58 protein-coding genes, 2 pseudogenes and 1 riboswitch (2 of these 61 running past the window's edge) are annotated in these 55,028 nt (G+C 66.9%); of the genes and pseudogenes, 25 read left to right on the plus strand and 35 right to left on the minus strand.

All coding sequences use genetic code 11. From position 1 onward, the window contains the following. A protein-coding gene (locus tag ASF00_RS16995) for a glycosyltransferase (RefSeq protein WP_055882082.1) crosses the window boundary here: on the plus strand, nt 1-484 show its 3' portion. 575 nt of this gene lie to the left of the window's left edge; only the last 484 of its 1,059 coding nucleotides appear in the window; its start codon lies beyond the left edge, outside the window; it ends in the stop codon at nt 482-484. A gap of 13 nt (nt 485-497) precedes the next feature. Here ASF00_RS16995 and ASF00_RS17000 read toward each other — a convergent pair whose 3' ends face one another. From ASF00_RS17000 to pyrE, 5 genes are all read right to left on the minus strand, one after another. After that, entirely contained in the window at nt 498-1,565 is a 1,068-nt protein-coding gene (locus tag ASF00_RS17000; protein WP_055882084.1) for an AI-2E family transporter, read from the minus strand. Between the two features lies 1 nt (nt 1,566). Further along, nucleotides 1,567-2,550: a signal peptidase I gene (gene lepB / locus ASF00_RS17005; protein ID WP_055882086.1), complete on the minus strand. Its 984-nt coding sequence runs from the start codon at nt 2,548-2,550 to the stop codon at nt 1,567-1,569. Further along, nucleotides 2,547-2,972: a holo-ACP synthase gene (gene acpS / locus ASF00_RS17010; RefSeq protein ID WP_055882090.1), complete on the minus strand. Its 426-nt coding sequence runs from the start codon at nt 2,970-2,972 to the stop codon at nt 2,547-2,549. Before acpS ends, lepB begins: the two co-directional genes overlap by 4 nt. A gap of 174 nt (nt 2,973-3,146) precedes the next feature. After that, a complete protein-coding gene (locus tag ASF00_RS17015; protein ID WP_055882093.1) occupies nt 3,147-3,887 on the minus strand; it encodes a pyridoxine 5'-phosphate synthase in 741 nt (246 codons plus the stop codon). Then, nucleotides 3,884-4,468 carry an orotate phosphoribosyltransferase gene (gene pyrE, locus ASF00_RS17020; RefSeq protein ID WP_055882096.1) on the minus strand — a complete coding sequence of 195 codons (585 nt, stop codon included), beginning with the start codon at nt 4,466-4,468 and terminating at the stop codon, nt 3,884-3,886. The genes ASF00_RS17015 and pyrE overlap by 4 nt, the downstream gene beginning before the upstream one ends. Before the next feature lie 349 nt (nt 4,469-4,817). On the opposite strand from pyrE, the gene coxB reads away from it, so the two are divergent. The 11 genes from coxB to ASF00_RS17070 all read left to right on the plus strand — a co-directional run bounded on the left by coxB (nt 4,818) and on the right by ASF00_RS17070 (nt 15,567). Beyond that, nucleotides 4,818-5,960 (plus strand): cytochrome c oxidase subunit II, encoded by a 1,143-nt coding sequence (gene coxB / locus ASF00_RS17025; protein ID WP_235525925.1) that lies wholly within the window; start codon nt 4,818-4,820, stop codon nt 5,958-5,960. A 1-nt stretch (nt 5,961) separates the two neighbouring features. After that, nucleotides 5,962-7,626 (plus strand): cytochrome c oxidase subunit I, encoded by a 1,665-nt coding sequence (gene ctaD, locus ASF00_RS17030; RefSeq protein WP_055882103.1) that lies wholly within the window; start codon nt 5,962-5,964, stop codon nt 7,624-7,626. Nucleotides 7,627-7,965: 339 nt separating this feature from the next. After that, complete coding sequence (locus ASF00_RS17035; RefSeq protein ID WP_055882107.1) at nt 7,966-9,417, plus strand: hypothetical protein; 1,452 nt, start codon at nt 7,966-7,968, stop codon at nt 9,415-9,417. Nucleotides 9,418-9,477: 60 nt separating this feature from the next. Further along, nucleotides 9,478-10,377: a heme o synthase gene (locus ASF00_RS17040; RefSeq protein ID WP_055882109.1), complete on the plus strand. Its 900-nt coding sequence runs from the start codon at nt 9,478-9,480 to the stop codon at nt 10,375-10,377. Further along, entirely contained in the window at nt 10,374-10,520 is a 147-nt protein-coding gene (locus tag ASF00_RS18885) for a hypothetical protein (protein ID WP_200910116.1), read from the plus strand. Before ASF00_RS17040 ends, ASF00_RS18885 begins: the two co-directional genes overlap by 4 nt. Further along, nucleotides 10,520-11,071, plus strand: coding sequence for a cytochrome c oxidase assembly protein (locus ASF00_RS17045; protein ID WP_055882112.1), 552 nt, complete (start codon nt 10,520-10,522; stop codon nt 11,069-11,071). Before ASF00_RS18885 ends, ASF00_RS17045 begins: the two co-directional genes overlap by 1 nt. Before the next feature lie 29 nt (nt 11,072-11,100). Then, nucleotides 11,101-12,027, plus strand: coding sequence for a cytochrome c oxidase subunit 3 (locus tag ASF00_RS17050; RefSeq protein WP_055882116.1), 927 nt, complete (start codon nt 11,101-11,103; stop codon nt 12,025-12,027). A gap of 247 nt (nt 12,028-12,274) precedes the next feature. Continuing rightward, entirely contained in the window at nt 12,275-12,658 is a 384-nt protein-coding gene (locus tag ASF00_RS17055; RefSeq protein ID WP_055882118.1) for a DUF983 domain-containing protein, read from the plus strand. Then, nucleotides 12,655-13,290, plus strand: a complete 636-nt coding sequence (locus ASF00_RS17060; RefSeq protein ID WP_327196368.1) for an SURF1 family cytochrome oxidase biogenesis protein — start codon at nt 12,655-12,657, stop codon at nt 13,288-13,290. The genes ASF00_RS17055 and ASF00_RS17060 overlap by 4 nt, the downstream gene beginning before the upstream one ends. A 10-nt stretch (nt 13,291-13,300) precedes the next feature. After that, complete coding sequence (thrC, locus tag ASF00_RS17065; protein ID WP_055882120.1) at nt 13,301-14,701, plus strand: threonine synthase; 1,401 nt, start codon at nt 13,301-13,303, stop codon at nt 14,699-14,701. Then, nucleotides 14,698-15,567: a class I SAM-dependent methyltransferase gene (locus tag ASF00_RS17070; RefSeq protein WP_055882124.1), complete on the plus strand. Its 870-nt coding sequence runs from the start codon at nt 14,698-14,700 to the stop codon at nt 15,565-15,567. Before thrC ends, ASF00_RS17070 begins: the two co-directional genes overlap by 4 nt. A 245-nt stretch (nt 15,568-15,812) precedes the next feature. Here ASF00_RS17070 and ASF00_RS17075 read toward each other — a convergent pair whose 3' ends face one another. From ASF00_RS17075 to rpsD, 3 genes are all read right to left on the minus strand, one after another. Beyond that, entirely contained in the window at nt 15,813-16,781 is a 969-nt protein-coding gene (locus ASF00_RS17075; protein ID WP_055882127.1) for an agmatine deiminase family protein, read from the minus strand. Then, nucleotides 16,782-18,413 carry a M28 family peptidase gene (locus ASF00_RS17080; protein WP_055882481.1) on the minus strand — a complete coding sequence of 544 codons (1,632 nt, stop codon included), beginning with the start codon at nt 18,411-18,413 and terminating at the stop codon, nt 16,782-16,784. A 199-nt stretch (nt 18,414-18,612) separates the two neighbouring features. Further along, the gene (gene rpsD, locus ASF00_RS17085) at nt 18,613-19,227 is read right to left on the minus strand and encodes a 30S ribosomal protein S4 (protein ID WP_055882130.1); all 615 of its coding nucleotides are present in this window, start codon (nt 19,225-19,227) and stop codon (nt 18,613-18,615) included. A gap of 179 nt (nt 19,228-19,406) precedes the next feature. On the opposite strand from rpsD, the gene ASF00_RS17090 reads away from it, so the two are divergent. Continuing rightward, entirely contained in the window at nt 19,407-19,706 is a 300-nt protein-coding gene (locus tag ASF00_RS17090; RefSeq protein ID WP_055882133.1) for a chorismate mutase, read from the plus strand. A gap of 119 nt (nt 19,707-19,825) precedes the next feature. Here ASF00_RS17090 and ASF00_RS17095 read toward each other — a convergent pair whose 3' ends face one another. The 5 genes from ASF00_RS17095 to rpiB form a co-directional block, all read right to left on the minus strand. Continuing rightward, the gene (locus ASF00_RS17095; protein WP_082463511.1) at nt 19,826-20,962 is read right to left on the minus strand and encodes a TrmH family RNA methyltransferase; all 1,137 of its coding nucleotides are present in this window, start codon (nt 20,960-20,962) and stop codon (nt 19,826-19,828) included. A gap of 215 nt (nt 20,963-21,177) precedes the next feature. Further along, nucleotides 21,178-21,657, minus strand: a complete 480-nt coding sequence (gene nrdR / locus ASF00_RS17100; RefSeq protein ID WP_055882137.1) for a transcriptional regulator NrdR — start codon at nt 21,655-21,657, stop codon at nt 21,178-21,180. Next, entirely contained in the window at nt 21,658-21,837 is a 180-nt protein-coding gene (locus tag ASF00_RS17105; protein WP_055882487.1) for a hypothetical protein, read from the minus strand. Between the two features lie 5 nt (nt 21,838-21,842). Further along, nucleotides 21,843-23,153, minus strand: a complete 1,311-nt coding sequence (locus tag ASF00_RS17110; protein ID WP_055882141.1) for a serine hydroxymethyltransferase — start codon at nt 23,151-23,153, stop codon at nt 21,843-21,845. Then, nucleotides 23,150-23,584 carry a ribose 5-phosphate isomerase B gene (gene rpiB / locus ASF00_RS17115; protein ID WP_055882144.1) on the minus strand — a complete coding sequence of 145 codons (435 nt, stop codon included), beginning with the start codon at nt 23,582-23,584 and terminating at the stop codon, nt 23,150-23,152. The genes ASF00_RS17110 and rpiB overlap by 4 nt, the downstream gene beginning before the upstream one ends. Nucleotides 23,585-23,830: 246 nt before the next feature. Between rpiB and ASF00_RS17120 the strand changes: the two genes are divergently transcribed. Genes ASF00_RS17120 through ASF00_RS17140 form a run of 5 tightly spaced genes read left to right on the plus strand, consistent with a single transcriptional unit; the run spans nt 23,831 to nt 26,588 of the window. Beyond that, nucleotides 23,831-24,256: a hypothetical protein gene (locus ASF00_RS17120; protein WP_055882149.1), complete on the plus strand. Its 426-nt coding sequence runs from the start codon at nt 23,831-23,833 to the stop codon at nt 24,254-24,256. 10 nt (nt 24,257-24,266) lie between these two features. Continuing rightward, entirely contained in the window at nt 24,267-24,836 is a 570-nt protein-coding gene (locus ASF00_RS17125) for a sigma-70 family RNA polymerase sigma factor (RefSeq protein WP_055882152.1), read from the plus strand. Next, on the plus strand, nt 24,829-25,527 hold the full coding sequence (locus ASF00_RS17130; RefSeq protein ID WP_055882155.1) for an anti-sigma factor: 699 nt from the start codon (nt 24,829-24,831) through the stop codon (nt 25,525-25,527). The genes ASF00_RS17125 and ASF00_RS17130 overlap by 8 nt, the downstream gene beginning before the upstream one ends. After that, the gene (locus ASF00_RS17135; RefSeq protein WP_055882159.1) at nt 25,527-25,991 is read left to right on the plus strand and encodes a DUF3429 domain-containing protein; all 465 of its coding nucleotides are present in this window, start codon (nt 25,527-25,529) and stop codon (nt 25,989-25,991) included. Before ASF00_RS17130 ends, ASF00_RS17135 begins: the two co-directional genes overlap by 1 nt. Before the next feature lie 39 nt (nt 25,992-26,030). After that, nucleotides 26,031-26,588: a Uma2 family endonuclease gene (locus ASF00_RS17140; RefSeq protein ID WP_055882162.1), complete on the plus strand. Its 558-nt coding sequence runs from the start codon at nt 26,031-26,033 to the stop codon at nt 26,586-26,588. 36 nt (nt 26,589-26,624) lie between these two features. On the opposite strand, the gene hemA is transcribed toward ASF00_RS17140, so the two are convergent. Both hemA and murI read right to left on the minus strand, forming a co-directional pair. Next, complete coding sequence (gene hemA, locus ASF00_RS17145; protein WP_055882165.1) at nt 26,625-27,887, minus strand: 5-aminolevulinate synthase; 1,263 nt, start codon at nt 27,885-27,887, stop codon at nt 26,625-26,627. 136 nt (nt 27,888-28,023) lie between these two features. Then, a complete protein-coding gene (gene murI / locus ASF00_RS17150; RefSeq protein WP_055882169.1) occupies nt 28,024-28,812 on the minus strand; it encodes a glutamate racemase in 789 nt (262 codons plus the stop codon). A gap of 199 nt (nt 28,813-29,011) precedes the next feature. On the opposite strand from murI, the gene plsY reads away from it, so the two are divergent. Next, nucleotides 29,012-29,626 carry a glycerol-3-phosphate 1-O-acyltransferase PlsY gene (plsY, locus tag ASF00_RS17155; RefSeq protein WP_055882171.1) on the plus strand — a complete coding sequence of 205 codons (615 nt, stop codon included), beginning with the start codon at nt 29,012-29,014 and terminating at the stop codon, nt 29,624-29,626. Continuing rightward, complete coding sequence (gene dprA / locus ASF00_RS17160; RefSeq protein ID WP_055882174.1) at nt 29,619-30,710, plus strand: DNA-processing protein DprA; 1,092 nt, start codon at nt 29,619-29,621, stop codon at nt 30,708-30,710. The genes plsY and dprA overlap by 8 nt, the downstream gene beginning before the upstream one ends. A gap of 40 nt (nt 30,711-30,750) precedes the next feature. Here dprA and thiC read toward each other — a convergent pair whose 3' ends face one another. The 8 genes and pseudogenes from thiC to ASF00_RS17195 all read right to left on the minus strand — a co-directional run bounded on the left by thiC (nt 30,751) and on the right by ASF00_RS17195 (nt 40,957). Beyond that, the gene (gene thiC, locus ASF00_RS17165; RefSeq protein ID WP_055882177.1) at nt 30,751-32,667 is read right to left on the minus strand and encodes a phosphomethylpyrimidine synthase ThiC; all 1,917 of its coding nucleotides are present in this window, start codon (nt 32,665-32,667) and stop codon (nt 30,751-30,753) included. A gap of 39 nt (nt 32,668-32,706) precedes the next feature. After that, nucleotides 32,707-32,816: riboswitch (TPP riboswitch) on the minus strand. 371 nt (nt 32,817-33,187) lie between these two features. After that, entirely contained in the window at nt 33,188-34,066 is an 879-nt protein-coding gene (locus ASF00_RS17170; RefSeq protein ID WP_082463531.1) for an outer membrane protein, read from the minus strand. A 79-nt stretch (nt 34,067-34,145) separates the two neighbouring features. Then, complete coding sequence (locus ASF00_RS17175; RefSeq protein WP_055882180.1) at nt 34,146-35,183, minus strand: ferritin-like domain-containing protein; 1,038 nt, start codon at nt 35,181-35,183, stop codon at nt 34,146-34,148. A 52-nt stretch (nt 35,184-35,235) separates the two neighbouring features. Then, entirely contained in the window at nt 35,236-36,255 is a 1,020-nt protein-coding gene (locus tag ASF00_RS17180) for a ferritin-like domain-containing protein (RefSeq protein WP_055882494.1), read from the minus strand. Between the two features lie 520 nt (nt 36,256-36,775). Then, nucleotides 36,776-37,639, minus strand: coding sequence for a MipA/OmpV family protein (locus ASF00_RS17185; protein WP_055882183.1), 864 nt, complete (start codon nt 37,637-37,639; stop codon nt 36,776-36,778). A gap of 69 nt (nt 37,640-37,708) precedes the next feature. Next, nucleotides 37,709-38,110, minus strand: coding sequence for a DUF2141 domain-containing protein (locus tag ASF00_RS17190; RefSeq protein ID WP_055882185.1), 402 nt, complete (start codon nt 38,108-38,110; stop codon nt 37,709-37,711). After that, nucleotides 38,064-38,452 (minus strand): annotated as a pseudogene (locus ASF00_RS18170) (sterol desaturase family protein); the annotation flags it as partial. The gene ASF00_RS17190 and the pseudogene ASF00_RS18170, both read right to left, overlap by 47 nt. A 231-nt stretch (nt 38,453-38,683) precedes the next feature. Then, nucleotides 38,684-40,957 carry a CDC48 family AAA ATPase gene (locus ASF00_RS17195; RefSeq protein ID WP_055882497.1) on the minus strand — a complete coding sequence of 758 codons (2,274 nt, stop codon included), beginning with the start codon at nt 40,955-40,957 and terminating at the stop codon, nt 38,684-38,686. 264 nt (nt 40,958-41,221) lie between these two features. On the opposite strand from ASF00_RS17195, the gene ASF00_RS17200 reads away from it, so the two are divergent. Next, a complete protein-coding gene (locus ASF00_RS17200; RefSeq protein ID WP_055882189.1) occupies nt 41,222-42,106 on the plus strand; it encodes a LysR substrate-binding domain-containing protein in 885 nt (294 codons plus the stop codon). A 178-nt stretch (nt 42,107-42,284) separates the two neighbouring features. Here the strand turns inward: ASF00_RS17200 and ASF00_RS17205 are convergent, their stop codons facing one another. Continuing rightward, nucleotides 42,285-42,743: a peptidylprolyl isomerase gene (locus ASF00_RS17205; protein ID WP_055882191.1), complete on the minus strand. Its 459-nt coding sequence runs from the start codon at nt 42,741-42,743 to the stop codon at nt 42,285-42,287. A 108-nt stretch (nt 42,744-42,851) separates the two neighbouring features. Here ASF00_RS17205 and mgtE point away from each other — a divergent pair, with 108 nt between their 5' ends. Both mgtE and ASF00_RS17215 read left to right on the plus strand, forming a co-directional pair. After that, nucleotides 42,852-44,261 (plus strand): magnesium transporter, encoded by a 1,410-nt coding sequence (gene mgtE / locus ASF00_RS17210; RefSeq protein ID WP_055882196.1) that lies wholly within the window; start codon nt 42,852-42,854, stop codon nt 44,259-44,261. A 31-nt stretch (nt 44,262-44,292) separates the two neighbouring features. After that, entirely contained in the window at nt 44,293-44,712 is a 420-nt protein-coding gene (locus ASF00_RS17215; RefSeq protein WP_055882198.1) for a DUF1489 family protein, read from the plus strand. Nucleotides 44,713-44,734: 22 nt separating this feature from the next. On the opposite strand, the gene ASF00_RS17220 is transcribed toward ASF00_RS17215, so the two are convergent. The 9 genes and pseudogenes from ASF00_RS17220 to ASF00_RS17260 form a co-directional block, all read right to left on the minus strand. Further along, nucleotides 44,735-45,457 carry a GIN domain-containing protein gene (locus ASF00_RS17220; RefSeq protein ID WP_055882199.1) on the minus strand — a complete coding sequence of 241 codons (723 nt, stop codon included), beginning with the start codon at nt 45,455-45,457 and terminating at the stop codon, nt 44,735-44,737. Between the two features lie 36 nt (nt 45,458-45,493). Then, on the minus strand, nt 45,494-46,225 hold the full coding sequence (locus tag ASF00_RS17225) for a head GIN domain-containing protein (protein ID WP_055882202.1): 732 nt from the start codon (nt 46,223-46,225) through the stop codon (nt 45,494-45,496). 134 nt (nt 46,226-46,359) lie between these two features. Then, entirely contained in the window at nt 46,360-46,722 is a 363-nt protein-coding gene (locus ASF00_RS17230; RefSeq protein ID WP_055882204.1) for a Rap1a/Tai family immunity protein, read from the minus strand. Between the two features lie 27 nt (nt 46,723-46,749). After that, the gene (locus ASF00_RS17235) at nt 46,750-47,520 is read right to left on the minus strand and encodes a hypothetical protein (protein ID WP_055882207.1); all 771 of its coding nucleotides are present in this window, start codon (nt 47,518-47,520) and stop codon (nt 46,750-46,752) included. 57 nt (nt 47,521-47,577) lie between these two features. Beyond that, nucleotides 47,578-47,889 (minus strand): hypothetical protein, encoded by a 312-nt coding sequence (locus tag ASF00_RS17240; RefSeq protein WP_055882210.1) that lies wholly within the window; start codon nt 47,887-47,889, stop codon nt 47,578-47,580. A gap of 340 nt (nt 47,890-48,229) precedes the next feature. Continuing rightward, nucleotides 48,230-48,763, minus strand: coding sequence for a CarD family transcriptional regulator (locus ASF00_RS17245; RefSeq protein ID WP_055882213.1), 534 nt, complete (start codon nt 48,761-48,763; stop codon nt 48,230-48,232). Between the two features lie 203 nt (nt 48,764-48,966). Continuing rightward, nucleotides 48,967-49,308, minus strand: a complete 342-nt coding sequence (gene fdxA / locus ASF00_RS17250; RefSeq protein WP_031393648.1) for a ferredoxin FdxA — start codon at nt 49,306-49,308, stop codon at nt 48,967-48,969. A 285-nt stretch (nt 49,309-49,593) separates the two neighbouring features. Beyond that, nucleotides 49,594-49,848 (minus strand): annotated as a pseudogene (locus ASF00_RS17255) (RNA-binding S4 domain-containing protein); the annotation flags it as partial. A 7-nt stretch (nt 49,849-49,855) separates the two neighbouring features. Beyond that, nucleotides 49,856-52,348, minus strand: a complete 2,493-nt coding sequence (locus ASF00_RS17260; protein ID WP_055882216.1) for a helicase-related protein — start codon at nt 52,346-52,348, stop codon at nt 49,856-49,858. A 155-nt stretch (nt 52,349-52,503) separates the two neighbouring features. Here ASF00_RS17260 and ASF00_RS17265 point away from each other — a divergent pair, with 155 nt between their 5' ends. Then, nucleotides 52,504-52,848, plus strand: coding sequence for a hypothetical protein (locus tag ASF00_RS17265; protein WP_055882219.1), 345 nt, complete (start codon nt 52,504-52,506; stop codon nt 52,846-52,848). Between the two features lie 90 nt (nt 52,849-52,938). Here ASF00_RS17265 and pyrC read toward each other — a convergent pair whose 3' ends face one another. Then, nucleotides 52,939-53,976, minus strand: coding sequence for a dihydroorotase (pyrC, locus tag ASF00_RS17270; protein ID WP_055882223.1), 1,038 nt, complete (start codon nt 53,974-53,976; stop codon nt 52,939-52,941). Between the two features lie 81 nt (nt 53,977-54,057). Between pyrC and ygfZ the strand changes: the two genes are divergently transcribed. After that, entirely contained in the window at nt 54,058-54,807 is a 750-nt protein-coding gene (ygfZ, locus tag ASF00_RS17275; protein WP_055882226.1) for a CAF17-like 4Fe-4S cluster assembly/insertion protein YgfZ, read from the plus strand. 149 nt (nt 54,808-54,956) lie between these two features. On the opposite strand, the gene ASF00_RS17280 is transcribed toward ygfZ, so the two are convergent. Next, nucleotides 54,957-55,028 carry the final stretch of a shikimate 5-dehydrogenase gene (locus ASF00_RS17280; RefSeq protein WP_055882501.1) on the minus strand. 747 nt of this gene lie beyond the right edge of the window, so only the last 72 of its 819 coding nucleotides appear in the window; its start codon lies off the right edge, out of view — the gene reads right to left on this strand; it ends in the stop codon at nt 54,957-54,959.

Genomic DNA, 55,028 nt, shown 5'->3' on the forward strand with positions numbered 1-55,028 from the left:
GCTGGAACCGCAGAAGCGCTGGGATCGCCTGATCGCGGCGCTGCCGTCTTTGGCGGACCAGAGCATTCCGGCGGTGATCCTCGGCGAAGGCGACGAGCGGGGGGCAATCGAATCGCAGATCCGCGCGCTGGGCTTGGGGGACCGCGTTCGCCTGCTCGGCCACAGCACCGACCCGCTGCCGATCATGGCGCGCGCGCAGGTCGTCGTGCTGACCTCGGACTATGAAGGCGTTCCCGGCGTGTTGCGCGAGGCGCTCTCGGTGGGGACGCCGGTGATTTCGACCGAATCGAGCAGCGCGGTGGCGGAGATCATCGACCGGCCTGATCGCGGTACGATCGTCGCGCGGGACGATCCGGCGGCGCTGATCGCGGCGCTGGATTCATGGCTGGCGCCGACCGCACCGCGACCCGAACCGGTGCCGCAACCCGGTGCGGACTCCGCCGCCCGCTATCTCGCGCTCTTCGACCAGTTGGTGCGGCGGTAGCGCCTATACCCGATCAGGCCGTACCTTCGGCCTCCACCTTCTCTTCTTCCCGCTCCGAGCGCCGCTCGAGCGCGGTCTTGATCATCGCAGTCATCGGGTCGGCCAGCGCCAGCCCCAAGATCCCGAACAGCGCGCTCGCCATGATCTGCGCGCCCAGCGTCAAGGCCGGCGGCAGGTCGACGGTGCGCTTGGCGACCATCGGCACGATCACGTAGCCGTCGATCGTCTGCACCACGAGATACGTGCCGATCGCCCAGTATCCCGTGTCGACGCCCGCGCTGAACCCGACCGCGACCATCAGCACGCCCGTCACGATCGCGCCGACGTTCGGAATGAACGCCAGGATGCCCGCGATGATGCCAAGCAGCATCGCCATCGGCACGCCGCCGATCGCCAGCGCGATACCGCTCGCGACACCCTCGACCGCCATGCCCAGCAGGCGCCCGGCGAGCAGCTTGCGCAACGTCTCGCCCATCTTGACCAGCGTCCTGGCGAATTCGGGCCGCAGATCGACCGGCACCATCCACTGGAGCCCGCGCGAATAGGTGCCCGGATCCATAGCGATGAACAGCCCGAGGATCAGGATCATGAACATGCTCGTGATCGCGCCGATCGCAGTGCCGACCCACGACGTCACGCGCCCGACCGAGCCAAGCGCCTCCTTGACGATGCCGTTGACGTCCGACGCGCCCGGCATCAGCCCCTGCGACGTCAGATAGCCGGTGAAACGGTTCGCCTGCATCTCGAGCGTCGAGCGGAGTTGATTGACCTGTTCGGTCACCTGCACCCCGGTCAGAACGAACGTCCCGACCAGAAACGCGGACGTCAGCAGCACGACGATCAGCAACCGCCAGCCGCGCCCGATCGGCAACACCCGCCCGAGCAGCCGCACGCCGCCATCTAGTAGAGCTGCGAACACGACGCCGGCAAAGATGATCAGCAACGGCTGGACCAGCACGATCAGCAACGCGATCACGCAGGCGAGACCGAGCCAGATTACCGCGCGCTTCAGTTCCTTGCGCAGGAACGGATCGCGCATCTCGACCGGGCTGAGCTCGTCGACGGGCCTTGTTGCGGCCATCTCAGTTCGCCTTGGCAGGGTGCAGCGACGTGCCGGCGCGGTCCGAGCGCAGCGATCCCCACCAGGTCAGCGGGTTGAAGGTCGCATCGCCATCGAGGCTGAAGGTGATGAACTCCGCGCGGCCGCCGAGATTCTCATACGGCACCGGACCGCCGAGCCCGAGCTGGCTCAGCGCGAACCGGCTGTCGGCGGAGCGATCGCGGTTGTCGCCCATCAGGAAGACGTGGTTCGCAGGGATCGTGATCTCCGCGAAATTGTCGCCCTGGCTGTCGGATTCGAGGTCCACCGTCTCGTAGCGGCGGCCGTTCGGCAGAGTCTCGGTATAGGTCGGCAGGCGGCACATCTCGCGCCCGTCGGGCAGCGTCTCGCGCGCGCCGGGATAGTCGATCTCGCTGCACGGGCTGTTGGTGTCGACCGGGATTAGCGTGTCGTGAAGGGGCCCGCGCTTCACCGCGACGCCGTTGAGGAACACGATCCCGCCGCGCACCGCTAGCTTGTCGCCAGGCAGCCCGATGACGCGCTTGATATAGTCGTTATGCGTCCCCGGCGGCGTCACGATCACCACGTCGCCGCGTGTCGGCAGCGATCCGAACAGCCGCCCGTGGATGAACGGCAGCGATACGCTCCAGCTGTCTTCCTGCTGGCGCAGCACGACGCCCTTGAAGATCGCGACCGGGTTTGGGATCGTCGGCGACACGAACGACCAGCCATAGGCGAACTTGGTCACCACCAGCCGGTCGCCGATCCGAAGCCCCGGCAGCATCGATTCACTGGGGATATAAAAGGGCTTGGCGATGAAGCTGTGGAAGCCGAGCACGACCAGGATCAGCCAGAAGATCCCCTTCACCTCGCCCCACCAGTCGGTGCCGCGGCGGCGGGGGGTGTCCGGTGCGGCGACCGTCGGAGCGGTGGCATCGGCCGCCGTCGCCTGCTGCGCGAGGGGCTTGTCTGGGAACTCGTTGCCGTCCAACGCCGCGTCCTTCATCGATTCATATCTACTTGAGATATCAGAGGTATAGCTTCGATGATCACGAAGGCCTGCGCCCAGGGGTGATCATCCGTCATCGTCAGATGCACGCGCGCGGCGTGGCCTTCGGGCGTCAACGCGTCAAGCCTCGCTTTGGCGCCTCCGGTCAGCACCAGCGTCGGTGCCCCGCTGGCGGCGTTGACCACGCCGATATCGCGCATGAACACGCCCGCGCGAAACCCCGTCCCGACCGCCTTCGAAAACGCTTCCTTCGCCGCGAACCGCTTGGCCAGCGTCCCGGCCTTGGTAAACGGTCGCCGCGCCGCCTTGGCGCGCTCGACATCGGTAAACACGCGCTGCTCGAACCGCGCGCCGAACCGCTCCAGCGACGCCGTGATCCGCTCGATATTACACAGGTCGGACCCGAGCCCGATAATCATCGCAACGCCTGTAGTCGGAAGACAAAAGATTTTGTTCGCGCGGAGGCACGGAGGCGCGGAGAGTTTGAGAGCCGCAAGTGCGGCGAAGGGGATTGGAGAGGGCCGATCGAACGAAGTGCGGAAGCTCCCTTCTCCTCCGCGTCTCCGCGCCTCCGCGCGACCAAACCTTCTTGCCTACCGCGCCGCATCCATAGCCTCGCGCATCAGCCGAACCGCCTCGCCAAGCCCGACGAACAGCGCCTCGCCCACCAGGAAATGCCCGATGTTCAGCTCGCGAACCTGCCGGATCGCCGCGATCGGCGCGACGTTGTCGTAGGTGAGCCCGTGCCCCGCATGCACCTCGATGCCGTTCTTCGCCGCGAGCGCCGCCGCGTCGGTCAGGCGCCGAAGCTCCGCCGTCCGCGCCTCGCCCGAGAGTTCGGCGTATAAGCCGGTGTGCAGTTCGACCACCGGCACCTTGAGCCGCACCGCCGCCTCGATCTGCCGCGCGTCCGGCTCGATGAACAAGGACACGCGTATCCCCGCCCCCGCCAAGGCGTCGACCAGCCGGGCCATCCGGTCGTAATGTCCGGCGACGTCGAGCCCGCCCTCGGTGGTCAGCTCCTCGCGCTTCTCAGGTACGATGCACGCCGCGTGCGGCTTGTGACGCAGCGCTATGCCCAGCATCTCGTCGGTCGCCGCCATTTCCAGGTTGAGCGGAATCGCCAACTCCCCCGACAACCGCGCAATGTCGTCGTCGGTGATATGCCGGCGGTCCTCGCGCAGGTGCGCGGTGATTCCGTCAGCCCCCGCCGCGGCCGCGACCAAAGCCGCGCGCACCGGATCGGGATACCCCGCCCCGCGCGCATTGCGCACCGTCGCGACGTGATCGATGTTCACGCCCAGGCGCAGATGCTCGCTACCGGGGAGGCTCATGCCGCCGCCCTGCTGCCGGGCTTGATCGCCGGAATCGCCGCCAGCTCGGCGGGCAAGGCATCCGCCGGATAGGTCGGGACGTCGAGCCGGATCAGCGGGAAGAACGGCACGCCCAGATCCGCCGTCCCGTTCGAGCGATCGACCAGCGCCGCCGCCGCGACCGTCACGCCGCCCGCCCGTCCGATCGCGGCGATCGCCTCACGCGACGACAGCCCGGTGGTGACCACGTCCTCCATCATCAGCACCGTCTGCCCCGGCGTCAGGCGGAACCCGCGGCGCAGCTCGAACACGCCGTCGGGCCGTTCGAGGAACATAGCCTCGACGCCGAGCGCACGTGCCATTTCGTGCCCCGCGATCACGCCGCCCATCGCCGGCGACACCACCGCGCCGATCTGCGCGCGCAGATTGGCTGGGATCGACGCGACCAGCGCCTCCGACAACCGTGCGCCCCGCGCCGGGTCCATCAACACCCGCGCGCATTGCAGGTAGCGCGAACTGCGCAGCCCCGAGGACAGGATGAAATGCCCTTCGAGCAACGCTTCGGCAGCGCGGAATTCGGCGAGCACGTCGTCTTCGGTCATCGCGGGTCATCGCTCCAAAAGGATCTGCCGCGCTGATACGAGCGCGCGAATGGCCGCGCAACGACTACCGACGCTTCGGGCATCACACGTCACCCCACCCGTCATCCTGACGAAAGTCAGGATCCAGCGTCCCGAGCGCACCATTCTTGGCTCTGGATCCTGACTTTCGTCAGGATGACGGTAACTAGGCTCATTCCCGCCTTTGCCAGACAATGCTTGAGGCATCCCCCCCCGCCGCGTATAGCCCTGACAAAATTATAAACAGACATCCGCGCGTCCGTGATATCGGGTTCGCTATAAACCGGGGTCAAGAACAACGATGCGCAAGATGGGGATGAGAGGATTTGCGATGGCAGCGGGGCTCGCACTGGCGAGTCTCGGTGGTGTCGCCGGACATGCGGCCCAGCCAGTGGGCCAGCCAGCGACACCGCAGGCAGCGGCGGCGCCCGGCGGCGTATCCAACACCGCGCCGACCACGTCGGCCGCGACGCCGACCGCCAACCCGTCCAGCCCCGAACTCGCGATGGACGGCGCCCCCGCGATGACGGCCAAGCCGATGATCGGCCAGCCGACCGACGGCCTGTTCGGGCTCCAGCCGCAGGTGACGAAGAACGGCCAGTTCGCGCACTGGATGCACAATTCGATCCTCGTGCCGACGATCACGATCATCTCGCTGCTCGTGCTCGGCCTGCTGTTCTGGGTGTCGTTCCGCTATCGCCGGGCGCGCAACCCGGTGGCGTCGAAGACGAGCCACAACACCTTTATCGAGATCATCTGGACGCTTGCGCCGGTCGTGATCCTCGTCCTGATCGCAGTCCCCTCGATCGGGCTGCTCCAGGCGCAGTTCAAGCCGGCGCCGTCGGGTGCCGTCACGCTCAAGGCGATCGGCAACCAATGGTATTGGACGTACCAGTATCCCGACAATGGCGGCTTCGAGATCACCGCCAACATGCTGAAGGAAAAGGGTGAGGTCGCCGCCGGCGAACGCGCCCGCACCGCTGCCGACGGCCCCAAGCTGCTCGCCACCGACAACCGCATCGTCCTGCCCGTCGGCGTGCCGATCCGCCTGATCACGACGTCGAACGACGTGATCCACAGCTGGGCGGTCCCGGCGTTCTGGATCAAGCTCGACGCTATCCCGGGCCGCCTGAACGAGACAAGCTTCACGATTGACAAGCCCGGCCTGTATTTCGGCCAGTGCTCTGAACTCTGCGGCGCGCGCCACGGCTATATGCCGATCGCGGTCGAGGCGGTTCCGCCCGCGCAATATGCCGCCTGGGTTCGCGCCAAGGGCGGCACGATGCCGACCCCCGGCAAGGCCTCCGACAAGGTGATCCCGCAGCCCGGCGCCGACGGCTCCGCGGCGAAGGTCGAGGAGGCTGCCGAGACCGCGAACGCGACCGGCCCTGTTGAAAACGTGACAACCGCAGCCCCCGCGACGACGCAGGGCGCCACCTCAAACCCGGCCGGCGCCGGCAACGCGGGACTCTAAGATGACCGACACCGCTCTCAACCCATCGGCGTTCGTTTCGCACGAGGCGCACGACCATCATCACGACACCGATCACAAGCCGGGTTTCTTCGCGCGCTGGTTCATGTCGACCAACCACAAGGACATCGGCACGCTGTACCTGATCTTCGCGATCGTCGCGGGGATCATCGGCGGCTCGGTCTCGGGGCTCATGCGCGCCGAGCTCGCGCACCCCGGCATCCAGTATCTCCAGGGCTGGGCGTCGATGCTGCACGGCGGCAGCGCCAGCCTCGATGAGTCGCTCCACCTCTGGAACGTGCTGATCACCGCGCACGGCCTGATCATGGTGTTCTTCATGGTCATGCCGGCGATGGTCGGCGGGTTCGGCAACTGGTTCGTGCCGATCATGATCGGCGCGCCCGACATGGCGTTCCCGCGGATGAACAACGTATCGTTCTGGCTGCTGATCCCCGCCTTCACGCTGCTGCTCGCCTCGCCGTTCTTCGGCGGTGCGGGTAATGGCTGGACGCTCTACGCCCCGCTCTCGACGTACGGCGAGCCCGGGCCGTCGACCGACATGGCGATCCTCGCGCTCCATCTCGCGGGTGCATCGTCGATCCTCGGCGCGATCAACTTCATCACGACGATCTTCAACATGCGCGCGCCGGGCATGACGCTGCACAAGATGCCGCTGTTCGTCTGGTCGATGCTCGTCACCGCGTTCCTGCTGCTGCTCGCGCTCCCGGTCCTCGCGGCCGCGATCACGATGCTGCTGACCGATCGCAACTTCGGCACGACGTTCTTCGATCCGGCCGGCGGCGGCGATCCCGTCCTCTACCAGCATCTGTTCTGGTTCTTCGGCCATCCCGAAGTCTACATCATGATCCTGCCGGGCTTCGGCATCGTCAGCCAGATCATCTCGACGTTCAGCCGCAAGCCCGTCTTCGGCTATCTCGGCATGGCCTATGCCATGGTCGCGATCGGCGTGGTCGGGTTCGTCGTGTGGGCGCACCACATGTTCACCACCGGCCTCAGCGTGAACACCAAGATGTACTTCACCGCCGCGACGATGGTCATCGCGGTGCCGACCGGCATCAAGATCTTCTCGTGGATCGCGACGATGTGGGGCGGATCGCTCACCTTCAAGACGCCGATGGTATGGTCGATCGGCTTCATCTTCATGTTCACCGTCGGCGGCGTGACCGGCGTCGTGCTCGCCAACGGCGGCATCGACGACTACATGCAGGACACGTACTATGTGGTGGCGCATTTCCACTACGTGCTGAGCCTTGGCGCGGTGTTCTCGCTGTTCGCGGGCTTCTACTACTGGTTCCCGAAAATGTCGGGCAAGATGTATAATGAGTTCCTCGGCCAGCTGCACTTCTGGGTGTTCTTCATCGGCGTGAACGTGATGTTCTTCCCGATGCATTTCCTGGGTCTGCAGGGCATGCCGCGCCGCATTCCGGACTACACCCCGCAGTATGAGCATTGGAACACGGTCGCTTCGGTCGGCTACATGATCATGGCCGCGGGCATGGTGGTGTTCTTCGTCAACCTGATCTGGTCGATGATCGCGGGCAAGCCGGCCGGCGACAACCCCTGGGGCGACGGCGCGACGACGCTGGAGTGGACGATCTCCTCGCCGCCGCCGTATCACCAGTTCGAAACGCTGCCAAAGATCGACTGAGGATGCGAGGCGACGTAGCGTACGCTACGCGCCGGTGCGCAACGCGCACGCATCCGCTCGGCCGGCGCGGCTCGCCGCGTCCGACGACACGGGACTTGCTCCCGTGTCGGGGCCAGCCAGAAAAGAGAACGCCTCGGGGAAACCCGGGGCGTTTTTTGTTGTACGACGATCCCCCGCCCCGCCCCCCAAACGCCGTCATCCCAGCGAAAGCTGGGATCTTCCATTGCGAGTCCGACCGCGCGTCAAACTGGAGACCCCAGCTTTCGCTGGGGTGACGGTATGTTTCTGACACTATCCTTCATTCACCATTCCAAAGGACAATCGCGCTAATCCGCCTTCATGCCGAGCGCGCCACCCCCAGTCCGTCCCCACGCACCGCCTGGCATCCCGCGCGCCACCTTCGCGCTCCTTGCCGCGTTCGCCGCGTTTGCATTCACGATCATCGTGCCGACGGCCCTTCGCGACGGCGACACCGGCTGGCACCTCGCGACCGGCGCGTGGATCGTCGCGCACGCGCGCGTCCCGACCGCCGACCCGTTCTCGTTCACTGCCCTCGGCCGCCTCTGGGTCGCGCACGAATGGCTCTCCGAACTGGCGATGTACGCGAGCTATCGCGCCGCCGGCTGGAGTGGCCTGATCATCCTGATCGGCACTGTGATGGCCACGCTGTTCGCGATCGTCGCGTACGAGATCCGCCGCTGGCTCAGCCCGCGCGCCAGCATCGTCGCGCTGCTGATGCTCGTCACCGGCCTACTCCCGTCGCTGCTCGCCCGACCGCACATCCTCGCGCTGCCGATCCTCGCCGCCTGGCTGATCGTCCTGCTGCACTGCCGCGAGCGCGGCAGAGCGCCACCGCTCGGTGTCGCGCTGGTGATGCTGGTCTGGGCGAACGCGCATGGCAGCTTCGTGTTCGGCCTCGCGCTCGTCGGCGTGTTCGCGCTCGAAGCACTGATCGCCGCCGCCCCGTCCGACCGTCGCCGCGTCGTGCTCGGCTGGGGCGTATTCGGCGTGGTTTGCGCGGTCGCCGCCACCGCGACGCCGGCCGGCATCGACGGTATCGTCTTCCCATTCTACGTCGACCGCCTCAAACTGCTCGCGCATCTCAACGAGTGGCAACCCGCCGACTTCGCGACCTTCTCCGGGTTCGAGGCGATCCTGCTCGTCACGCTCGCGGCCCTGCTCCTGCGACCGGTACGCATCCCGCCGATCCGCCTGCTCCTGATGCTCGGCGTCCTGCACCTCGCTCTCCAGCATACCCGTCAGGAGATCGTCCTCGTGGTCGTCGGCATCCTGGTCCTGGCAGAACCGCTCGGCAAAGCCTGGTCCGCGAAGACTGCGCCTTCTGAAACGCCCCGCCGCGAGAGTCGATCGATCGGCATCCTCATTCTGCTGCTCGCGATCGGCCTCGCCGGCTACCGCATCGCCTTGCCCGTAGTACGCGGGAACAGCGCCGGCACTCCCGCGACCGCACTCCGCCATCTGCCGCCGTCGCTGCGCAGTCAGCGCGTCTTCAACGAATACGGCTTTGGCGGGTCGCTGATCTTTGCCGGCATCCGCCCCTATATCGACGGCCGTTCCGACATGTACGGCGACCCGTTCACGCTCGACTATTTCGCGACCGCCGGCGGCGACACCGCCCGCTGGCGCGCCGCGAACGCACGCTGGCAATTCGGCTGGACGATCCTGCCGCCACGCTCGCGCCTGGTCCGCATGCTCGACCACGATCCCGCGTGGCAGCGTATCTATGCCGACGACGTCGCGGTGATCCACCGCGCGCGTCCGCGGGGCTAACCGCCGGACATGCTGAAGCTTTGCGCACCACGTCGCAAACGCGTATAGCGTAGCCGAACCATGACTCCTGCCACTCCCCTTCTCCCACCGGCGCATTGGCGCGATTTCCTTGCGCTGACCAAGCCACGCGTGATGACGCTCGTCGTCTTCACCGGATTGTGCGGGATGCTCGCCGCGCCCGTCGGCGTGCATCCGGTGATCGGCTTCACCGCGATACTCTGCATCGCGCTCGGTGCGGGCGCCGCGGGGGCGCTCAACCAGTGGTACGAATCGGATATCGACGCGGTCATGCGACGCACGGCAAAGCGGCCGCTGCCCGATGGCCGGATGGACCGCCAGGCGGCGTTGCATTTCGGCGTCGGGCTCGGCGCGTTCTCGGTGCTGTTCATGGGGTTCGCGGTCAACGCGGTGGCCGCCGCGATCCTGACCGTCTCGATCCTGTTCTACGTGCTGGTCTACACCGTCTGGCTCAAGCGCCGCACGCCGCAGAACATCGTCATCGGCGGTGCCGCGGGCGCGTTCCCGCCGCTGATCGGCTGGGCGGCGGCGACCGGCGACATCGCGCTGCTGCCGGTGCTGCTGTTCCTGTTCGTGTTCCTGTGGACGCCGCCGCATTTCTGGGCCCTCGCGCTGTTCATGAAGAGCGATTACGCCGCCGCGGGCGTGCCGATGCTCCCGGTCGTGTCGGGTGAGCGCACCACGCGGACGCAGATCGGGCTCTACACGATCCCGATGGCCGCGGTCGCGATCCTGCCCTGGCCGCTCGGGCTGACCGGCGCGATCTACGGCATCGCGGCGGTCCTGCTCACCGGCTGGTTCGCGCTGCTCGCCATCCGCGTCGCCAAACGCACCACGCATGCCGACGATGCGATGAAACCGGAGAAGGCCTTGTTCAAATACTCGATCCTGTATCTGTTCGTGATGTTCGGCGCGCTGGTCGTCGACCGGTGGTTCGCATGACGCCCTCAGACCCCCATCAGGCCGACCTGATCCGCAGCCGCCAGCGCGGTCGCGCGCGCGTGATGGCGCTGCTGCTCGGCGCCTTCGTCATCCTCGTCTTCGCGATCTCGATCGCCAAGATCCGCGCGGGCATGCCGCACTGATGGCCGGCTGGAAGGCCATGTCGCGCACCAACCGCACCGCGGCGCTTGCGGTGCTCTTCATCTGTTTCATGACCGGGCTCGCCTGGGCCAGCGTGCCGCTCTACCGCCTGTTCTGCTCGGTCACCGGCCTCAACGGCACGACGCAGCGCGGGCTGACGGCGCCGGGCGCGGTCGATCACCAGATTCGGGTCGATTTCGACACCAATGTCAGCCCCAAGCTGCCGTGGAAGTTCGCGCCCGAGAATCGCTCGGACACGATCGCGATCGGCGCGCGCGACATGGCGTTCTTCACGGCGACGAACACCTCGACCAAGCCGCTCACCGGCACCGCGACGTTCAACGTCCAGCCGGCGCAGGCCGGCAAGTATTTCACCAAGATCCAGTGTTTCTGCTTCACGCAGCAAACGCTCAAGCCCGGCGAGACCGCGCGGATGCCGGTGATCTTCTTCGTCGATCCGAAGATCCTGACGGACCCGGACGCGGCAGACATCCAGACGATCACGCTCAGCTACACGTTTTACCCGGTGGATTCCGCGAAAAACGCAAGCTAGGACGGGCGCAAAGAGAATAGGGGAGTTCCATGGCCGGCGCGAAAAACCACGAGTATCACATCCTGCCACCCAGTGTCTGGCCGCTGGTCGGATCGATGTCCGCGCTGATCATGGCGGTCGGCGGCGTCATGTGGATGCACGGTGGCCATATCGACAAGCCCAATGGCGGCGGCTGGATCTTCTTCATCGGCCTCGCGGGGCTGCTGTTCACCTTCTACAGCTGGTGGGCGCAGGTCATCAAGGAAGCGCATGCGGGCGATCACACCCCCGTCGTCCAGCTGCATTTCCGCTACGGCATGATCCTGTTCATCGCCTCCGAGGTGATGTTCTTCGTCGGCTGGTTCTGGGCGTTCTTCGACTTCTCGCTGTTCCCCACCGCGATGACCTATGCCGATGGCAGCGTCACGCGCGCGGTCGAAGGCGGCGCGGCGATGATCGCGCAGTGGCCGCCAAAGGGCCTGACGGTCATCAACCCGTTCGAACTGCCGCTGCTCAACACGCTGATCCTGCTGACGTCCGGCACCACGGTGACCTGGGCGCACCACGCGCTGATCCACAACCAGCGCGGCGGCGACAAGACCGGGCTTTGGGGGATGATCGGCGTCGGCAACCGCGATGGCGTTCTCAAGGGGCTGTGGCTCACCGTGATCCTCGGCGTGCTGTTCAGTGGCATCCAGGCGTATGAGTATGTCCACGCGCCCTTCCCGTTCAAGGGGATCAACTATGGCGCGGCGTTCTTCATGGCGACCGGCTTTCACGGGTTCCACGTCGTCATTGGCACGATCTTCCTGATCGTCTGCCTCGTCCGCGCCTATCGCGGCGATTTCACGCCCCGCCAGCATTTTGGCTTCGAGGCGGCGGCCTGGTACTGGCATTTCGTCGACGTCGTGTGGCTGTTCCTGTTCGTCACCGTCTATGTCTGGGGCGGCTGGGGCGCCCCCGTCCACGGCGGTTGAGCTTTTACGGGACCATCCGCAATACCCACCCCGGCGCAGGCCGGGGCCCAAGTGGGACGGCCGCAGTAACAAAGCGCCGTCCTCAATCGGGGATGTCTCCCAATTGGGCCCCGGCCTTCGCCGGGGTGGCGGGTAGGAATGGGGCAGCGCGGCCCGCCACCCGCCTCCTGTTCTCCCGCGAAGGCGGGAGCCCAGTCTGGATCCCCGCCTTCGCGGGGATGCACAGCCGTCAGGAGGCGATGACGCCATGACAGAAGAACCCTACCCGCTCGCCACCGCCCCCACGATCGCGCAGGTCGCGCTAAAGGGCCTGTGCCCGCGTTGCGGCAAGCCGACGCTGTTCGCGAAATGGTCCAATTTCGCCGACCGCTGCACCAATTGCGGCCTCGACTTCGCCAAGTTCAACGTCGGCGACGGCCCCGCCGCCTTCCTGACGCTGATCCTCGGCGCGCTCGTCGTCGCGCTCGCGATCACGCTGGAACTCAAGGTCCACCCCCCGCTCTGGCTGCACATGCTGATCTGGATTCCGTTCACCGCGGGTGGCGTCGTCCTGTCGCTGCGCGCCGCCAAGGGCGCGCTGATGTCCGCCGAATATCGCAACGCCGCGCGCGAGGGCAAAATCGAACCGTGACCCGTCCCTCGCCGCGCATTCCCGTCATCCCGACCATCCTCGTCACGCTCGCGATCGCGGCCATGATCGGCCTCGGCCTGTGGCAACTCCTCGACCGCCTCCCGAAAAAGGAGGCGTTCCTCGCGCAGCTCGCCGCCAACCCCGCCAAGCCGGCGATGGCGTTCCCGCGCCTGCCCGACGAGACGCTCCTGTTCCGCCGCGCCTCAGGTCTCTGCCTCCAGCCGACCGCCATCACGCTCGCCGGCGCGGGCAAATCCGGCTTCCGCGCGATCGCGCAGTGCCGGACCGGCGCTGAGGGGCCCGGCATGATCGTCCAGCTCGGCACCACGCGCGATCCGATGGCGAAGATCGCCTGGGCGGGCGGCGAAGTCTCGGGGTTCATCAGCCACGCGCCCGACGGCCGCTCGCTGATCGGATCGCTGTTCGATCATACGCCGCAGCGCCTGATGCTGGTCGCCGACACCCCGCAAGCTGGACTCAGCGCCAACGGCGGACCGGACATCGCCTCCGTCCCGAACAACCACCTCGCTTATGCCGGCCAGTGGTTCTTCTTCGCCGCCATTGCCGCGATCATTTATGTCCTTGCGATAGCCAAGCGGCGCAACCTTGTGTCGAAAGCCTCGTCCCGCTAACCGGCTGGCCATGCGTTACATCAGCACCCGCGGTTCCGCCCCCGTCCTCGATTTCGAAGCCGCGACGCTCGCCGGCCTCGCCTCCGACGGCGGCCTGTACCTCCCCGAGGCCTGGCCAACGATGACCCGCGACGAGATCGCGGCGCTCGCCGGCCTCTCCTATGTCGACACCGCAGTCGCGGTGATGGCGCCGTTTGTCGGCGACGCGATGACGCGCGAGGAACTGAAAGCACTTTGTGAGCAGGCCTATGGCCGCTTCTCGCACGCCGCAGTCGTCCCGCTGGTCCAGCTCGACCACGACCAGTGGCTGCTCGAGCTGTTCCACGGCCCGACGCTCGCGTTCAAGGACTTCGCGCTCCAGCTGCTCGGGTTGTTCTTCGAACGCTTCCTCGCGGGCACGGACAAGCGGCTGACGATCATCGGCGCGACCAGCGGCGACACCGGCTCGGCCGCGATCGACGCGGTCGCGGGGCGCGCGGGCATCGACATCTTCATGCTTCACCCGGTCGGGCGGATCTCCGACGTGCAGCGCCGCCAGATGACTACGGTGCTCAGCCCCAACGTCTACAACATCGCCATCGAAGGCAGCTTCGACGACGCGCAGGCACTGGTGAAGGCGATGTTCAACGACCGCGCCTTCTCGACCAAGTTCGCGCTGTCTGCGGTGAACTCGATCAACTGGGCCCGGCTGATGGCGCAGGTGGTGTATTTCTTCTACGCCGCGGTCCGCCTCGGCGCGCCCGATCGCGCGGTCGCGTTCGCAGTGCCGACCGGCAATTTCGGTGACGTGTTCGCAGGCTATGTCGCGGCGCAGATGGGCCTCCCCGTCGCCAAGCTGGTCGTTGCGACCAACGTCAACGACATCCTCCACCGCGCGCTGAGCACCGGCGATTATTCGAAGGGCGACGTCCAGCAGACCCCGACCCCGTCGATGGATATCCAGGTCAGCTCCAACTTCGAACGGCTATTGTTCGATCTCGGCGGCCGCGACGGCGCGGCGTTGGCGACGCAGATGGCGGGGTTCGAATCGTCGGGTGCGATGCGCCTCACCAACGCGCAGTCGCAGGGCGCCGCGGCGCTCTTCCAGAGCGACCGTGTCGACCTCGACGACATGACGCTCGCCATGCGCTGGGCGCACGAACATGCCGGGCAGGTGATCGACCCGCACACCGCGATCGGCCTCGCCGCGGCGCTGCGCCTCGACGTACCCGCGGGCGTCCCCGTCGTGACGCTCGCGACGGCGCACCCCGCCAAGTTCGGCGACGCCGTCGAGCGCGCCACCGGCGTCCGTCCCTCGCTTCCCGCGCGCGTCGGCGACCTGTTCGACCGCGAGGAACGCTACGCGACGCTCCCCGCCACGTTCGAGGCGATCACCGCGTACATCACCGAGCGCGCGAGGCCGTCGGCATGAAGCTCGAAACGCTCATCGGCGAACCCTGGGCGGATTACGGCCTGATCGATTCAGGGAACGGCAAGAAGCTCGAACGCTATGGCCGCTTCCGCTTCATCCGCCCCGAACCGCAGGCGATGTGGGCGCCCGCCTCGACCGACTGGACGGCGCAGGGGGAATTCGTCCCCGGCTCCGACGAGGATGGCGGCGGCCGCTGGGAATTTGCCGAACCCGTCCCCCGCGAGGGCTGGACGCTCAAGTGGAACGAGGTGTCCTACACCGCGCAGACCACCCCGTTTCGCCATCTCGGCTTCTTCCCGGACATGGCGCCGGTGTGGAGCTGGATGCGCGAGCGCGTGGCCGGACTCGACTCGCCCGAATGCATGAACCTGTTCGGCTATACCGGCGTCGGCACGCTGGCGATGGCGACCAAGGGCGTTCGCATGGTCCATGTCGACGCGTCGAAGAAGTCGGTCGAGGCGGCCAAGGCCAACGCCAAGCTCTCGGGCATGGCCGACGCGCCGATCCGCTGGATGACCGACGACGCGGCGAAGTTCGTCGCGCGCGAGGTTCGGCGGGGGCGGCGGTATGACGGGATCCTGCTCGATCCGCCGAAATACGGGCGCGGGCCTGAGGGCGAGGTGTGGCGTCTCGAGGAAGACCTGCCCAAGCTGATCGCCGACTGTCGCAAGCTGCTCGACGAGAATTCGCGGTTCCTGTTCCTGACGGTGTACGCGGTGCGGATGTCCGCGCTGGCGATCGGCGAATTGCTCAACCAGGTGTTCGCGGACCTGCCGGGCAAGGTTGAAGTCGGTGAGTTGGGCGTTCGCGAGGAAGCGCGCGGGCTGACTCTGCCCACCGCGATCTGGGCCCGCTGGAGCCGCTGAGGCCGCTCTAGCGGCCACCCCGGCGAAGGCCGGGGCCCAATTGGAGAGGTCGGCGTGACGAAGGGCGGTCCTCCGTTTGCTACGTCCCCCAATTGGGCCCCGGCCTTCGCCGGGGTGGTGGTTTGTGGAACGATAGAGATCCACGCTGGCCCGCCGTTCCCCCGCGAAGGCGGGGGTCCGGGCGCCAGGAACGACACCGCTTGCAACCCTGGGCCCCCGCCTTCGCGGGGGAACAAGACAAGACGTCAGCCGGGGATCTGCTGCGAGATGCAATGGAAACTGCCGCCGCCCGTCAGGATATGATCCGCGCGCTGCCCGACGACCTCGCGGTCCGGGAACAGCGCCTGGATCGCCAGCACCGCAGCCGCATCGTTCTCAGCCCCGTACAACGGCACCACCACCGCGGCATTGCCGATGTAGAAGTTCATGTAGCTCGCCGGCACGACCTCCTCGTCGCGTAGCACGCGGCCCGGCGACGGGATCGTCACGACGTCCAGCCCGGCTGCCGCAGCATCGCGCGCGGCGTTCTGGTAGACCTGCCAGTTCGGGTCGTTGTCGGTCGCCTTCGGGACTGCCACACGTCCCTCGCCGACAAACCGCGCGAGGTTGTCGACATGCCCGTCGGTATGATCGTTGACCAACCCGTCCCCCAGCCAGACGACGCGCGTGTAGCCGAGATCCGACGCCAGCCGCGCCTCGATCTCTTCCTTGGTCAACGACGGATTGCGGTTGCGGTTGAGCAGGCACTGCTGGGTCGTCACGACCGTCCCGGTGCCGTCGCCGTCTATCGCGCCGCCTTCGAGGACCCACGCACATGTCTCGACCCGCTTGTGCCGGCTCGCCGCGAGCCGCTGCCCGATCGTATCGTCACCCGGCAGGTCGTATTTCCCGCCCCAGCCATTGAACTGAAAATCGCGTGCGCTACCGTCGGCGACGATGATTGGTGCGGTGTCACGCAGCCAGATGTCGCCAAACGGCTCCATCACCACCTGCGCGAATGGCGCGAGCCGCTTGGCAGTGGTCGCCGACCCGACATCCGCCGCGACCAGGATCACCGTCTCGCCTCGGCCCTCGGCGTGCACCGCCTTGGCAAACGCGACGACCTCGTCGCGCGCGGGCTCCAGATCGTCCAGCCACAGGTCGGCATGGCTCGGAAAACCGATCCAGACGGCCTTGTGATGCGCCCATTCGGCCGGGGTAGTCGTCGTGGTCACTTACTTGGCTCCTGCGCGATCGCGGTCACGAATGCCGCGGAATTCGGCGCTCTTATACCAGTTCGGCCACAGACTGGTATCATCCGCGAGCTTGCGCCCGAGACCGTAATAGATGCTCAGATCCTCGACCGCGCCCGACCAGTCCCATTTGGCGTCATATTCGTCCGCGGGCTTGTGATAGCGATGCGCGACATAATCCTCGCGCGCGGCATGCCCCGCCGCGGTCCCGCCGACGACCAGATCCTCGCCGCTGCCGCCGTCGAGCATCGGCACGCCCAGCTTGGCAAAGCTGAAATGATCCGACCGGTAATAGCCGCCGCGTTCCGGGTTCGCCTCGACCCCGATCACGCGGCCCTCGGCGGCGACGAACGGCTTCACCAGATCCTCGATCTCCGACTTGCCCGCGCCGGCCAGCACGAAATCCTTCGCGCGACCATCGACGTTCAGGACGTCCATGTTCACGCCGCCCACCGTGTGCGCCAGCGGGTAGACCGGATGCTCGGCATAATAGCGCGAGCCGAGCAGCCCCGATTCCTCCGCCGTCACCGCGAGGAACGCGATCGAGCGCTTGGCCGGCCCCGCCTTCACCTGCGCCTCGGCGAGCGCGACCAGCCCGGCGATACCCGTCGCATTGTCCGCAGCACCGTTGCAGATGTCGTCGCCCTCGACCGCGTCGCAGCGGCCGAGATGATCCCAATGCGCTGAATACAGCACGTAATCGTTCGGTGCGGTCGTACCCGGCAGCACGCCGATCACGTTCTTCGACGCCTGCCGCCGGATCGTGTTGGTGAACCCGCCGCCAAACTTCAGCCCGAGCGGGACCGCCTTGAACCCCTTGACCTTCGCCGCCGCCGCCAGCGTCGCATAGTCCTTGCCCGCGCTCGCGAACACGCGCTCGGCGGAAGCCTTCTGCATCCAGCCGACGATCTGCGACTGGTCGAGATGATCGCCCTTTTCGTCCAGCTCGAGCTGCGGCCCGGTCCAGGACGACTGCACCACCGCCCAGGGATAGGCCGCGGGCTCGGTATCATGGACGATGATCGCCGCCGCCGCGCCGTGCTTGGCGGCGTTCTCGAACTTGTACGGCCAGCGCCCGTACCATGTCATCGCGCGGCCCTCGAACGGCCCCTCTCGCGACATCGTCTGCCAGTCGGCGTCGTTGATGAGGATGACGACGGTCTTCCCCTTCACGTCGGTGCCGGCATAATCGTCCCAGCCCTTTTCGGGGGCGGTGATCCCGTAGCCGACGAACACGACGTCGCTGTTCGCGACCGACACCTTCGGCACGACGCGGTAGGTGCCCGCGACCATGTCGGTGCGGAAATTCAGGCTGACGGGCGTCCTGCCGCCGGAGAAGACATAGGGCTGCACGTTGCCCGCGGTAATCTGCACCATTGGCACGTCCTGCGTCCATGCGCCCTTGTTGCCGGGTTTAAGGCCCGCCGCCTTCATTTGCTCGACGATATAGGCGACCGTCTTGGCCTCCGCGGGCGTCGTCGGCGCGCGACCCTCATACGCATCCGACGACAGCACCTGCGTGACGGTCTTCAGCGTCTCGACGGAGATCGGGGGGGTGGTCTGTGCGGACGCGGCGGTCCCGAGCAGCAACAGAGACAGGATGGCAGCGCGCATGGTCATTTCCCCAATGAGTTGCGGGGGTTCTGGCAGCGGTACGCGCGCCTGTCCACGCAACGAAACGGGGCAACGAAAAAGGGCGGCCCCAATGGGACCGCCCTTTTCTGTCTCTCGGATGAGCGTCATGGCAAAGCCATGACGTCGGACGTCGCCTGAGCGACGCCGGCCGAGCCGAACCTCTGCTCGTTCTCTTCGCTTAGCGCGAATAGAACTCGACGACGAGGTTAGGCTCCATCTTCACCGGGTAAGGCACTTCGTCGAGCGTGGGCACGCGCGTGAAGGTGATCTTGGCCGCGCCATCGGGGGCGACGTAATCGGGGATTTCGCGCTCGGCGAGGCTCTGGGCTTCCATCACCAGCGCCATTTCCTGCGCCTTCGAACCCAGCGTGATCTCGTCGCCGACGAAGCAGCGACGCGAGGCGATGTTGCACTTCACGCCGTTGACGCGGATGTGGCCATGCGAAACGATCTGGCGCGCCGCGAAGATCGTCGGCGCGAACTTGGCGCGGTAGACGATCATGTCGAGACGCTGCTCGAGCAGGCCGATCAGGTTCTGCGAGGTATCGCCCTTCATGCGCGATGCCTCGTGGTAGCACGCGCGGAACTGCTTCTCGGTCACGTCGCCATAATAGCCCTTGAGCTTCTGCTTGGCGCGCAGCTGGATACCGAAATCGCTGACCTTGCCCTTGCGGCGCTGGCCGTGCTGGCCCGGGCCGTATTCGCGCTTGTTGACCGGCGACTTGGGGCGACCCCAGATGTTCTCGCCCATACGGCGATCGAGTTTGTACTTCGCGCTTTGACGCTTCGACATGATAAAACCTTTGCAAATGCAAACAACGTTGGTCCCGGTATCGCTCTGCTGGTCGTCGTTAGACAAGGCAGGGCCACCGCTTCACCGGGGTGCAGGGCCATTGCGAAGGCGGGCGCCTAGACGGAGGGCGGGCCAGAGTCAAGCTGGACAGGCTGCGGGCCGCTCGGCAAGAGGCGCGCATGACCATCCTATCCGGCCCCGACTGCACCACCATGACCGAAGTCCGCGCGGGCGTCGACGCGCTCGACCGCGAGCTCGTCGCGCTGCTGGCGCGCCGCTTCGCCTATATGGACGCCGCCGCGCGCATCAAGCCCGAGCGCGGGCATGTGCGCGACGAGGCACGCAAGACTCAGGTGATCGAGAATGCGCGGGCGGAGGCGGCGCGGCTGGGGGTGCCGGACGCGGTGATCGCGGATCTTTGGGAGGGGTTGGTCGAAGCGTCGATCGCGTATGAACTGGCGGCGTTCGACCGGCGCTGAGTCTTCCACGGACGTCTCCCCCCACCCCGTTCGTGCCGAGCGAAGTCGAAGCACCCTCACTTGGGGCACACCCTTCGATTTCGCTCAGGGCGAACGGAAGAGGGGGTGCTCATCGAAGATCAAGCCCGCGGCTTCTTCCCCGCCAGCGACGACAGCACCCCGCGGAACGTGCGAACCTCCTGGCTCGACCAGCCCGGCTTGGTCAGCAGCGTGCGCAAAGTCCGCCGCGTCGACTGCATCTTTTCGGGGAGATGGAAAAACCCTGATCCCACCAGCATCGCATCGAGCTGCCCGATCATCCCGTCGAGCTCCTCCTGCGGTGCAGGCGGCAGGATCGGATTGATCGACGGCTGGCTGAGCTCGCGCTCGGCGGTCAGCCCCTTCGACCATTCATAGGCGACGAGGATCACCGCCTGGGCGAGATTGAGCGAGCCGAATTCAGGGTTGATCGGCACCGTGATGATCGTCCGCGCGACCGCGACGTCGTCGGTTTCGAGGCCGGAACGCTCGGGTCCGAACAGGATGGCGGAGCGGCCGGGCGCGGCGTGGATCTCGGTCGAGGCCTGCTCCGGGGTGACGACGGGCTTGGTCACGCCGCGCTTGCGCACGGTGGTGGCGAAGACCTGCGCGCAGTCGGCGGTGGCGGCGGCGACACTGTCATAGACCTGCGCGTTCTGGAGCACGATATCCGCACCGCTTGCGGCCGGGCCGGCGGAAGGGTTGGGCCAGCCGTCGCGCGGCGAGACGAGACGCATCTCGGTGAGCCCGAAATTGAGCATCGCGCGTGCGGCCTTACCGATGTTTTCGCCGAGCTGGGGGCGGACGAGGACGATCACGGGGGGTGGGGCGGCGTCCGCCAAGGTGCTTCGACTTCGCTCAGCACGAACGGGGGGAGGGAGTGAGGCATCAATGGCGGTTGGTGGTGCGACACCCTTCCCTCCCTCCGTTCGCCCTGAGCGAAGTCGAAGGGCCCGTTCCCTCGGGAGAATGGCCGCATCGTGCGGATCCGCCCAATCCTGACGCGCGAGCGCTTCCTTCTTGCGCCGCGACCACCCCTTGACCTGGAACTCGGCCGCGAGTGCCTCCTGTCGCGATGGAAATTCCTGGCTCCACATCAGCTCGACCGGGCGTCGTGTCTGCGTGTACCCAGGAATCTCGCCAAGGTTGTGCTGACCGATCCGGCGCTCCAGACCGTCAGTGTGTCCGGTGTAATAACTGTCGTCGGCGCAGCGCACCACATAGGCCCAGAATGTCATTCGCGGGGCTTATCCCTCGATACGCCGTCTCGACAAGCTCGACGTCTACTCGGGACGAACGGAAGTGGGGTGACGAGCCCGATGACGTAGCGTGGAGTGACCGCGCGGCTGGGTCGATGAGCGCCGGGCCTCACGCCCACCCACTCTTTCCAACCCGTTCGTCCCGAGTAGCGATCGAGCGAAGTCGAGAGCGCGTATCGACGGACAAGCCCGGATCACTCCGCCCGCCCGACCTCCTCGACACTCCCGGCAAACGCCTCGAAGTCCTTTGCCTCGCTGAAGTCCCGATAGACACTCGCAAACCGAATATACGCGACCGAATCGAGCCCCTTGAGCCCGTCCATCACCATTTCGCCGATCCGCTTCGACGTCACGTCGTTCTCGCCGAGCGTCTCCAGCCGCCGCTGGATCCCGCTCACGAGCTTGTCGATCCGCCCCGCCTCAATCGCCCGCTTCCGGGTCGCGATCGACAGCGACCGCAGCAGCTTTTCGCGATCGAACGGCTCCCTGCGCACCCCACCTTCGGAACCTGCGCTCTTCAATACGAACAGCTCGCGCAGCTGGATGCGCTCGAACGTCGTGAAACGCGCGGCGCAGCCCTCGCATTGCCGCCGGCGCCGGATCGCCGCCCCGTCTTCGGTGGGGCGGCTGTCCTTTACCTGGCTGTCGTCATGTCCGCAAAAGGGGCAGCGCATTCAGACCTTCTTCTTGCCCTTGTAGTAAGCGTAGCCCGCGCCTGCGAGCGCACCGAAGATCGGCCCGATCACCGGCACCGGGATCGCCACGACCGCGCCGAGCGCGCTCCACTTGGCCATGCTCTTGCCGAGGCCGGGGGTCGCCTTGATGTCGTTCTGGATTTCGTCGATCTTCGACATGCTCATCATCCTTGATAGATCGGGAAGCGCGCGCACAGGGTGCGAACACGCGTCCGAACGTCCGCTTCGACCTCCGGGTCCCCATGCTCGCCCTTTTTGGCGAGCCCGTCCAGCACGTCGGCGACCATGTTGCCGATCTCGCGGAATTCGGCCGGACCGAAGCCGCGCGTGGTGCCGGCAGGGCTGCCGACGCGGATGCCGCTGGTCTTCATCGGCGGCAACGGGTCGTTGGGGATGCCGTTCTTGTTGCAGGTGATCCCCGCACGCTCGAGCGCCTCGTCCGCATCGCGCCCGGTGATGCCCAGCGGGGTGAGGTCGATCAGCGCCAGATGCGTGTCGGTGCCGCCCGAAACGACGTCCGAACCGCGCTCCTTGAGTGTCGCCGCGAGCACCTTGGCGTTCTCGACGACGGCCTCAATGTAGCTCTTGAAGTCGGGCTGGAGCGCCTCGCCGAACGCGACCGCCTTCGCCGCGATCACATGCATCAGCGGCCCGCCCTGGAGACCCGGGAACACCGCCGAGTTGATCTTCTTCGCGATGGCCTCGTCATTCGTCATGATCATGCCGCCGCGCGGCCCGCGCAGCGTCTTGTGCGTGGTGGTGGTCACGACATGCGCGTGGCCGAACGGCGTCGGGTGCAGCCCGGCTGCGACGATCCCGGCGAAATGCGCCATGTCGACCATGAAATACGCACCGACCTTGTCCGCGATCGCCCGGAAGCGCGCAAAGTCGATGACGCGCGGATAGGCCGAACCGCCCGCGATGATCAGCTTCGGCTGATGCTCGACCGCCAGCGCCTCGACCGCGTCATAGTCGATCAGGTGCGTGGTCGCATCGACGCCGTACTGGATCGCGTTGAACCACTTGCCCGACTGCGCGGGCTTCGCGCCGTGCGTCAGGTGACCGCCGGCATCGAGGCTCATGCCGAGGATCGTGTCGCCGGGCTTGACCAGCGCGAGCATCACCGCGCCATTCGCCTGCGCCCCCGAATGCGGCTGGACGTTGACGAACCCGCAGCCGAAGATCTGCTTGGCGCGATCGATCGCGAGCGTCTCGACCGTGTCCGACGGCGCGCAGCCCTGGTAGTAGCGCTTGCCCGGATAGCCCTCGGCATATTTGTTCGTGAACACCGACCCCTGCGTCTCGAGCACCGCCTTCGAGACAATGTTCTCGGACGCGATCAGCTCGATCTGCGTCTGCTCGCGCTCGAGCTCTGCCTCGACGCCGGCAAAGACGGCGGCATCGGCATCGGCGAGGCCGCGGGTGAAGAAGCCGTCCGGCTGGACGTCATGGAGCGTAGTGGGCTGGGTGCTCATGCGGGGACCTTTAGCTTGTCGACACGGTGTTGATGACGGCCGCCGGCGAAATCGGCGGTCAGGAAGGCTTCGACGCAGGCCTTGGCCGTTTCCTCGCCGATCAGGCGAGCGCCCATCGCGATGGCGTTGGCGTCGTTGTGGATGCGCGCAAGACTCGCCGACAGCGGCTCGGAGACGAGCGCGCAACGGCAGGCGGGATTGCGGTTGGCGGCGATCGAAATGCCGATGCCCGACCCGCACAGCGCGATGCCGCGCTCGGCGCTGCCATCGGCGATCGCCGACGCGAGCTTGAACCCGTAATCGGGATAATCGACGCTCGCGGTGCCTTCGGGGCCGAGATCGAGCACGTCATGCCCTGCCTCGCGCAGCCACGCGGCAAGCACCGCTTTCAACGAAACGGCGGCGTGATCGGACGCGATGGCGATGCGCACCTGGCGTAATCCTGTGACGGGGGATCGGGTGCCCAGCCCCATACCCACCCAGGGCGGAATTTGCCACACCTGTTCGCGGGGGCGTGATAGACGGGCGCATCCCAACCAACGCGGTCATCCTGACGAAAGTCAGGACCCAGGGTTACAGGGCACGACACTGATTGGCTCTGGGTCCTGACGTTCGTCAGGATGACGGCGGGAACAGAAATCGGCGCCAAGTGCCGATCGTCCTTAAGGAGACGCGCCATGAAACCCCTCGCCCTGCTTGCCGCCGTCGCGCTGACCGCCTGCTCCGGCCCCGCGCCCGACACCAGCAGCGACGGCACCATGACGTCTGTCGGATCCGTCGAGCGCAAACTGGTCCCGCCAAAGCCGAAACCCGCGCCCGACTATACCGGCCGCTGGATCGGCGTCGAAGGCATGGTTCTCGACATCACCCGCACGACCACCCCCGGCCGCTACACGCTTGCGATGCAATGGGACCTCGACAACAAAGGCACGTTCGACGGCATAGCGAGCGGCGACACGATCACGTTCGATCGCGGCGGCATCCGCGAAACCCTGCGCCCCACCAACGGCGACGCGACCGGACTCAAATATCTGTTCGGCAAAACCGACTGCCTCACCGTCAAACCCGGCGAAGGCTATTGCCGCGACGGGCTCAGCCGCTAGGCTCCCCTTCGTGACCAGAGCTTATCCAGACGCAGATGCCGCCCGCGCGCACCTCTCCGAGGTGCTGTTGCGTACCGGCCAGGAGGATCGCGACGCGTTTCGCGAACTCTATTCGCTGACCAGCGCGAAGCTTTTCGGCATCACCCACCGTATCTGCGGCAACGCCCAAGCCGCGGAGGATGTGCTGCACGAGGTCTATCTCACGATCTGGAAACGCGCCGGGGCCTGGGAACCCGGGCGCGCGAGCCCGATAACCTGGTTGGCGACGATCGCGCGCAACCGCGCCATCGACTGGCAGCGCGCGCAGGGCGTCCGCCGCACGAGCCCGCTCGACGATGCGCCCGACATCGCCGATCCCGGCGAAGGCGCCGAGGCGGGGATGCTGGCAAGCGAATCGTCGCGCGAACTGATCGAATGCCTGAACGGGCTCGAACCACAGCAACGCGACGCCATCCGCACCGCGTTCTTCGACGGCATCACTTATGCCGAACTCGCGATCAAGCGCGCCGTGCCGCTGGGCACGATGAAGAGCTGGGTCCGCCGCGGCCTCGCCCGACTGAAGGATTGCCTCGATGGCTGATCCCGACGCTATCCCGGAAGACGTCGCCGCCGCCGAACTCGCGCTCGGCCTGCTCGACGGCGAGGAGCGCGGCGCGGCACTCCGCCGCGTGCTCGCCGAGCCAGGTTTCGCGGCCCAGGTCGAATGGTGGCGGTCGCGCTTCGCCGCGTTGTTCGATCTCTGGCCGGAGCACGCGGCGCCGCCGCGTCTCGCCACGCGGATCGAGGCCAGCCTCGACGGTCCGACGGCCACCACGCCCCGCCGTTTTCCGTGGCCCGCGCTGGCCGCCATCACCAGTGCGATCGCCGCGTCGCTGCTGCTGTTCGTCATGGTCCGCCCCGAGCCGACCGTGCCCGTCTCGCAACCGACCCCGGTAGCGCGCGCGACCAGCGTGCTCGTCGCGATGCTCGGCGATGCGAAGTCGCCCGTCGCCGCGGTCTATGATCCCTCGAACGGCGCGCTCCGCGTCGCCGCCGGCCCCGGCGTTCCGGACGCGCGCGTCGCGGAGCTGTGGGTCATCGGCGGCGACGGTGTGCCGCATTCGCTCGGTCTGTTGTCGGGCCGTCCGACCGCGCTGGCGCCGAACGTCGTCGACCGCGGCCGCATAGCGCCCGGCGCGACGCTCGCAATCTCGGTCGAACCGCTCGGCGGCTCGCCGACCGGGCTGCCGTCCGGTCCGGTCGTCGCGACCGGTGTGGTCGCACGCGTCTGATGCCCGTGCGACCTGCCGCCGGCGGCGGCATTCCGCCTATCGCGCGGCTGCTCGGCCTGAGCGGCCTGCTCCCGCAACTCGGGGCGGTTGCGCTGTTGCTGAGCGGTGATCCACAAAGCCGCTACGCCGCGCTGGCGATCGCCTATGCCTATGCCGCGATCATCCTGAGTTTCCTCGGCGGCCTGTGGTGGGGCCTCGCCGCGCGCACCGACTCACCCCCGCGCTGGCTCTGGTTCGCCAGCGTCGCGCCCTCGCTGATCGCGCTCATCACCGCCTGGCCCTGGATGGTCGGCCTGCGCTGGCCCGGCCCCTCGCTGGTCTTGCTCGGCCTCAGCCTGATAGCCGCGCTGTGCGTCGACCGCGCGCTGGTCCGCGACGGTATCGCCCCGCCCGGCTGGATGGCGTTGCGTGTGCCGCTGTCACTCGGGTTGGGCGTGCTCACGATGCTCGCTGCGGCGTTCTGACGATTCGCGAGGGCACCGGTTTCGTGATACGAAGCGGCCATGAATAAATCCGCCGTTATTCTCCGCGCCGATCAGCAGATCCCGGCTCGTTTCACGACGGCCGAGTTCCTGCGCATGGGTGAGTCCGGCGCGTTCGACGATATGAAGGTCGAACTGGTCGAGGGGGAACTCGTACGGATGAATCCGCCGATGTCCGCACATGCCGCGCGCCAGGCCAAGATCGCGATCCGCTTGTCGCGTCTATTCGCCGAATCGCGGATCATGGGCGAAGTCGGCGTCGATCTCGGTAACGATACGGTAGTGGGTTGCGATGTCGCCGTCCTACGCGAACCGGTCGCCAAAAATCGCCTGCTGGTCGCCGCGGATGTCCTGCTCGTGATCGAAGTGCCCGAAACGTCGGCTGCCCGCGATACTACGTTCAAGCGCTTCGCCTATGCCAGTGGCGACATTCCGCATTACTGGGTCGTCGACGGCACCCGCGCCGTCGTCCATGTCTACGCCGCACCGGTCGAGGGCGACTACACGCGGTTCCGCTCGTTTGGCTTCGGCGAGCCGTTCGCCGTTCCCGGAACCGACGGCACGATCACGATAGACTGAGGCGGGAGCTCGACGCGCCAGACCGACGCGGGCCGGTCACGCCGCCTTACGCAGATCCAGCCGGCTCCAAATCTCGACCAGCGCATCGGTCAGTTCGCGCATCATCGCCTCGGTATGCGCAGGCCCCGGCGTGAACCGCAGTCGCTCGGTCCCACGCGGCACGGTCGGATAGTTGATCGGCTGCACGTACACGCCGTATTCGGCGAGCAGCACGTCACTGATCTTCTTCGCCTTGACCGGATCGCCGACCATCAAGGGCACGATATGCGTGTCGCCGATCATCACCGGCAGCCCGGCGTCTTTCAGCATCGCCTTGAGCATCGCCGCCGCGGCCTGCTGGCCGTCGCGCTCCACGCTCGACGCCTTCAGATGCCGCACGCTGGCAAGCACGCCCGCGACCAGCACCGGCGACAGCGACGTCGTGAAGATGAACCCCGGCGCATAGCTGCGAATCACATCGACGATCGTGCGATCGGCGGCAATATAGCCCCCCATCACGCCGAACGCCTTGCCGAGCGTCCCCTCGAGGATCGTGATCCGGTGCGCGACGTCGTCCCGCTCCGAAATGCCGCCGCCCCGCGCGCCGTACATCCCGACCGCATGGACTTCATCGCAATAGGTCAGCGCGTTGTAGCGGTCGGCGAGATCGCACACCGCGGCGATCGGCGCGATATCCCCCTCCATCGAATACACGCTCTCGAACGCGATCAGTTTCGGCACCGCCGGGTCTTCTGCGGCAAGCAGCTCTTCGAGATGCGCGAGATCGTTGTGGCGGAACACGCGCTTCTCGCAGCCCGAATTGCGGATCCCGGCGATCATCGATGCGTGGTTCAGCTCGTCCGAAAAGATGATGCAGCCCGGCAGCACCTTGGCGAGCGTCGCCAGCGTCGCCTCGTTCGAGACATAGCCGCTGGTGAACAGCAACGCGGCTTCCTTGCCGTGCAGGTCGGCGAGCTCGCCCTCCAGATCGACATGGTAGTGCGTATTGCCGCCGATGTTGCGCGTGCCGCCCGAGCCCGCGCCGACGTCGTGCAGCGCCTCTTCCATCGCCGCGATCACCTTCGGGTGTTGGCCCATCGCGAGATAGTCGTTCGAGCACCACACGGTGATCGGCTTCGGTCCGTTATGCCCCGCGAAGCAGCGCGCGTTGGGGAACGCGCCCTTGTTGCGGAGGATGTCGATGAACACGCGGTAGCGCCCCTCGGCATGCAATCGGTCGATCGCCTGCGTAAACACGCGCGAATAATCGACTCGTGGACCGCTGATGCCGTCCGTCGCCGTTTTGCCGTCGATACTCATAGGCTTGGGCACTACGCCTCACTTTCACTCAGTTCCAGCGCAATACCGCTCTTACGGTGATCGCTTTCCTCATCCTGGACGCACATTGCCACGATGCGCCCGCGAAGCAAGGTGCCACATTGTCCCAGGCCGACGCCTAAAGCTGCTCGATCCTGCCAAATCCCCGCGCCGTCAGCGCCGGTCCGAGCCTGCGCTCCTCGTCGCCCAACCGCGTGAAGACAGCGATGCCCTCGCCCGCGCCCGACCACGTTTCGTCCTGCATCAGGTGAACGATCCGCCGCGCGATCCCGGGACCGCCGTCGACGAACCGGACGCCGGGCGCCGCCGCCGCAAGCTCGGCTTCGACCAGCGGGAAATGCGTACACGCGTTGACGATGACATCGATCGCCGCCCCGCCGGTCTGCGAGAACAAACCATCGAGCACCGCGACATAGCGCTCCGGCGCCACCGCCCGCCCGTGCAGCTTGGCCTCCGCCATCTCGACCAACGCCGCCGACCCGTAGCGTACCACCGTGCAATCGCGGGCGAACCTCGCCGCGAGATCGTCGACATAGGCCTGCCGCACCGTCGCCTCGGTCCCCAGCACGCCGATCGTCCGCGTGACCGACAGCGCGGCGGCGGGCTTGATCGCCGGCACCGTCCCCACCACCGGCAGGTCGAGCGCCGCGCGCACCACGGCCAGCGCGATCGTCGACGCGGTGTTGCACGCGATCACGATCAACCGCGGCCGGTACCGCTCCGCCAAGCGCCCCAGCAGTACGGGCACGCGCGCCGCGATCTCCGCCTCGCTTTTGGTGCCGTAGGGAAACCCGGCCGAGTCGGCGGCATAGACGAACGGTGCGTCGGGGAGCGCCGCGCGAGCCGGGCCGACGATCGAGAGCCCGCCGACGCCGGAATCGAAGAAAAGGATGGGGCGTTGGTCCATTCCCGGTCCTTAGAACGGATCAGTTCGCGCAAACTAGGCCGGATTACCCCGATGCGCGCCAGAGCCTGACGATCCTCCCCCGCCAGGGGGAGGATCGAGATCGGTCGACGACCGCTCATTCTTGAGCACGCCGTCGATCACCGCGCCATTTGCCGTCCGCGCCGCGTCGTTTATAAGCCGTCCGGAACGGGGGACATAGTTGCAGACGGAAATTCTCTGGGTCGCGCCCACGCTATCGCTCGTGCTGAGCTATCTGCTCGGCTCGATCCCGTTCGGCGTCATCCTGACGCGGGCGGGCGGTGCGGGCGATCTGCGGACGATCGGCTCGGGCAACATCGGCGCCACCAACGTCCTGCGCACCGGGCGCAAAGGCCTCGCCGCCGCCACGCTGCTGCTCGACATGGCCAAGGGCGCGGTCGCCGTGCTGCTGGTCGCGCACCTGTTCCCCGGCAACACACCCCTGGCAGCCGCCGGAGCGTTCATCGGCCATTGCTACCCGATCTGGCTCGGGTTCAAGGGCGGCAAGGGCGTCGCCACGCTGATGGGGATCGTCGTCGCGCTCCACTGGCCGCTCGGGCTGGTCTATGCGGTCGTCTGGCTGGGATTGCTCGCGGCGCTGCGCATCTCCTCGGTCGCGGGCATCGCCGCCGCGCTGAGTGCGCCGTTCGCCGCCGCGCTGTTCGGCCGGTTCGACCTCGTCCTGCTGCTACTCGCGCTCGCGCTCATCGTGTTGTGGAAACACCGCGAAAACGTCGAACGGCTGTTCTCGGGGACCGAACCGCGCATCGGCTCCAGCCGGAAAAAGAGTGACTGACCCGATCGTCTCACGACTTCGGCTTATCCGCACGACCGGGATCGGACCGGTCACCTATCGCCAGCTCATCGCCCGCTTCGGCAGCGCGGACGCCGCGATCGACGCGCTCCCGATGCTCGCCGCGCGCGGCGGCGGCCGCAGCCCGCGCGTTGCCGACGCGGCCCTGGCGGAACGCGAGATCGCCGCCACCGCAAAGCTCGGCGCGCGCTATCTCTTCCTCGACGACCCGGACTATCCGCGGCTGCTCGCGGAGATCGAGTCCGCGCCCCCAGCGCTGATCCTGCGGGGCGACATCGCGCACGCGGCCCGCCCCTGCATCGCGATGGTCGGCGCACGCAATGCGTCGGCCGCCGCCTGCCGCTTCGCGCGCCAGCTCGCGCTGCAGCTCGCCGAGGAGGGTACGACGATCGTCTCCGGCCTCGCGCGCGGCATCGACACCGCCGCGCATATCGGCGCGCTCGGCGCGGGGTCGCGCGGCGCCACGATCGGCGTCATCGCCAGCGGGATCGACATCGCCTACCCGCCCGACAACACCGCGCTGCAGGAGCGCATCGCCACCGACGGCCTGCTGCTCGCCGAACAGCCGCCCGGCACCGAGCCCAAGGCGCGCAACTTTCCCTCGCGCAACCGCATTATCGCCGGGCTCGCGATCGGCACGGTCGTGGTCGAGGCCATCCCCAAGTCGGGCTCGCTGATCACCGCACGCCTCGCCAACGAATCGGGTCGCGACGTAATGGCCGTCCCCGGCAGCCCGCTCGATCCGCGCGCGCAGGGCTGCAATTTGCTGATCCGCGAGGGCGCAACGCTGGTGCAATCGGCGGCCGACATCCTCGAACAGATCCGCCCGTTCGATCCGCGCGCGGTCCGCTCGCCGATCGACGCCTATGCCGCCGATCCGGCCGCAGACGCCACCGACACCGATCGTCGCCGGATCGTAGACCTGCTGGGCCCGGTCCCCGTCGCGATCGACGAACTCATCCGCCAGTCGCGCCTCGGCCCGGCGGTCGTCCACACGGTGTTGCTCGAGTTGGAACTGGGCGGCCGCCTCGAACGCCACGCCGGCGGCCGCGCCAGCCTGATTTAACGATCCTCCCCCTCGCGTGGGAGGCCAACAAGGTCGGTGATCACTCCGCCGGCAGATAGATCTCGCTTCCTTTCGCCCGGAACTTCTCGCTCATGTCGGCCATCCCCCTCTCGGCGTCGGCGTGGGTGCCGGTCGCGAAGATTGCCCGGCCGACATCGGCCGCATCGATGTCCGCCGCGAGGAACGTGTCCGCGGGTGCATTCTGCGTGGCGGCAAAGTCGCGGACCTCCTGCGTGATCTTCATCGAGCAGAATTTGGGCCCGCACATCGAGCAGAAATGCGCGGTCTTGGCGCCTTCTGCGGGGAGCGTCTGGTCGTGGTAGGATTCCGCCGTATCGGGGTCCAGCGAGAGGTTGAACTGGTCGCGCCAGCGGAATTCGAAGCGGGCGCGGCTCAGCGCGTCGTCGCGCATCTGGGCGGCGGGGTGGCCCTTTGCCAGGTCGGCGGCGTGGGCGGCTAGCTTGTAGGTCACGACGCCGACTTTCACGTCGTCGCGGTCGGGCAAGCCGAGATGCTCCTTGGGCGTGACGTAGCAGAGCATCGCGGTGCCGTACCAGCCGATCATCGCGGCGCCGATGCCGCTCGTGATGTGGTCGTAGCCGGGGGCGATGTCCGTCGTCAGTGGCCCTAGGGTGTAGAAGGGGGCTTCGCCGCAGACTTCGAGTTGCTTGTCCATGTTCTCCTTGATCTTGTGCATCGGGACATGGCCGGGGCCTTCGATCATGACCTGGACGTCGCTCTTCCACGCGCGGTGGGTGAGTTCGCCGAGTGTGTAGAGTTCGCTGAACTGCGCTTCGTCGTTGGCGTCGGCGATCGAACCGGGGCGCAGGCCGTCGCCCAAGGAGTAGGCGATGTCGTACGCCTTCATGATCTCGGTGATCTCGTCGAAGCGCTCGTAGAGGAAGCTCTCCTTGTGGTGGCTGAGGCACCATTTCGCCATGATCGAGCCGCCGCGGCTGACGATGCCGGTGACGCGCTTGGCGGTCATCGGGATATAGGCGAGGCGGACGCCGGCGTGGATCGTGAAGTAATCGACGCCTTGTTCCGCCTGCTCGATGAGCGTGTCGCGGAAGATCTCCCAGGTGAGGTCCTCGGCGACGCCGCCGACCTTCTCGAGCGCCTGGTAGATGGGCACGGTGCCGATCGGGACGGGCGAGTTGCGCAGGATCCATTCGCGCGTGTCGTGGATGTTGCGGCCGGTGCTGAGGTCCATCACCGTGTCGGCGCCCCAGCGGATCGACCAGACGAGTTTGTCGACTTCGGCGGCGACGTTGCTGGCGACCGCCGAGTTGCCGATGTTGGCGTTGATCTTGACGAGGAAGTTGCGGCCGATCGCCATCGGTTCGGATTCGGGGTGGTTGATGTTGTTGGGGATGATCGCACGGCCGCGGGCGATCTCGTCGCGGACGAACTCGGGGGTCACGAAGTCGGGGATGCTCGCGCCGAAGCTCTCGCCGTCTCGAACATAGTCCTTGAGCATGGTGCGGCCGAGATTCTCGCGCGTGGCGACATATTCCATTTCCGGGGTGATGATCCCCCGTCGCGCGTAGTGCATCTGGCTGACGTTCTGGCCTGGCTTCGCGCGCAGGGGCCGCTTGATGCTGCCGGGGAATTGCGGGACCCCGCCCGAGCGGTCGGGGCCGAGCTGGCCATTGTCCTCGGGGCGGATTTCTCGGGCGTCGTAGGATTCCACGTCACCTCGGGCCTCGATCCAGCCCCGGCGGAGTTGGGGGAGGCCGGCGTTGATGTCGATCGTCGCGCGCGGATCGGTATAGGGGCCGCTGGTGTCGTAGACGCGCAAGGGAGGCTCGGCGCAGCTCGGGTCGAGGACGATCTCGCGCATCGCGACGCGGACGTCGGGGCTCGACGGGACCGCGACGTGAATTTTGCGCGAGCCGCGGATCGGGCCGGTGGTGACGCCGATGTCGGTAGTGTTGGACTGCGTAACGACGGCCATGCGCGTGCTCCTAAAGGTCTCGGAGCAAGGCTTGCGGTTCTGTGGCGACCGCTCCCTCCCTCCGCCGGTATCAACCGGATCAGGTTCAGCGGGTCGAAGGCTCCTGCCTTCCTCTCAAGCGCGGACTAGCGCTCCCCCGGGGTGGCGCGAGCATAGGCTGCCCGAGGTGGCGTGCAATGGGAAATTTGGGGGCTTGGGTCGACCGGGGCTGGCTCTTGCAATCCTCCCCCGCCAGAGGGAGGTGGATGGCGCATGCCAAACGGAGGGCGAGGTAAGGGAAAACCTCGGTCACATGTCCTCCCCCTCCGTCGCCTTCGGCGCCACCTCCCCCTGCCGGGGGAGGATTGCGGTTGTGCAGACAAGGGAAAGGCCGCTGCCCTGTCGGGGCAGCGGCCTTTTCGGTGTCGTGTAGTAGTAATCGCCCCTCCCCGTTCGTGCCGAGCGCAGTCGAAAGACCCTTGCACGTGGGGCTTACCCTTCGACTTCGCTCAGGGCGAACGGGGATCGAAGGTGCGCTACCTCAGAACCGGAAAGAAACGGTGCCGCGCAGCGAGTGCCAGCGAAAATTCTCGTCGCTGCGGCGGAAGGTGGTGCCGGTGGTGTTGGGCGCCAGCACGAACGGGTTGTTCGCCAGCAGGACCGGGCTGCCGGCGAGCGTGGTGCCCGCGGTGACCAGCACGCGGGCGTCATCGTCCTTATACTGGTGATAGGTGTATTCCATCCCGATCGAGATGTTCCGGGTCAGCTTCTGCTCGATACCGCCGCCGCCGACATAACCCCAGCGCTTGTCCGAGCCGGTCGCCGCAAACGCGTTGGCGGTGTTGGTCGTGAAGAAGAGATTGTCGATCTTGGCATAGCCGGCGCCACCGGTGGCGTAGAACAGCGTGTTGCGCGCTGCGAGGCCGGCGCGGGCGCGAACCGACCCTTCCCACTTCAACTTGCGCGCCATCGTGTAGCTGGCGGGCGTGGTCGAGAAACCGGCGACGCTGTCGGTGATGTCGGACTTGCCAAATTCGCCGACCAGGCCGACCACGAACGGGCCGCTCTGCACGTCGAAGCCGGCGCGGCCATAATAGGACCAGCCGTCATCGTCGTTGCGGCAGCCAAAATCGACAACCGCAGTGCGGGCGGAGCCGTTGCAGAAGCCCGGCGAGAAGGCGTTAGCGCCGGTTATGGTGTTGACGCTGTCGTTGAAGTTGCCGTCGCCGTTGCGATCGAACAGGATCGACGAGCCGACATCGTTCGGCTGGACGTCGTAACCGCCGGCCGCGCCGATATAGAGGCCCGAGAACGGCTTGCTGTCACGGTCGTTCGTCATGTCCTGCGCGGCGGCGGGAACGGCAAAAATGCCCGCGGTGGCGAGACCGGCGAGCATGGTAAGCGTCGTGAAGTGTTTCATGGTCATTCCCCAAAACAAGGATCGCGGCGCTCCTGAATGCGCCGCGATCCGAGGTTTCTGTTTCAGTCCGTAACGGCGATCACGCGTTGGCGCCGCTGGTCCGAAGTGCATCAGTGCGATTGTTGGTGCCGTTGGGGAAGAAACCCCCGCCGATCCGTGCGGTGCTGGTCAGATAGGCGATGTTGTGCACCTGCGCGATCGACCGGCTATAGGCCAGGCCGTTGGCGTCGGTCGGCACGATGTTCGAGATCGTCGGATCCGACCCGGTGATGCCCTGGTCGATGTCGCCGATCACGCCGGTCGCGCTGTTGGTGACGGTGCCATCCAGGCTGTCGCGTGCGTCGCTGATCTGGCCCGCAATCGTGCGCAGCGACGGTGTATCCAGGCCCTTGCGGTACAGGATCGTGCGGATCAGGCCGGCGTGATAGGCCTCTGCCGCGAGGATGCCGGCGGCGGCCTCGAGATAGGTCTTGTTGGCGATCAGCGCCGCTGCGCCCTTATAGGCGGAGACGCCGACGTCCTCGAAGATGTATGCGCCGAGCAGGAAGCTGTTGTCGTCGGCATAGGGGTTGAACACCTGCGATGCAGAGACGACGCCGGCTGCGCGTGCGGCGGCCGTGAACGCACCCGGAGCGGCAACCGTGCCGACCGAGATATCAATCGCGGGCTGGGCGACGGCGGCGGTGCCGAGCGCGGTACGCAGGAACGCGACATGCGCGACCTCGTCGATCGCGATCTCGCGGGCATATTCACGAACGACGGCATCCTGGAACGGGACCTGTGCGCCGCCGGTAACGGCACCCTGCGTACCGGTGCCGGTGAGCAGGCTGGCGTTCAGGCCGACGCCGAACGCCGCGAACGCATAGAATTGCGCTTCGAGATATTCGAGGTTGAGCGCGAAATTCAGGATATCCGCATCGTTGATCGCAGCGGTCGGGGTCGGGGTCGGCGTGGGCGCGGGTGCGAGATCAGCATCGTCGTTGCCGCATGCTGCGAGCAGGCTGGCGCCACCGATGGCAAGCGCGGAGCCACCGGCGAAGCGGAGGAAGCCGCGGCGCTCGTTGCGGCGGGTGGCGATCGCGTCGAATATCTCGAGCTTGGTATTGAGATCGGTCATTGGGTCAAATCCCCTGAATAGCGAAGAAGAGCGTTGGGCGAGGCTGATGCGATCAGACTGCCGCAGTGCTCGTCTTGATGGTGCCGTTCATGCCCGACGGGTAGAAACCGCCGGCCGATGCCGCACCGCTGTTGAGATAGACGATGTTGAGCACCTGGCTCGCCGAGCGGCTGTAGGCAACGCCGTTGCTGTCGAGCGGAACGATGTTCGACACGGTCACCGCGGCCTGCGTGGTGGCGAGGTTGATCGGCGTCGCGCTGTACGACGAGATGCCCTGGTCGATATCGTTCGAACCGAAGATGGTGGTGTTGGCGCCGCCACCATCGAGGCTGTCGCGCGCCCGCGAGATCGCATCGGCCGAGGTGCGCAGCGACGGCGTCGCGATGCCCTTGCCATACAGCGTCGTGCGCACGATCGCGGCGTGATACGCCTCGACCGCGAGCAGCCCGGCCGCCGCCTCGAGATATGCCTTGCTGGTGAGCAGCGGTGCGGCGCCCTTGTAGGCGGTCACACCGACGTCTTCGAAGATGAAGGCACCAAGCAGGAACGCCTCGTCCGAGGCATAGGGATCGAACGCCGTCCCGGCCGGCACGAGGCCGGCAGCTTGCGCCGCGGTCGAAAAGGCACTGGTGGCGGAGACGCTGACGTCGATCGCCGGCTGCGAGACGGCGGCGGTGCCGAGCGCGGCGCGGAGGAACTTGACGTGGGCAATCTCGTCCTGCGCGATTTCGCGCGCATATTGCTGGACGATCGGATCGGTGAAGTTGACCTGGCGACCGCCGCGCACGGCGCCTTGCGTGCCCGAGCCCGATAGCAGGCTGTTGTCGAGCCCGGTGCCGTAGGCGGCGTAGGAATAGAATTGCGCCTCGAGATATTCGAGGTTGAGCGCGAAGTTCAGCACGTCCGCGTCGGTGATCGACTGCGCCGCCGCGGCGCTCGACATCGACAAGGCGGTGGCACCGGCTGCGGTGATCGCCGCCGCGCCGAGCGCATTTTTGAAGAACTCACGCCGCTCGCTGCGTCGCTCCACGCGAGCATCGAGGGCTTCGATCAGGTGCACGCTCTCGGTCATATCAGGGTCCTCCCCCTTGTTGTTGCAGACGTCGGAGTTATTGAAACAATCGAACAATCGGGACCGATGAGAGTAATACCCTGTCGCCAAGGCCGAACTCGTAACGCGCTCTGTTGCGGACATAAAAAATGCCGTCCACGGCGAGGAACGGCTGCAATCGCGAAATGGACGCAGCATTAACGCGGGTCGGGTGAAATAAATTTCAGGGACCTGGGCGGCGCGATCCTGCGGCGCGCGCCGGGGCATCGGCGCGGCACCAGCGCGTGTCGCCGGCGGCCGCTGAACGCGGTGCTGGCGGTACAAACCCGGTTGCCAGCGCCGTACCGCAACGCCGCGGTCGTTGCAGCGAGCGCCCCGCCCCGCCCCGCCGGCAATGGTCGTGCGCCGCGCGACGCAAAAAGGGCAGACGCAGGCTGCGCCCTGCGCCCCTCCGTCTGCCCAGCGTCCCCTCCGGCGGGGAGCATCGATGGTATAGGCGCCTGCGCTCGTGCCGCGGTTCGGACTGCGCGTGTGCCGTAGATCAGAAGGTGTAGGTCAGCCCCAGCGCGCCCAGCCACTGGTCGGCAGAGCCGACGTCGGCGACGATCGGGCTGTTCTTGTACTTGCCGAGCATGCGTCCGTAGAGCACGCCCGCGCCGACCCCGAAGCCATGGCGGAGATCACCCGATAGGCTCTGCACGACGAAGAACGAGGCGTTGGCGCGACGGAAGCCGCTGTCGTTGACGTCGTAGGTGCGCAGGCCGCTCGCGAGCGAACCGATCGGCGTCACCGCGGCATAGGTCCGGCCAAAGCCCTTGCCGGCATAGTCCGCCGACAGCCCGATCGCGACGAGCGTCCGGACCGAGAGCGGGGTCGTGTAGTTGACCTGCGGGGTAATGACGTAGCTGTCATAGGTACCCGACACGTCGTGGACATAGGCGACACGCGCGGTGAGGGTATCGTAATCGCTGGTGATGACGCCGGTCTTGCCGATGCCGACATAGCCGCCGAGCTCATAGGCGGTATCGATCTTGCCGAGCGCGCGGACCTGGCGGTTGTCGATATCGCCGGTGCGATCCCGGCGGACACCACCGATAACGCCGACTTCGTAATTGATGCCGACCTCGCCCGTGTTCGGGATCAGGTTGAAGTATAGCTGCGTGCCGCGCAGGAAGAAGTCATGCCCGCGCACCGTGCCGATGACCGCACCCGCGGGTATGAAGGAATTGCTGTCCGCACCTTCGTAATCGGGCATCGACACGACGCCAAGCGCGACCGTGACGCGGTTGTTGTCGGCAGGATTGGTGATCGGCGGCGACGGGTTCGGATCGGTCTGGGCGACAGCGGGGGTGGCGATCGGGAGCACCGCGATTGCGGCAGACGTGAAGAGAGTGAATGCGCGCAAGGAGATGCTCCGGACAAAAAGGTTCCAGCGCAAAACGCAGCGCGTTCATTTTCGGTCCGTTACGATCGGTCAGAAGATATAACGCATTTTCACCTGTTGCATTTCGGCATCACCGGCAAGCATGAACCGGGCGGCCGAAAAACGGGGCGGGCCGAACCGGACCGCGGCGTTGCGCGAAAAGCCATAGCCCTCGCGCGGGATGCCGGCGATCGTATCGAGCTTGGCGTTGCTGTTCTCGTCATGGATGATCGCGAGCGCATACCCGCGCTGAGGCAGACCAGGGAAGCTCGTGGTGTGAAGGCTCGCCGGAATCGACCGCGTGAGCGCATTGCCGTCGTCGACGCAGGCGGGAAAATTGTCCGGGTCCGCGGTCAGGCAGATCCGGATCAGGCCCTTTGCCGAGCGCAGATTGTCGACCGCGACGTCAAGCCGCGTGACGGGGGCTGCCGCCGCCAGCGTCAGCCACGCCAACGCGCCCGCCGCGACGAGCGGAAGCGTGCGTCTTGGTGACGTCGCCCGGCCTGTTATCGGTGCCGCAGAGCCGATCCCAGAAGCGGAAATAGAGGCCATAGTTGCACCCGTATTGTTCGTGACGGCGCTGATGATGGCTGGCCGTGATCCGCCAACCACCCACTGCACCGCGCCACATGAACCGCGGGAAAACTTCCCACCGCATGTGGTTGGTTACCCCATAACGGTCATGATTCTTAGTACCAGACCCAGCGCGCCGCTATGGATCGGAATCAGCGATACCAGTAGCGGAATTATCACAGCGCCAATACCCGCCTCGGTCGCATGGAACGAACCGCCCGCGCGGTCGACGGTCGGCTGGCAGACCCGCCTGCGCCGGCTTGAACGGCTTCAACCCGGGTGGCCGTCCAGGCGTGCCGTCACGCGTCGGCGCCGATGACGCTGCTGGTCGCCGGACCGGTCGGCCCCTGAACAGGCGCGCGTCGTCGGCCTCGATCGCGATCATATCGCAGCCGCCCGGTGGACGGCCCCCGCCCCCCCCCAGCCTTGCGCCGGCGGGGAAGGCGAGACCGCTCAATCGTCCTTTCGTACCGGAAACGCGAAGCCGAGCGGCTGGATCGCGGTCGCGTCCTGCTTCAGCCGCGCGGCCATCTGCTCGTACTCGCGCTCGGTCTCCGGGGTGACGCTCGCGCGCGATTCCTTCAGCGCGCCGTCGAAGTCAGCCATGGTAACGTCAGTCGAGTCGATCGACCGCCGCAACGCGACCAGACCGGCACGGCGGACGACATCCTCCAGATCCGCGCCGCTGAAGCGGTCGGTCCGCTCCGCGAGACGGTCGAGATCGACGTCGCTTGCGAGCGGCATCTTCTCGGTCTGGATGCCCAGGATGCGACGGCGGCCAGCCTTGTCGGGGACTCCGACATAGACGAGCTCGTCGAACCGCCCCGGCCGCAGCAACGCCGGGTCGATCAGGTTCGGCCGATTGGTCGCACCGATCACGACGACCGATTGCAGCTCCTCCAGCCCGTCCATCTCCGCCAGGATCGTGTTGACGACGCGTTCGGTCACCTGCGGCTCGCCCGTACCGCTGCCCCGCGCGGGCACCAGCGAATCGAGCTCGTCGATGAAGATCACGCATGGCGCAACCTGACGCGCGCGCTGGAACAGCCGCGTGATCTGCTGCTCGCTCTCGCCATACCATTTGCTCAGCAGGTCGGACGATTTGGTGGCGATGAAGTTCGCCTCCGCCTCGCGCGCAACCGCCTTGGCCAGCAGCGTCTTGCCGGTGCCGGGCGGACCGTAGAGCAGGAAGCCCTTGGCGGGCCGGATCCCCAGACGGCGGAACGCGTCGGGGTTCTTGAGCGGCAGTTCGACGCCTTCCTTCAGCCGCATCTGCGCATCGTCGAGCCCGCCGACATCGGCCCAGCGCACCGTCGGCGCCTGCACCATGACTTCGCGCATCGCCGATGGCTGGACGCGTTTGAGCGCACCGAGGAAATCCTCGCGCGTGACCGACAGTTCGTCGAGCACTTCGGGCGGAATCGTCCGCTCCTCGAGATTGAGCTTGGGCATGATCCGGCGGACCGCCTCGATCGCCGCTTCACGTGCGAGCGCGGCGAGATCGGCGCCGACGAAACCGTAGGTCGTACGCGCAAGCTCATCGAGATCGACGCGGTCACCGAGCGGCATGCCGCGCGCGTGGATGCCGAGGATTTCGCGGCGGCCACGCTCGTCCGGGACACCGACGACGATCTCGCGGTCGAACCGGCCGGGACGGCGAAGGGCTTCGTCGATCGCCTCGGGACGGTTGGTGGCGGCGATCACGACGAGGTTCGCACGCGATTCGATGCCGTCCATCAACGTCAGCAGCTGTGCGACAAGACGCTTTTCGGCCTCGCCCGACACCTGACCACGCTTGGGCGCGATCGAATCGATCTCGTCGATGAACACGATCGACGGCGCGGACTTCGCGGCTTCCTCGAACACCTCGCGGAGGCGTGATTCGGACTCGCCATAGGCCGAGCCCATGATCTCGGGACCGTTGATCAGGAAGAATTGCGCATCCGATTCGTTCGCGACGGCGCGCGCGAGCCGCGTCTTGCCGGTGCCGGGAGGGCCATGCAGCAACACGCCCTTGGGTGGATCGACGCCCAGCCGCTGGAACAGTTCGGGATAGCGCAGCGGCAGTTCGACCATCTCGCGCAGCTGGTCGATCGTCTGCGCCATGCCGCCAATGTCATCGTACGTGACGTCGGCGCGCCGCGCAGCCTGCGGCTCCTCATATTCGGAGCGCAGTTCGATCTCGGTATTCTCGTCGATATGCACCACGCCCTTGGGGCTGGCGGCGATCACCGCGAGGCGGATTTCCTGCAACGCGTAGGCCGGCGCGTTCATGAACTGCTGGACGCCCGGCGGCATGTTGCCGACGCGCTGATGCCCCGCGGTCGCGACGATGTCACCCTGGCAGATCGGCCGGCCAAGGAACGTGCGCTTGAGCGCGTTGGTCGAACCCTGGAGGCGGAGGTTCTGCTGGGCGGGCGCGAAGACGACGCGCGTCGCAGGCTTCGACTCGGCCTTGCGCACCTCGACGAAATCGCCCGAACCGACACCCGCGTTCGCACGCTGGAGCCCGTCGATACGCAGGATGTCGAGGCCTTCATCCTCGGGATACGGCCCGACGGCGCGCGCGGGCGTATTCTGCTTGCCGAGGATTTCGATCACGTCGCCCTCGCCGATCGCGAGCGTCGCCATGAGCGCGCGCGGCAGATGCGCTAAGCCACGACCGCTATCCTCGGGCCGCGCATTGGCAACCTGGATTTTCCGCGTGGGGATTTCGCTGTCGGGCATCTCAATTCCTTCGAACTCGTAGCGCCCGAGATAGGGCGCCGGTTCCGATGGTTCGAGGACTTGAAAACACAAAAAAAGGGCCGGCCAATAAAGGCCAGCCCATGAAAGTTTTTAGGAGAGGATGCCTGAAAGGCGAGGTCTTTTTGCGTCGGGACGGTTGATGTTGCAAGTGCGAAGGGATCAGCTACGATTGCGCGAACTGCAATCGTATGGCTGAATGCGTCCAGCGGTCGTTGTCACACTCGTCGAGTCGAAAGAGGAATCATGCGCAGGCTGCCGCCATTGGGGGCTATCGAGGCGTTCGTGCAGGTCGCGCGACTGGGCTCGATCAAGGCCGCAGCCGAGGATCTGGCACTGTCGGCCCCCGCGCTCAGCCGGCGTGTGCAGAGCCTCGAGCGCTTCATCGCCAAGCCTTTGTTCGCGCGCCGGCATCAGGCGATGGTGCTCAATGCGGATGGCGAGCGGTTGCTCGCGCAGATCGCGCCGGTGCTAGATTCCCTGTCGGATGCGGTCGAATCGCTGACCAGCACGACCGAGGTGCTGCGGCTGCGGCTAGGGATCCTGCCGCTCTATGCGTCGCAAAAGCTTTTCCCGCGACTGGGGGAATTGCGCACGACGCATCCCGAGCTCCATCTCGACATCGATACCGCCGCGCACCTTGTGTCGCGACTCGGCGACGGGCTCGACGCGGTGATCGCCTTGTCGCGCGAGATCGATCCGTCGCTCTACGCGCGGCGGCTCGATCGCAATTCGGTCTATGTGATCGGCGCGCGCAGCCTGCTCGAGCGGGCGGACCCGGTCACGCGGCCCGAACAGCTCGCGACGCTGACCGCGCTGGTGCACCGCGACATGACCGATACGTTCACCGCATGGCGAACGGCGGCGGGACTCGACGAGATCGAGCCGCTGGCGATCGACCATTTCGATTCGGGCGCGCTGATGCTCGAGGCGGCGGCGCAGGGCCTGGGCGTCGCGTTCATGCATGCGAGCCATTTCGCCGACGCCAACGATCCGCGGCTGGTGCGGCTGTTCGATATCGCGGTGGAGAGTCCGTACAGCTACTGGTTCGTGTGCCGCCCTCGCGCGCTGCAGACCAAGCCCGTCAAGCTGTTCCACGACTGGCTGATCCGGACCCTGGCGGAAGTTTAGCCCGGCGTGGCTTTCGCCGGGATACCGGGTGTATGTTTGAGAGAGGATCAGGGTAGCAACTGCGGGGCGCTTCATGTTCGAAGCGCGCCGCGGCAAAGCCGCGCCGTCGGACGCAGTTGCACTCCGCCGGCCGGCTTCGGCTGTCTCCGGCGCAGCCTCGGCTGCGCCGGTGCAGCCTTTAGGCTGCGCGGGCCTTGACGATCTTGCCCGGCGTACGCGGCGGCTCGCCCTTGGGCAGCGCGTCGATCAGGTCCATGCCGTCGGTGACTTCGCCCCACACGGTGTACTGCTTGTCGAGGAAGCGCGCGTCGTCGAACACGATGAAGAACTGCGAGTTCGCCGTGTCGGGCTGGTTGGTGCGCGCCATCGAGCACACGCCGCGGACATGCGGCTCGGCCGAGAATTCCGCCTTGAGGTTGGGCTTGGTCGACCCGCCGGTGCCGTCGCCGCGACCACCGTCACCGCCCTGCGCCATGAAGCCCGGGATCACGCGGTGGAAGGGCACGCCGTCGTAAAAGCCTTCGTTCGCGAGTTCGGCGATCCGCTCGACATGCTTTGGCGCGAGATCGGGGCGGAACTTGATCGTGACGTCGCCGCCGTCGAGGGTCAGCGTAAGCGTTTCGGGGGTATCAGCCATTCATGTTCTCCTGAATTGATGAGGCGCAGATAGGGAGCCGCACTCCGACTGGCAAATGCACGCGCGTCGCGTTAGGGCCCAAGCGCAAATCTTTTAAGGGAGGCAGCCATGAGCGAACTCGAGCTTCCCGAGGTCGAAACCGACACCCAACCCGAAACGCAGCTCGATCGCGACGATCATCTGCGGCCCGAATTCGTCCGCGCGGTGCTCGACGCGGTCGAGGAGGGCGACGACGAGGCCGCGCGCGCGCTCGTCGAGCCGCTCCACCCCGCCGACATCGCCGATCTGTTCGAGCTGACCCCGCAGGAGGATCGCGCCGCGCTCGCGCGCGCGGTCACCGACCTGCTCGGCGGCGACGTGTTCGCCGAGATGAACGATTATGTCCGCGAGGATCTGATCGACGCGCTCGAGCCGCACCAGGTCGCCGATCTCGCGTCCGAGCTCGATACCGACGACGCAGTCGCGATCATCGAGGACATGGACGAGGACGAGCAGCGCGCCGTGTTGCGCGCGCTCGATCCCGACGATCGCGCGGCGATCGAGGAGGCGCTGAGCTACGCCGAGGAGTCCGCCGGTCGCCTGATGCAGCGCGAGCTGATCGCTGTCCCTGAGCATTGGACGGTCGGCGACGCGATCGATTATCTGCGCGGCCATGAGGAGCTGACGACCGATTTCTGGGAAATCTTCGTCGTCGACCCCGCGCACAAGCCGATCGGCACATGCCAGCTGTCGTGGATGCTGCGCACGCCGCGCGGGATCGCGATCGCCGACGTGATGAAGCGCGAACAGACGCTGATCCCGGTCGACATGGACCAGGAAGAGGTCGCGCTGCGCTTCCAGAAATACGCGCTGATCTCCGCCGCGGTGGTCGATCACGGCGGCCGGCTGGTCGGCATGATCACGGTCGACGACATCGTCCACATCATCTCCGAAGAGGCGGGCGAGGATACGCTGCGTCTGGCAGGGGCCGGCGACGGCGACATCAACGAGCCGATCCGGTTGACCGTGCGCACGCGCTTCACCTGGCTGGTGGTCAATCTGGGCACCGCGATGGTCGCGTCGTCGGTCGTCGGGCTGTTCCAGGGAACGATCGCGAGCTTCGCGCTGCTCGCGGTACTGATGCCGATCGTCTCGGGCATGGGCGGCAATGCGGGGACGCAGACGCTCGCGGTGGTGGTGCGTGCGCTCGCGACCAACCAGCTGACGAGCTCCAATACGCGGCGGATGATCGGCCGCGAATTCCGCATCGCGGCTGCGAACGGCGTGATGCTGGGGGCGTTGATCGGCTGCGGGACCTATGTGATCTTCCATAACGAGAATCTGTCGATCGTGATCGCCGCGGCGATGCTGACCAACAATATCGTCGCGGGGCTCAGCGGCGTGCTGGTGCCGGTGACGCTCGACAAGTTCCGGATCGATCCCGCGGTGTCGTCGGCAGTGTTCGTGACGACGATGACCGACACAATGGGGTTCTTCTCGTTCCTCGGCCTCGCCAGTCTTTGGGGCCTGCACGGTTGATTGAGGCGGTTTAGGGCCCATTTTCAGCGACATGCCGCTTCACCTTACCCCCCTCCACCTCACGAAGGTCGCGTTCGGCGCGGACAGCGTCGACCATCTCGCCGAGCGGCTTCGCCTGCGTGGCGAGGAGGGGCCCGTGTTCCTGACGACCCGCTACCTGCCCAAGCGGCACGAGGAGGTCGCCGGACAGGGATCGATGTTCTGGATCCTGAAGCACCAGTTGATCGCACGCTCGCCGATCCTCGGCTTCGGCGAGGCCGAGGGTGGCCGCGTCGCGATCCATATCGATCCCAAGCTCGTGCTGGTGCAGGCGCGACCCAAGCGCGCACATCAGGGCTGGCGCTATCTCGAAGACGCCGACGCCCCGCTCGATCTGGGCGGCGATGCGACTGGGCTCGACGTGATGCCACCCGCGCTGATGACGAAACTGGCCGAACTCGCGCTGATCTGAGCGGCCCACCTATCGCCTGGCCTCAGGAAGGCGCGCCCGCTTTCCCGCACACGACCGGGCCGCCCGCCGCGGCATCCACCCGGCATTTCGCAGCACCGGTGACCGTCACCGTCCCCAGCCCGCTGTTCGTCACCTGCGCGGTGTAGCGCGCCGCCGCCTTCGTCTCGCCGACCCCGTCGAGATGGACGGTCAGGTCGTTGACCGCCAGCCCCGATGCGTCGATCGCGCCCGGCCCGCTCGTCACCAGTCGCGCCCGCGCCGCGCGGCCCGCGAGCGTCATCTGCCCCGTGCCGATCAGCGTCGCGTTCAACTGGTCGGTATCGGCAGCAGCAACCGACAGGCTGCCATTGCCGCTAACCGTGACATCGACCCGCATGCCGCGCATCCTGGCGATCGTCAGCCGTCCACCGGCCGCCACGCTGGCCGAGGACAGCCCGGGCGTCGATAGCATGATCACGATCGGTCCTGCCCCCCGCCCCTCTTGGCCCCGCCCCTGTTCACCCCAGCCGCCGGTGCCCTTGCGCACCGACAGCGTCGTACCGTCGACCCGCACCGCCACCCCCTGAGTCGCACGGGGATCGCCGGTGATCGTCGCACGCGGGGAGCCGATTGTGACGCGAACCTCGAACGGCCCCTCTACGCGCACCCGATCGAAGCTGCCGACCGACTCGGTCCGGCTGGCGGTGGAGGGCTGTGCGAACGCCGGCGACGACAGGAGCAGCGACGATGCAAGCAGATATCTCATGCCCGCACCGTCGCCGCTCCCGCCGCATCGCGCAAGTCAGCGGCCGCAGCGCACGTTGCCCGAGCCCATCTTCGATATCGTGCAGCGCGAGCGTGGGCCGAGGTCGACGTCGCCCGACCCCATCATGTCGACCTTGGCGGGGCCGTCGACGACCGCGCGGACGCTGCCCGAGCCTGCGATCTCGACCTTGGCGGATCTCGCTTGCAGCCGCGCGCCGTCGACATCGCCCGAGCCCGCAATCTCGACGTTCAGGTTGCGCGCGACGCCGCTGGCGCGCGCGGTCCCCGAGCCCGCGATCGAGAAGTTCGCCGCGTCGACCTGCACCGCGGCGATCGTCAGATTGCCCGAGCCCGCGATCCCGCCTGCGAACGCGCCGCCCTCGACCCGGTCGATCGCCATGTTGCCCGAGCCGGAGACGGTCGCCGCGCTCAGCCGCGGCAGCGTGACGTACACCTTGACCTTCGCGCTTTTGCTCCAGCCGAAGCCCGTCCCGTTCTTGCGGCCGATATCGAGCGTCGCGCCGTCACGCGCGATACGCAGCCGGTCGAGCTGCTCGGTCGGCCCCTCCGCGCGGACCGAGAAGCCCGTGCCGAGGCGGACGTCGACATCGTCCGCGCCGCGCAGGTCGATCTGGTGGAAATCGACGATCTGGAAGGTGCGCGTCGTGCCCGACCCCGAGGCAGCGACACCCGATCCCTCCGCGTCGCCGTCCCAGCCGAACGAGCAGGCTGCAAGAGGGATGATCAGCCCGAGCGCAAGAAAGTTCATCGCAGCCTCCTGTGTGTTGTCAAAACAATACACCTGATCGGAAGCGGTGCCAAGCGGATTTGCGCGCGATGCTTTTTAGGGAATGGTGACGATGCGCCCCGGTCGGGGGCACGATGCCGGGACCGATCGTCGCGCTATTTGCGCTTGCACGGATAGGCGTCGCGCAGCGCATCGCGCACGACGAAGGACGGCGCACCGGTGCCCGTCTTCTTGGCGCGTGCACGTAGATAGCCGCGCACCGTGGCCGCGACCTTGATGTTCGAGACGCTGGCCGGCAGCGGACAGATGTCGCCCGCCAGCGACAGCGCGTCGAACTCGCCAAGGATGTATCCGGTGCAGAAGTTCGCGCTCGGGTCGCTATCCTTGCCCTGGCAGAATTCGAGAAGCTGTTGGGTCGTGAGCGAACTCACCACCACCGCTCGATCGGGCGCCCCATCGGTCTTGCGAGCAGGCGCACGATCGGTCGCGGCAAGTACGGCAAGCATCAGCAGGATCATCGTTTTCCCTTCGCGCCGGACCGCACTTCAACGCGCGACGGCGGCACTGACATAGGGCAGCAGGCGCACGCGTGGGAACACGTCGTCGAGCGATTTCGTGTCGGGCAGGATGTAGACGACCCCGCCCTTCTTCTGGAACGCCGGCGTCAGCGTACGGGTATAGAATTTGGTGCCGACGTTGATGCAGCCGAAACTGATGCGGTTGTCGTCGGGCGACGGCGACACCAGCCGGTCGACGCGGTGCTCGCTCTTGTGCGTGGTGATCACCGCATGCAGCGCCACCGAATTCGCATAATCGACCCAGATCACGCGCTGGCGACCAAAGGCGCGCCCGAACTTCGCGACGAACCGCCCCGCGGGCGTGGTCCGCTCGGCCGGACCGATATCAGCAAGATCCTTGGCGCCGATGCCCGGCGAGGAGTCGTCGCCGATGCCGACGCCCAGCAGGACGGGCGTCACGCCCATGAAGTCGCCCTTGCCACTGAAGAGCAGCAACGACGCCGCCTGCTTGTCGATCACGGCATAGGGCAGACCGCCATTGTCATGCTCGGCCGCGATCCAGGCGATCATGCGGCTCGCCGGCTCCGATTGCGGCGGCAACACCAGCGGCGGCGCCACGACCTTGGCGGCCTTCGCGCGCGCGCGCTTGGCCTGCGCGCTCGGCTTGGCTTTGCGCGACTTGGTCGCGGCCGCCCCCGCCCCCGCCCTCGCCGACACCGCTTGCGGCGCGACGAGGGCGAGCGCGATCGCCAGGCCGAAGCCTGTACGACACGCGCGACGGGACAAACCGGCGGACATCACGATGCGGATGTCCGGCCGGGCCCGTCCGTCGATGCAGGCACTGGCGATGATGGCTTAGCCGCGCGGCTTGCGCTGGCGCTGCTTGGCCTGCATCTGCATCTGCTGGTCGAGGCCATCGACGCGGCTGTTGATCTGGTCGATCCGCTGGCCGTTCTGCTGCGACTGACCGGCGGCCGCCTGCGCCTGGGCCAGCGCCTGGCCCGACGTGCCTTCGACGGTCCGCAGCTGACCGTCGAGGCCGTCGATCCGCGTGTTGACCACGGCGATCTGCTCGCGGACGAAGCCCTTGGTGGCGCACCCGCTAAGCCCGATCCCGGCGATCAGGATGAGGGCGACCGTCGGGTATTTCGGGAGATTCGAACGCATATACTTATCCTTCCAAGACTGGATGGCGCCAGTCAGCGGAGAGTCGACGGAATGACAATCGATATCCGTCGAGACGTTCGTGCCATGCGGTGAGAGTTGGCCGATCTCGGCACCTAGGACTGGATTGGCGGTGCAACGAGACGGGCGGTCGCTTTCTCTACGTGTCGCAAGCTTGTGTTCAGAATTGCAGAATTCATATCGTATAGTCGAAGAAATACTTGGACAAGACGGACGCCATTTCGAGCCGCGGCGTCCGGCCGACGCACGTTCCAGATCCGACCATAACGAAAAAGGGCGGCCCCGCAGGACCGCCCTTTCGTCTCGGCAAGGAGCGCGGGCGTCAGACCGGCACCTTGTCCTTGTTGTAGATCGCGGCCGCGGCGCGCAGGATGTCGAGGATCTTCTCCTGCGCCTTGGGCTCGTCGAGCTCTTCCATCGCGGCCAGTTCGCGCGCGAGCCGGCTGGTCGCGCCTTCGAAGATCTGGCGCTCGGAATAGCTCTGCTCAGGCTGGTCGTCGGCACGGAACAGGTCGCGGACCACTTCGGCGATCGACACCAGGTCGCCCGAATTGATCTTCGCCTCATATTCCTGCGCACGGCGCGACCACATGGTGCGCTTGACCTTGGGCTTGCCCTTGAGCGTGTCCATCGCCTCGCGCATCGTCTTGTCCGACGACAGCTTGCGCATGCCGACGCTTTCGGCCTTGTTGGTCGGCACGCGGAGCGTCATGCGCTCTTTCTCGAACCGCAGGACATAGAGTTCCAGTGTCATGCCGGCGATTTCCGAGCGCTGGAGCTCGATCACACGGCCGACCCCGTGCTTTGGATAAACGACGAAATCACCGACATCGAAGGACAGTGCCTTGGCAGCCATTTGGGGCCTTTCCGGATCAGGCCTCCACGCGACGCCTCGACGAAGGACTCGTCGCTGCTACATCGGGGGGAGGGATAGGTCTAAACGTCAGGCGCACGACGTGAGTCATCGCGCCCGTCACGGACCCATCTAGCAGCTTTGCAACAAAATTACCAGCCGAACGTGGCAGGCGGCTTGCCCTTTTCCGGATTCGCCGCCTCTTATCAGTCCCCTGCGCCGGGTTCGGGCGAGAAATACTTGTCGAACTTGCCCTCGACGCCCTTCATCGCATCGGCGTCGGGGGGCGTCTGGTTGTCATTGCGCGTGACGTTGGGCCATTGCGCCGAGAAGGTCGTGTTGAGCTCGAGCCATTGCTCGAGTCCGCTCTCGGTGTCGGGCAGGATCGCTTCGGCGGGGCATTCGGGCTCGCACACGCCGCAATCGATGCACTCGCTGGGATTGATCACCAGCATGTTCTCGCCCTCGTAGAAGCAATCGACCGGGCACACTTCCACGCAGTCCATATACTTGCAGCGGATGCAGGCGTCGGTGACGACGTAGGTCATTATGAGAACTCCTGGGCCGGATTCCTTTCCGGCGACGAACGCGCCAGCGACTATGCCCGCAGGTCCCTCGCGTCAATCATAGCAAGCCTTCTGCGAGACGTTATCAAGCTATCCCACACCCGCCGACCTCCACCGTCCCCTCCTCCAACGTCATCATGACGAAAGTCAGGACCCAGAGTCGCGAAGGAACGGCCCGCTTGGCTCTGGGTCCTGACTTTCGTCAGGATGACGGATGTCCGCGTCCAGCGTTCCCTGCGCCGGATCGCGTACCGCCGCGGCGGGCGTGCTGCCCGCAACCAGATCCTGATAGCAGGCCTGCGCCTCCGGAGCGGGGCCACGGCGCGACGGCAGCGCTTCGACGCGGATGACGCGAACTTGGTCTTGCGCAGCAAAGGTCAGCACGTTGCCGATCCGTACCGGGCAATGCGCCCGGTCGATCGCGCGCCCGTCGATGCGCAGGCGCCCCTTCTCGGCGATCGCCTGCGCCGCGCTGCGCGTCTTGGCGAGCCGCACGAACCACAGGAACCGGTCGATCCGCATCGCGCCTTCACCCATGGCGGACCAATGCGGCTAGCCCGGCAAACGCGTTCTGCCGCGACGGATCGATCGCAACCGGCGGTGCCGGGCGCGCAGGCGGGCGACCGCGCCACACCCAGCGCGGCGTATCGCCCGCCAGCGCCTTGAAGCCGAGCTCGGCCATCAACCGCTCGAGCGACGCGGGATCGACCCCGATCGACGTCGCCAGCGCCGGATCGGGCGCGAATGGCGTACGACCCTGCCGCGAATCATGCGCGGCGCGGGCGATCCGCTCGATCAGGTCGACCCGCACCGCCTGCAGCCCAAGCGGGCGGAACCCCGCCTCGAGCGTCGCGCCGTCGCTGCCACGCGCGAGAACGGTCGCCCCGTCGCGCGGTGTAGCGATCACGCTCCCGCGCGCCGCCGCCAGCACCCGCCGCCAGCGCGCCGATTCGGGCTTCAGCAGCCGCGCGTCGAACAAATCGAGCGCACCGATCGTGATGCCGGTCTTGCGCAGCCGCTTGCGCGCATCGGGATCGATCGCGTCGAGCGCGAGCCGCATCGGCAACCGCGGCAGGATCCCGCCAGCCTCCTCGATTGCGCTCGCCACCGCACGCAGCGCAGGCGTCGCGGTCGCGTCGCGGCTCGTCTCGGCGAGCTCGACCAGCACCGCCACCCGCCGCTTGAGCATCGTCCCGAGCCACCGCGCCAGCCGCGATTCGATCCGCTCGCGCGCCGCCTTGTCCAGGCAGTCGAGCGACCGATCGAGGATCAGCCTGGGCCGCGCAAACGATGGCCCGGCCCCGAGCTTGGCGACCGCATGCCCCGCCCAGATGATCTGCGCATCATCGTCGAGTGCGATATCGGCATCGGGCGCATCGGCGAGCGACTGCCCGCGCCGCGACCGCTCGCCCGCCAGCCGCTTTTCCGCCGCCGCGAGCAGCAGCCTTTTGTCGCTCGCGCGCGCATCCGCCGCCACGGTGAAGCGGAACCCGTCGAGCCGCCCGATCGGATGATCCTCGACCATCACCTCGCCCTCGGGCCCGATCACCACGGGCAGCGCGCCCGCATCCGCGCCGATCTGCCGCATCAGCGCGGTCGTGCGCTTGTCGACGAAGCGCTGAGTCAGGCTGGCGTGCAGCGCATCCGACAGCCGCTCCTCGAGCGCCGCGGTCCGCGCGGCCCACAAGGTCGGTTCGGCGAGCCAGTCCGCACGCTGCGCGATATACGCCCAGATCCGCGTCGCCGCGATCCGCCCCGCGATCACCGGCACGTCGCCGGCGACCGTATCGAGCCGCGCGATCTCGTCGGCAAACCACTGGTGCGGGATATGCCCCCGCCCCTCGCTCAGATGCCCGAACAGCCGCGAGACGAAGCGCGCATGCGGATCAAGGCCCACCTTACGGAAATCGGGCACGCCGCACGCCGCCCACAACCGCGCGACCATCGCCGGATGCCGCGCGCGCTCGCGGACCCAGCCCTCTTCGGCCAACCGCTTGAGCACACCGAGATCGAGCGACTGCGGCGCGGCGCGCAACACCCCCGCGGGCGGGCGCGCCTCAAGGCTCGCGACCAGCGCATCGATGCTCGCGAAATCGGGTGCGCCCTGCCGCCAGTACAGATTTTCGAGCCGCGGAAACCGGTGCTCCTCGATCGCGAGCACCTCTTCGGGCAGGAACGCGCCCGGCCCGTCGTCGGACAGCGCACCAAACGTACCGTCGCGCTGGTGCCGCCCCGCGCGACCCGCGATCTGCGCCATCTCCGCCACCGTCAGGCGCCGCTGGCGCTTGCCGTCGAACTTGTTGAGGCTGGCGAACGCGACATGCGCGACGTCCATGTTGAGCCCCATGCCGATCGCGTCGGTCGCGACAAGATAATCGACCTCGCCCGCCTGGAACATCGCGACCTGCGCGTTGCGCGTCCGCGGCGACAGCGCGCCCATGACAACCGCGGCACCGCCGCGCAGTCGCCGCAGCATCTCGGCGACCGCATAGACTTCCTCCGCCGAGAACGCGACGATCGCCGATCGCTTGGGCAGCCGGCTGATCTTCTTGGCGCCCGCATAGGTCAGTGTCGAAAAGCGCGGCCGGTTGACGATCTCCGCCTTGGGCACCAGCGCCTTGATCATCGGCCGCAGCGCCTCCGACCCCAGGATCATCGTCTCCTCGCGCCCGCGCGCGCGCAGCAACCGATCGGTGAAGACGTGACCGCGCTCGGGATCCGCGCCGAGCTGCGCTTCGTCGAGACCGACAAAGGCGACGTCGCGGTCGGGCATCGACTCCGCGGTACACAGGAACCAGCGCGCATCGGGCGGGACGATTTTCTCCTCGCCGGTGACGAGCGCGACCCGGTTCGCACCCTTGATCGCGACGACGCGGTCATACACTTCTCGCGCCAGCAGACGCAGCGGGAAACCGATCATCCCGCTGGAATGCGCGCACATCCGCTCGATCGCGAGGTGCGTCTTGCCCGTGTTGGTCGGCCCCAGGACCGCGGTGATACCACCGGACGCGTCGTCGCTCATGACGGACAACATCGGGGGTAAACCGCGCCGGTGCAATGACCTGTACGCAATTGCGTGATCGGCGGTCGCCCGATTGGCCCTACTCGGCGCGCGCGACACGCCGCGGACTTCGCCACATGCGTTGACCACCGCGCGCGGCGCGCTACGTCGGGGGCATGGCAAAACCCGACCGCCTCGCCCGTCTCGACGCCCAGCGCGAAGACCTCGAAACCGACTATCGCGACACGCTCGTCGCCGCGCTGGAAAAGACCGCCGCCGGTTCGCTCGGGCTGTTCGACCGCAGCACGGACCGCCGCGTCCGCGCCGCAATCGCCCCGACGATCGACTCGCTCGCAGAGATGGGCGCCGACATCGCCGCAATGCGCGAGCGGCTGATGATGGAGCCGTTCGCGCTCCACCGCGACTTCTTCGCCGCGCGCGGCCCGGTCAAGGCCAGCGCGGTCGGCGAACAGAAGGAAGCGCGTTTGTGGCTAGACCGGCTCAACGCGCCGTCATCCTGACGAAAGCGGTAGCGGCGGGGTTCCTGGGGTAACCGCAACGCCATCCACGCCGTCATCCTGCCGGTATGGGGTCAGGGTGGCAGGCCCAGCTTACCCCTCGAAGCGCCACCCGGCATTCGTGCCGGCCAGGAACGGCACCACCGCGGTCTCGCCCGTCCCGATCGACGTCGGCACCTCGACATCGTCGCGCACCAGCGTCACCGTGCCCTCATTGAGCGGCAACCCGTAGAAACGCGCGCCATGCTCGGACGCGAACCCCTCGAACCTGTCGAGCGCGCCCTCCTCGTCGAACACGCGCACATACGCCTCCAGCGCGAACGGCGCGTTGAAAATGCCTGCGCACCCGCATCCGGATTCCTTCGCCCCGACGACATGCGGCGCGCTGTCCGTCCCCAGGAAGAACCGCGGCGACCCCGACACCGCCGCTTGCCGCACCGCGAGCCGATGCCTCTCGCGCTTGAGCACCGGCAGGCAATAAGCGTGCGGCCGCAGCCCCCCGTCGAACAGCGCGTTGCGGTTGATCAGCAGATGCTGCGGCGTGATCGTCGCCGCGATCGGGTGATCCGCCTCGGCGACGAACGCCGCCGCCTCCGCGGTCGTGATATGCTCCAGCACGATCTTCAGCCCCGGATAGTCGCGCACCAGCGGCGTCAGCACGCGCTCGACGAACACCGCCTCGCGGTCGAAGATGTCGATCGACTTGTCGGTCACCTCGCCGTGGATCAGCAGCGGCATGCCGATCCGCTGCATCGTCTCCAGCACGCCGGTCAGCGCGCGGATGTCGGTGACGCCGTGCGCCGAATTGGTCGTCGCATGCGCGGGGTACAGCTTGCACGCGGTAAACACGCCCTCGGCATGGCCGCGCTCGAGCTCGGCCGGGTCGGTGCCGTCGGTCAGATAGCACGTCATCAGCGGCGTGAAGCTCGCCCCCTCGCCAAGCGCCGCCATGATCCGCTGCCGATACGCCTTGGCAGCCGCGATCGAAGTCACCGGCGGCGTCAGGTTCGGCATGATGATCGCACGTGCGAATTGCCGCGCGCTATGCTGCGCCACTGCCTCCAGCATCGCGCCATCGCGCAGGTGGACATGCCAGTCGTCGGGGCGGCGGATCGTGAGGCGGTCGGTCATGGCGCCTTCCTATCGGCGGGGTCGCGGAGATGCCAGCCATCTGCGGCTTGGAAATCACACGACGCGCACTAGGTGGTAGCGATGGACCAGCCCGCCAGCGCAACCCTCCCCGCGACCATGCTCGCCGACCGCAGCGTGATCCGCGTCGCGGGCGAAGACGTGCGGGGCTTCCTGCAGGGGCTCGTCACCGCAGACACCGCGTCGCTCACCCCCGCCACCCCCGCCTGGGCCGCTTTGCTATCGCCGCAGGGCAAAGTGCTGTTTGATTTCATCCTGTGGGCGGATGGCGACGACGTGCTGATCGACGTCGAGGCCACGCAGGCTGACGCGCTGACGAAGCGCCTCATGCTCTACCGCCTGCGCCGCAAGATCACGTTCCAGCCCGACGACGCAAAGGTCCACTGGTCCCCGACCGGCGACGCAGGCGTACCTGATCCGCGTCTTGCCGCGCTCGGGCGCCGCTGGCTCGCCCCCGCAAGCGACCCGGCGACCGGGTGGCGCGCGCATCGCCTGTCGCTCGGCGTGACCGAAGGCATCGCCGAACTCGGCAATGGCGAGACGCTCTGGCTCGAATGCAACGCGCGCGAACTCAACGGCGTCAGCTTCACCAAGGGGTGTTATGTCGGCCAGGAAAACACCGCGCGGATGCACCACCGCGCGAAGGTCAATCGCCGCCTCGTCGTCGCGCCCTTCACCGAACCGAGCACGCGGACGCGGGCCACCTACCCCGACCTCAACCTGATGGTCGAACACCGCCGTGTCGAGGCGCTCGGCGATGCGTTGACGCCACCCTGGCTCGCCACGGCGCTGGCCGAGACCCTGTCTCACTGACACAGCCTTCGCGATTCCCCCCGCTAGGCGGAGGTTGCAATAAAGGTGACGGAGGGGAGAATACCAATCAGGCGGGGTCGCCTGCCGTTCCCTCCCTCGCGCTACACGATCCAGCTAGGTTTGCTGGAAAGGATTTGTCGGTCCGCCAATCAGGAGTTGGCGCGTGCCCAGGCCGCTGCATCCGCCACCTGCGCCGCATCCGGAGTTACCCCGGTGTAAAG

It is taken from the genome of Sphingomonas sp. Leaf34, from assembly GCF_001421805.1.
Taxonomy (GTDB): domain Bacteria; phylum Pseudomonadota; class Alphaproteobacteria; order Sphingomonadales; family Sphingomonadaceae; genus Sphingomonas.

Excerpts from the sequence above, each read along its gene's own strand:
- ASF00_RS17000 (WP_055882084.1), bottom strand. The coding sequence starts at position 1,565 with ATGGCCGCAACAAGGCCCGTCGACGAGCTCAGCCCGGTCGAGATGCGC.
- lepB (WP_055882086.1), bottom strand. The coding sequence starts at position 2,550 with ATGAAGGACGCGGCGTTGGACGGCAACGAGTTCCCAGACAAGCCCCTC.
- acpS (WP_055882090.1), bottom strand. The coding sequence starts at position 2,972 with ATGATTATCGGGCTCGGGTCCGACCTGTGTAATATCGAGCGGATCACG.
- ASF00_RS17015 (WP_055882093.1), bottom strand. The coding sequence starts at position 3,887 with ATGAGCCTCCCCGGTAGCGAGCATCTGCGCCTGGGCGTGAACATCGAT.
- pyrE (WP_055882096.1), bottom strand. The coding sequence starts at position 4,468 with ATGACCGAAGACGACGTGCTCGCCGAATTCCGCGCTGCCGAAGCGTTG.
- coxB (WP_235525925.1), top strand. The coding sequence starts at position 4,818 with ATGGCAGCGGGGCTCGCACTGGCGAGTCTCGGTGGTGTCGCCGGACAT.
- ctaD (WP_055882103.1), top strand. The coding sequence starts at position 5,962 with ATGACCGACACCGCTCTCAACCCATCGGCGTTCGTTTCGCACGAGGCG.
- ASF00_RS17035 (WP_055882107.1), top strand. The coding sequence starts at position 7,966 with ATGCCGAGCGCGCCACCCCCAGTCCGTCCCCACGCACCGCCTGGCATC.
- ASF00_RS17040 (WP_055882109.1), top strand. The coding sequence starts at position 9,478 with ATGACTCCTGCCACTCCCCTTCTCCCACCGGCGCATTGGCGCGATTTC.
- ASF00_RS18885 (WP_200910116.1), top strand. The coding sequence starts at position 10,374 with ATGACGCCCTCAGACCCCCATCAGGCCGACCTGATCCGCAGCCGCCAG.
- ASF00_RS17045 (WP_055882112.1), top strand. The coding sequence starts at position 10,520 with ATGGCCGGCTGGAAGGCCATGTCGCGCACCAACCGCACCGCGGCGCTT.
- ASF00_RS17050 (WP_055882116.1), top strand. The coding sequence starts at position 11,101 with ATGGCCGGCGCGAAAAACCACGAGTATCACATCCTGCCACCCAGTGTC.
- ASF00_RS17055 (WP_055882118.1), top strand. The coding sequence starts at position 12,275 with ATGACAGAAGAACCCTACCCGCTCGCCACCGCCCCCACGATCGCGCAG.
- thrC (WP_055882120.1), top strand. The coding sequence starts at position 13,301 with ATGCGTTACATCAGCACCCGCGGTTCCGCCCCCGTCCTCGATTTCGAA.
- ASF00_RS17070 (WP_055882124.1), top strand. The coding sequence starts at position 14,698 with ATGAAGCTCGAAACGCTCATCGGCGAACCCTGGGCGGATTACGGCCTG.
- ASF00_RS17080 (WP_055882481.1), bottom strand. The coding sequence starts at position 18,413 with ATGCGCGCTGCCATCCTGTCTCTGTTGCTGCTCGGGACCGCCGCGTCC.
- rpsD (WP_055882130.1), bottom strand. The coding sequence starts at position 19,227 with ATGTCGAAGCGTCAAAGCGCGAAGTACAAACTCGATCGCCGTATGGGC.
- ASF00_RS17090 (WP_055882133.1), top strand. The coding sequence starts at position 19,407 with ATGACCATCCTATCCGGCCCCGACTGCACCACCATGACCGAAGTCCGC.
- ASF00_RS17095 (WP_082463511.1), bottom strand. The coding sequence starts at position 20,962 with ATGACATTCTGGGCCTATGTGGTGCGCTGCGCCGACGACAGTTATTAC.
- nrdR (WP_055882137.1), bottom strand. The coding sequence starts at position 21,657 with ATGCGCTGCCCCTTTTGCGGACATGACGACAGCCAGGTAAAGGACAGC.
- ASF00_RS17105 (WP_055882487.1), bottom strand. The coding sequence starts at position 21,837 with ATGTCGAAGATCGACGAAATCCAGAACGACATCAAGGCGACCCCCGGC.
- ASF00_RS17110 (WP_055882141.1), bottom strand. The coding sequence starts at position 23,153 with ATGAGCACCCAGCCCACTACGCTCCATGACGTCCAGCCGGACGGCTTC.
- ASF00_RS17120 (WP_055882149.1), top strand. The coding sequence starts at position 23,831 with ATGAAACCCCTCGCCCTGCTTGCCGCCGTCGCGCTGACCGCCTGCTCC.
- ASF00_RS17130 (WP_055882155.1), top strand. The coding sequence starts at position 24,829 with ATGGCTGATCCCGACGCTATCCCGGAAGACGTCGCCGCCGCCGAACTC.
- ASF00_RS17135 (WP_055882159.1), top strand. The coding sequence starts at position 25,527 with ATGCCCGTGCGACCTGCCGCCGGCGGCGGCATTCCGCCTATCGCGCGG.
- ASF00_RS17140 (WP_055882162.1), top strand. The coding sequence starts at position 26,031 with ATGAATAAATCCGCCGTTATTCTCCGCGCCGATCAGCAGATCCCGGCT.
- hemA (WP_055882165.1), bottom strand. The coding sequence starts at position 27,887 with ATGAGTATCGACGGCAAAACGGCGACGGACGGCATCAGCGGTCCACGA.
- murI (WP_055882169.1), bottom strand. The coding sequence starts at position 28,812 with ATGGACCAACGCCCCATCCTTTTCTTCGATTCCGGCGTCGGCGGGCTC.
- thiC (WP_055882177.1), bottom strand. The coding sequence starts at position 32,667 with ATGGCCGTCGTTACGCAGTCCAACACTACCGACATCGGCGTCACCACC.
- ASF00_RS17170 (WP_082463531.1), bottom strand. The coding sequence starts at position 34,066 with ATGAAACACTTCACGACGCTTACCATGCTCGCCGGTCTCGCCACCGCG.
- ASF00_RS17175 (WP_055882180.1), bottom strand. The coding sequence starts at position 35,183 with ATGACCGATCTCAATACCAAGCTCGAGATATTCGACGCGATCGCCACC.
- ASF00_RS17180 (WP_055882494.1), bottom strand. The coding sequence starts at position 36,255 with ATGACCGAGAGCGTGCACCTGATCGAAGCCCTCGATGCTCGCGTGGAG.
- ASF00_RS17195 (WP_055882497.1), bottom strand. The coding sequence starts at position 40,957 with ATGCCCGACAGCGAAATCCCCACGCGGAAAATCCAGGTTGCCAATGCG.
- ASF00_RS17200 (WP_055882189.1), top strand. The coding sequence starts at position 41,222 with ATGCGCAGGCTGCCGCCATTGGGGGCTATCGAGGCGTTCGTGCAGGTC.
- ASF00_RS17205 (WP_055882191.1), bottom strand. The coding sequence starts at position 42,743 with ATGGCTGATACCCCCGAAACGCTTACGCTGACCCTCGACGGCGGCGAC.
- mgtE (WP_055882196.1), top strand. The coding sequence starts at position 42,852 with ATGAGCGAACTCGAGCTTCCCGAGGTCGAAACCGACACCCAACCCGAA.
- ASF00_RS17215 (WP_055882198.1), top strand. The coding sequence starts at position 44,293 with ATGCCGCTTCACCTTACCCCCCTCCACCTCACGAAGGTCGCGTTCGGC.
- ASF00_RS17220 (WP_055882199.1), bottom strand. The coding sequence starts at position 45,457 with ATGAGATATCTGCTTGCATCGTCGCTGCTCCTGTCGTCGCCGGCGTTC.
- ASF00_RS17225 (WP_055882202.1), bottom strand. The coding sequence starts at position 46,225 with ATGAACTTTCTTGCGCTCGGGCTGATCATCCCTCTTGCAGCCTGCTCG.
- ASF00_RS17230 (WP_055882204.1), bottom strand. The coding sequence starts at position 46,722 with ATGATCCTGCTGATGCTTGCCGTACTTGCCGCGACCGATCGTGCGCCT.
- ASF00_RS17235 (WP_055882207.1), bottom strand. The coding sequence starts at position 47,520 with ATGTCCGCCGGTTTGTCCCGTCGCGCGTGTCGTACAGGCTTCGGCCTG.
- ASF00_RS17240 (WP_055882210.1), bottom strand. The coding sequence starts at position 47,889 with ATGCGTTCGAATCTCCCGAAATACCCGACGGTCGCCCTCATCCTGATC.
- ASF00_RS17245 (WP_055882213.1), bottom strand. The coding sequence starts at position 48,763 with ATGGCTGCCAAGGCACTGTCCTTCGATGTCGGTGATTTCGTCGTTTAT.
- fdxA (WP_031393648.1), bottom strand. The coding sequence starts at position 49,308 with ATGACCTACGTCGTCACCGACGCCTGCATCCGCTGCAAGTATATGGAC.
- ASF00_RS17260 (WP_055882216.1), bottom strand. The coding sequence starts at position 52,348 with ATGAGCGACGACGCGTCCGGTGGTATCACCGCGGTCCTGGGGCCGACC.
- ASF00_RS17265 (WP_055882219.1), top strand. The coding sequence starts at position 52,504 with ATGGCAAAACCCGACCGCCTCGCCCGTCTCGACGCCCAGCGCGAAGAC.
- pyrC (WP_055882223.1), bottom strand. The coding sequence starts at position 53,976 with ATGACCGACCGCCTCACGATCCGCCGCCCCGACGACTGGCATGTCCAC.
- ygfZ (WP_055882226.1), top strand. The coding sequence starts at position 54,058 with ATGGACCAGCCCGCCAGCGCAACCCTCCCCGCGACCATGCTCGCCGAC.